Genomic DNA, 57,671 nt, shown 5'->3' with positions numbered 1-57,671 from the left:
TGCCGGACTGCTGCTCCAGCTGCTGGATCTGGAGCTCGACCCGCTTGCGGGAGGTCGCGACGTCCGCCACCCCACGACGGACCTTCTGCAGGAGTTCGAGCTGTTTCTGGTACGAGTAGTCGAGGGTTTCCCTGGGGTCCTCGACCGAGTCCAAGGCCTTGTTGGCCTTGGATTTGAAGATCATCGAAAGTCGCTGAAACACGCTCATCGGCGTGGCCGTCCCCTTCTCGGTGCGTACATCGGCTGTTCCCAGCGGGCGCTTTGCCCAACCCTACGCGGTCTGGCCCGCGGTCGCCATAAAGCTATGACCGGCTACCCTGTGGGTGTGTTCCGACGTCGCTCCGCTTCCGCAGCCACGGATTCGCACTCTTCCGAATCCGCCAGCCCCGAGGCCACTGAGGCCACCCAACCTAAGGGATACACCCCCAAGAAGGGTGTCCCCACCCCAAAGCGCAGGGAATCCGAGACGATCCCCCGCAAGCCGGTGAAGGCCCCCGAGAGCCGTAAGGAGGCCTACCGCGCCTACCGGGACCGTCTCGACCGTCAACGCGGCCAGACCGTCCGGAGTTCCGGCGGCCTCAAGGGCGTGCCCAAGGACGAGGCCCGCTACTACCGCCAGCAGGACCTGGGCGAGGCCCGCGCGTTCGCCCGCGACTACATCGACTCGCGCCGCAGCGCCAGCGAGTTCTTCCTGCCGTTCTCGATCCTCATCATCGCCCTGCTGTTCATCAACAACCCGCTCTTCCAGGTCGGCGTGGCCTACGTGGCCTGGCCGCTGATGATGGTGACGATCATCGGCGAGGGCGTCCTGGTGGGACGCGCCGTCAAGAAGCGCGCCCTGGAGTACTTCCCCGACGACACCGCCATCCGGGGCATCGGGATGTACGCGGCCATGCGCCAGCTGCAGTTCCGCCGCCTGCGCCTGCCCAAGCCGCGGCTCAAGGTCGGCGAGGACCCGACGCCCCGCGGCGCGCGCTAGACGCCCCGCGCCTTCCCGCCCCCCGCGCCACGTGAGTAGGGCCGGTGCCCGCACCGGCCCTTCACTCTTCCCCGGCGCGGGAGCGGTCCCAGCCATGCCATTACATTCCTGACAAATCGACACGATCCCCCACTAGAGTGCTGCCCATGGACTTTCGGCATCTAGGCAACAGCGGTCTCATGGTCAGCGAGATCGCCTACGGGAACTGGCTCACCCACGGCTCCCAGGTGGAGGAGGACACGGCCGCGGCCTGTGTCCGCGCGGCCCTGGACGCGGGCATCACCACGTTCGACACCGCGGACGTGTACGCCGGGGGCAAGGCCGAGGAGGTGCTCGGCCGGGCGCTGAAGGGCGAGCGCCGGGACGGCCTCGAGATCTTCTCCAAGGTCTACTGGCCCATGGGCGACGGCAGGAACGACCGCGGCCTCTCCCGCAAGCACGTCCTCCGCGGCGCCGAGGACTCCCTGCGCCGCCTCGGGACCGACTACCTGGACCTGTACCAGGCGCACCGGTTCGACTACTCCACCCCCCTGGAGGAGACGATGCGGGCGTTCGAGGACCTGGTCCGCCAGGGCAAGGTCCTCTACATCGGCGTCTCGGAGTGGCGCGCGGACGAGATCGAGCAGGCGCTGAGGATCGCCGACGAGATGGGCTTCGACCGGATCGTCTCCAGCCAGCCGCAGTACAACATGGTGTGGCGGGTCGTCGAGTCCGAGGTCGTCCCGGTCTGCGAGCGCGAGGGCATCGGCCAGATCGTGTGGTCGCCCCTGGCGGGAGGCGTCCTGAGCGGCAAGTACAAGCCGGGCCAGGACCTGCCGGAGGGATCGCGCGCGACCGATCCCAAGATCAAGCAGGCCATCGCCGACAAGGTCGGCGACCAGGTCCTGCTGGAGCGGGTCCAGCGGCTGGAGCCGCTGGCGGCCGAGGCGGGCCTGACCCTGGCGCAGCTGTCCCTGGCCTGGGTCCTCCAGAACCCGAACGTGTCGTCGGCGATCATCGGCGCCTCCCGCCCCGAGCAGGTCGAGGGCAACGTGAAGGCCGCGGGCGTCCGGCTCGACGCGGACCTGCTGGAGCGGATCGACGAGGTCCTCGGCGACAGCGTCCAGCGCGACCCCGCGCTGACGAAGAGCCCCGAGGACGTCCACGGCATCTAGTCGGGCGGCCGCCCCCGGGCCCGTGGCCGGACGGCAGCCCGGCCACGGGCCCGGGCGTTCCCCGGACGGCGCAGGCACCGGGGGCGTTCATGCGCTCCGCGCAGGCGCCGGGGAGGCGCCGGACCCGCCGCGCGCGGCGCGGACGCCCTACTCGACGGGCTCCAGGGCCATCGCGTAGACCTCCCGGTCGTCCTCCAGGAGGGCGACGCGGCCGACACCCCCCTCGGCGAGCTCCTGCCAGTTCTCCCCCAGCCAGCTCTCCGCGTCGCCACGCGAGGTGAACGACTCGGACGGCAGGTCCTCCGCCAGAGGGTCGGCGCCGTCGGCCTCGAAGTACCGCCAGGTCCACGCCATGTTCGACCGCCCTTCGTCACGCAGGCCGCGGTGGTGGTCACCGTGATCCTGTGCCGAGCTTAACCAAGGCGCGGTCCGGCATGCTGTTTACTTTTCCGGTGCGTATCCGATTTCAGGGGACGGCGGGCCCCGCGGGCTGGCCCGCACCGCAGTGCACCTGCTCCTCCTGCAACAAGGCCCTGGCCGAACGCCGCCTGCCCGTGCGCGTGACCGTCGACGACCGCTTCCGCGTCCGCGAGGCGGGCGCGGTCGGGCCCGTGCCCCCGGGATACACCGTGTCCGCGACGCCGGACGGCTGCCTGGTCGAGGCCGCCGACGGCGGCAGGCTGCTCTACGCCCGGTCGGGCCCGGGCCCGCTGCCCGGCGGCCCCCCTGTGGAGGCACGGGCGGAGGGGCTCTCCGGCTACTCCTCGGCACGGCCCGAACAGCAGGTGGACATGGTCGTCGTGGACGCCGCGCGGCGCCCGGAGGTCATCGGCGAGCTGCGGCGCTCGGGGGTGATCGGGGTGACCACCGCGGTCGTGGCCGTGGGCGGCGACCACCGGATCCCCTCTCAGCAGGAGTTCGCCCGGCGCGCGCGGCTGTGGGGCGCCCTGGCCCCCGGGGACGGCCAGGTCATGTCGTGCCCGCCGTCGGTGTGGCCGGAGCCGCGCCCGCAGGGGCCGCACCGGACCCTGGTCACCGGCGGCGCCCGCTCGGGGAAGTCGACGGAGGCGGAGCTGCGCCTGCTCGCGGAGCCCAGGGTGGTGTACGCGGCGACCGGGCCGGAGCCGGATCCGTCCGAGGACCCCGAGTGGGCCGACCGGGTGGACAGGCACGTGCGCCGCCGCCCCTGGTGGTGGCGGACCGAGCAGACCGCGGAACTGGCCCCGCTGCTCCGGCGGGAGAGGGGGGCGGTCCTGGTCGACTGCCTCGGCACCTGGCTGACCCGGGTGATGGACGAGGCGGGGCTGTGGGACGAGGCGCCGCCCCCCGACGCCGAGGAGCGGGTGGAGGCGGCGGTCCGGGACCTGCTGGAGGCCTGGCGCGGGACCCGGGCCTACGTCGTGGCCGTCACCAACGAGGTGGGGTCGGGGGTGGTGCCCGCGACCCGTTCCGGCCGGCTCTTCCGCGACCACCTCGGCCGGCTGAACCAGTGGGTGGGAGCCGAGTCCGAGGACGTGGTCCTCGTGACGGCCGGCCGCGTCCTGGAGCTGCCGTGACGGGCGGGCCGACGGAGGGCGGTCCCCCCTCCGCGGTCCCGGCCGCGGCCGACGCGATCGCGGGGGCCCGGATGGCCCTGGGCACGTTCACCGCCTTCCCCGTGCGGGCGGGGCGGGTGGACCGGGCGGCCGCCGGCTGGGCGATGGCGTGGGCGCCCGTGGTCGGCGCGGTCCTGGGCCTCCTCTCCGGCGCGGTCGCGGCGGCCGGCGCCTGGGCCGGCCTGGCCCCCTCCCTGGCGGCGGTGCTCTCCGTGGGCCTGGGCGCGCTCGCGACGCGGGGGCTGCACCTGGACGGGCTGGCCGACCTGGCGGACGGCCTGGGGAGCGGCAGGCCGGCGGAGGGGGCGCTGGAGGTGATGCGGCGGTCCGACATCGGACCGTTCGGCGTGGTGTCGGTCGTGGTGGCGATGGCGGCACAGGCCCTGGCGCTGGGACAGCTGGTGGCGGCCTCGCCCTGGGCCGCCCTGTCCGGGGCCGCCGTCGCGGGCGCGACGGGACGGCTGGCGGTGACGCTGGCGTGCGTCCCCCGGGTGCCGTCGGCGCGGTCCGGGGGCCTGGGTGCCTTCGTGGCGGGGACGGTGTGCCGGCCGCGTGCGGCGGCGGCCGTGGCGTTCGTCGCCGCCCTCTGCCTCACGGGGGCTGCGCAGGCGCCCGCCCTGGCCGCGGCCCACGCCCTCGCTGCGGCGGCGGGCCTGGTCGCCGCCGGAGCGCTGCTGCGCCGGGCGGTGCGGCGCCTCGGCGGGATCACCGGCGACGTCCTGGGCGCCCTGGTGGAGACGGCCTCGACCGCGGCGCTGGTGGCGGCGGCCGCGGCGACCGCGTGGGTGTGAGGCCGGGCACGGTTCCCACCAGGGGGTTCACGGCCGTGCGGTCGCCTCCGGTGGCGGGATGTCGCCATCGTCACATTTTTTCACACGGAGTTTCACGGTCCTCCCGCACGGGCAGGCGCGAGCCCCGGGGAGCGGGCGTGCGACGCCCCCGGTGGGCGACCAGGGGCCCTCTCACCGCGCGGGCGGGCCGGGGCCGCCCCCGGGAACACCCCCCGCCCCCGGTCGCGCGGAGCGCGGCGTCAGACCCCCTGGGGAGCCGGGGTGCCGCGTCCCCGCCCGGCACGGGAGGCGACTAGCATCGGGGGTGTGAGCACGTCGTTGGCAGTAAACACGGAGTCCCCCAGTTCGCTCGACGCCGACGCGGTTGTCGTCGGCTACCACTCCGGAGGCGACGCTCCGGAACCCGCGTCGGGCGCGCATGACGTCGACGCCGCCTTCCCGGGCGGCCTCGCCCCGACCCTGTCGCTCCTGGGAGCGAGCGGCGCACCCGAGGAGGTGCACACCATTGCCTCCCTCGGAGCCGTCAGGGCCCCGGTCGTCGTCGCGGTCGGTCTCGGCCCGGCGCCCGCCGAGGGCCCCGTCGACCCCGACGTCCTGTCCCGCGCCGCGGGCGCCGCCCTGCGGTCGCTCGCCTCGCGCCCCGGGGGCGCCGGCCGCGTGGTCCTGGCCCTGCCCGCCGGGAGCGCCGCCGAGGCCGGGGCCGTCGCCCTCGGCGCCCAGCTCGGAACCTACGTCTTCGACCGGTACCGCACCGGTGACGAGGCCCGCGAGCAGGCCGAGGGCCGCGCCGCCGGCTCCCTGGTCCTGGCCTGCTCCGCGCCGGGCGCGGAGGCGGCCGTCGAGCGCGCCGCGGTCATGGCCGAGGCCGTCAACTTCACGCGCGACCTGGTCAACACCGCCCCGGCCGACCTGGTCCCCGAGGACCTGGCCGCCGCCGCCCAGGAGATCGCCCAGCAGGCCGGCCTCGAGATCGAGGTCCTGGACGAGCGGGCACTGTCCGAGGGCGGCTACGGCGGCCTGACCGGCGTCGGCCAGGGCTCGTCCAACCCGCCCCGCCTGGTCCGCCTCGCCCACAGCCACCCGGAGGCGACCAGGACCGTCGCCTTCGTCGGCAAGGGCATCACCTTCGACTCGGGCGGCCTCTCCCTCAAGCCCGCGGGCTCGATGGACTGGATGAAGTCCGACATGGCCGGCGCCGCCTCCGTGCTCGCCGCCATGCGCGCCATCTCCACCCTGGGCCTGAAGGTCAACGCCGTCGGCTACCTGGCCGTGGCGGAGAACATGCCCAGCGGCACCGCCCAGCGCCCCTCCGACGTGCTGAGCATCTACGGCGGCAAGACCGTCGAGGTCCTCAACACCGACGCCGAGGGCCGCCTGGTCATGGCGGACGCCCTGGTCCGGGCCCAGGAGGACCAGCCCGACCTGGTCGTGGACATCGCCACGCTGACCGGCGCGCAGCTGGTCGCGCTCGGCACCCGGGTGTTCGCGGTCATGGCCAACGACGACGGCGTGCGCGATGCGGTCGTCGCCGCCGCCGGGGCGGAGGGCGAGGCCTCCTGGCCGATGCCGCTCCCCTCCGAGCTGCGGGCGGGGCTCGACTCCGCGGTCGCCGACATCGCGAACGTGGCGGGCGAGCGCTGGGGCGGCATGCTCTCGGCGGGCGTCTTCCTCCAGGAGTTCATCGGCGAGGGCGTCAAGTGGGCGCACCTCGACATCGCGGGCCCGTCCTTCAACCAGGGCGGTCCGCACGGCCACACCCCGAAGGGCGGCACCGGCGCGGGAACCCGCACCCTGGTCCGCATCGCCGAGGAGTACGCCGAGTAGTCACCGTGCGCGGGTTCCGTCCCAGTGAGCCGGGACACCGCCCGCGCACGGCCACCGCGGTCGCCGACACCCTCCCCCCTCTGTGGGCGCCACCCGCGGATCCACCACCCACACCAGCCACCACAACTAGGAGTTCGTTCCCGTGAGTGAGAACGGCGGCACCTTCGACCTCGTCGTCCTTGGCGGCGGCAGCGGCGGCTACGCGGCAGCGCTCCGCGCCGCCGAGCTGGACATGAGCGTCGTCCTGATCGAGAAGGACAAGCTCGGCGGCACGTGCCTGCACCGCGGCTGCATCCCCACCAAGGCCCTCCTGCACTCCGCCGAGGTCGCCGACTCCGCCAAGGAGAGCGAGGCCTTCGGCGTGAAGGCCAGCTTCGAGGGCATCGACATCGAGGCCGTGCACAAGTACAAGGACAAGGTGATCGGCGGCCTCTTCAAGGGCCTGACCGGTCTCGTCAAGTCCCGCAAGATCACCGTCGTCGAGGGCGAGGGCAAGCTCACCGGCAAGGACGAGGTGACCGTCGGCGACGCGGTGTACAAGGGCCGCAACATCGTCCTGGCCACCGGCTCCAAGCCCAAGACCCTGGGCCTGGAGATCGACGGCGAGAAGGTCATGACCAGCGACCAGGCCCTCGACCTGGGCCGGGTCCCCGAGTCCGTCATCGTCCTGGGCGGCGGCGTGATCGGCGTGGAGTTCGCCAGCGTGTGGCGTTCCTACGGCGCCGACGTCACCATCGTCGAGGCCCTGCCGCACCTGGTGCCGGTCGAGGAGGAGTCGAGCTCCAAGCTGCTGGAGCGCGCCTTCCGCAAGCGCAAGATCAAGTACGAGCTCGGCACCCCGTTCGAGTCGGTCAAGACCACCGACTCCGGCGTGACGGTCACCCTCCAGGGCGGCAGGACCCTCGACGCCGAGGTGCTGCTGGTCGCCATCGGCCGCGGCCCCGTCTCGGAGGGCCTGGGCTACGAGGAGCAGGGGATCACCCTGGACCGCGGCTTCGTCCAGGTCGACGAGAACCTGCACACCGGCGTCGGCGGCGTCTACGCCGTGGGCGACCTCATCCCCACCCTCCAGCTCGCCCACGTGGGCTTCGCCGAGGGCATCTTCGTCGCCGAGCACATCGCCGGGCAGAACCCGCCCGCGATCGACTACGACGGTGTTCCCCGGGTCACGTACTGTGAGCCCGAGGTCGCCTCGGTGGGCCTCACCTCCGCGGTGGCCAAGGAGCGCGGCCACGACATCGTGGAGATGAACTACAACCTGGCGGGCAACGGCAAGAGCCAGATCCTCCAGACCTCCGGCGCGATCAAGGTCATCGCCGAGAAGGACGGGCCGGTGCTGGGCGTCCACATGGTCGGCAGCCGCGTCGGCGAGCTGATCGCCGAGGGCCAGCTCATCTACAACTGGGAGGCGCTGCCCTCCGAGGTGGCCCAGCTCATCCACCCGCACCCGAGCCAGTCCGAGGCGCTGGGCGAGGCGCATCTGGCCCTGGCCGGCAAGCCGCTGCACGTCCACGACTGACCGCACCACCCGGGGGCGGGCCCACACGGCCCGCCCCCGCACACATCCGCGCTGCCCAGTCAAGGGGTTGGGCAGAGACCGCGCCCAGATCCAACGAGGAACCCATGCCGACTTCCGTTTCCATGCCCGCCCTGGGTGAGAGCGTCACCGAGGGGACCGTCACCCAGTGGCTCAAGAACGTGGGCGACACCGTCGAGGTAGACGAGCCGCTCCTTGAGGTCTCCACCGACAAGGTGGACACCGAGATCCCGTCCCCGGTCGCCGGTGTACTCACCAAGATCCTGGTGGACGAGGACGAGACCGTGGAGATCGGCGCCGAGATCGCCGTCATCGGCGGCGAAGGCGAGAGCACCGACGAGGCCGGGTCCGCGCCCGCCGCCGAGACCGCCGAGCCCGAGGCGGAGCCGGAGCCCGAGCCGGAGGCCGCCCCGGAGCCCGAGGCCGCCCCGGAGCCCGAGCCGGCCGCGTCCCCCGCCCCGTCCTCCGACGGCCCCACCACGTCGGTGACCATGCCCGCCCTGGGTGAGAGCGTCACCGAGGGGACCGTCACCCAGTGGCTCAAGAACGTGGGCGACACCGTCGAGGTGGACGAGCCGCTCCTCGAGGTCTCCACCGACAAGGTGGACACCGAGATCCCGTCCCCGGTCGCCGGTGTACTCACCAAGATCCTGGTGGACGAGGACGAGACCGTGGAGATCGGCGCCGAGATCGCCGTCATCGGCGGCACCGGGGGCGAGGCGCCCTCGGCCTCCGAGGCGCCCGCGCCCCCCCGGGCCGAGCCCACGCCGGAGCCGAAGGCCGAAGCGAAGCCCGAGCCCGCCCCGAAGCCGGAGGCCGACGCGAAGCCGGAGGCGGAGCCCGCCCCCGCCGCGCGCGCGGACTCGGCGGACGACGGCCCCTCCGTGGACATCGAGACCCTCAGCGGCACCGGCCGGGCCTCCGGCACCGACGCCGTCACCGAGGCGTACGTGACGCCGCTGGTGCGCAAGCTCGCGTCCGAGCACCGCGTGGACCTGGGCCGCGTGAGCGGAACGGGCGTGGGCGGCCGCATCCGCAAGCAGGACGTGCTCAAGGCGGCGGAGGAGCAGAAGGCCGCCGCCGCGCGCGCCGCCGCCCCCGCGGCGCCCTCCTCGGCTCCCCGCAAGGTCGCCGCCGACACCTCGCTGCGCGGTCGGACCGAGAAGCTGACCCGCCTGCGCCAGTCCATCGCGGACCACATGGTGGAGTCGCTGCACGTCTCCGCGACGGCCACGCAGGTCATCGAGGTGGACGTCACCAAGATCGCCCGCCTGCGCGAGCAGGTCGCCAAGCGGGACGGGGCCGCCCCGGACTTCTTCGCGTTCTTCGGCCTGGCCGCGGTCGAGGCCCTCAGGACCCACCCCAAGCTCAACGCGGTCATCGACGGTGACAAGCAGGAGGTGACCTACCACGACGTCGAGAACCTCGCCGTCTCGGTGGACACCGAGCGCGGTCTGCTCGCCCCGGTCGTGAAGGACGCGGGCAAGCTCGACCTGGACGGGCTCGCCCGCACGATCACCGACCTGAGCGAGCGTGCCCACACCGGCAGGCTCGGCCCGGACGAGCTGGGCGGCGGCACGTTCACCATCGCCGAGACCGGGTGCACCGGCGCCCTGTTCGGCACGCCGATCATCAACCAGCCGCAGGTGGCCATCCTCGGCACCGGCGCGATCGTCAAGCGCCCCGTCGTGGTCGAGGACCCGGCCATGGGCGGCGAGGTGATCGCGGTGCGCTCGATGGTCTACCTGTCGCTGGCCCACGACCACCGCCTGATCGACAGCGCCGACGCCGGACGCTTCCTCCAGACCGTGAGGGAGCGGCTGGAGGAGGGCGGCTTCGAGCGCGAGCTCGGCCTGTCCTAGGTTCCGCGTGTTCCGGCCGGGCCGGGCGCCGTCTTCGGCGCCCGGCCCGGTTCCGTTTCCAGCGCGCCTGATTTGACCTGAATCGCGGTTCAGGTCCTAACGTTGTTCCGTCACCCGGAAGAGAACGGACGCCGTTCCGCCCGAATCCCCGTGGGGCCGCCGGTCCCCGCGTGCCCAGGGCCGTCAGGCACGAAGACGACGAGGACCACATGGAAAACCTTCGGATCGCGGTCATCCTCGCTGGCAACAGCAGGGGCCGCACCGGCCCCGCCGTCTCGCGGTGGTTCGTGGAGCGCACGGCGAAGCACCCCGACCCCCGCCTGCGGTTCGACGTCCTGGACGTGGACGGCATCGGCCCCGAGGACGGCCACGGCGGGCCGATGGCGCCCCACGCGGCGGAGGTCGTCGACGCCGCCGACGGGTTCGTGGTCGTCACGCCGGAGTACAACCACGGCTACCCCGGCGGGCTCAAGAGCGCGATCGACTCCGCGCGCCGGGAGTGGTTCGCCAAGGCCGTGGGGTTCGTCTCCTACGGCGGGATGTCCGGCGGCCTGCGGGCGATCGAGCAGCTGCGCTCGGTCTTCTCGGAGCTGCACACCGCGACCATCCGGGACACCGTCAGCCTGCACAACGCGCAGTCGATGTTCGGCGACGACGGCGAGCCCGCCGTGGACATGTCCGGCGCGGAGGCGGCCGTGGAGCGGATGCTGGGCCAGCTGGCCTGGTGGGCGCAGGCCCTGCGCGAGGCCCGCGAGCGCCGCCCCTACCCCGGCTAGCGGGTCGGCCGGAGGCACTGCCCGTACACCGCGAGGGGGCGCAGGAGGGGGTTGGACGGGGTGGCCGCCGAGCTCGACGGCCGCCCCCGCCGGTCCCCGGGGCGGGCCGCCCCGGCCGAGGCGCCCGACGAGTTCCCCGTCGCCGCCACCACGTGGCCCCGAGGCGGGGTACGGGTTCGCGGCGGAGGGCGCGGGCCGGGCCCGCCCCCTCCGCCGCGGGGTCAGAGGTCGATGACCACCTTCACCTGGTCGCCGGCGGGCTCCGCGAACACCCGGGGGGCCAGGTCGAGCGGGAGCCGGCGGGTGATGAGTCCCCGCAGCCAGTCCCGGTCGGCCGCGGCCAGGTGCCGCGCCGCCAGCTCGTAGTGGCGGCGGTTCGCGTTGACCGAGCCGAAGAGCACGTCGTTGTCCAGGACCAGCCTCCGGCTCAGGCGGCCGGGGCTCACCTCGACGCGGGCGCGGCCGGCGCTGAGGCCGACGTAGCAGACGATCCCGTCGGCGGCGTTGTGGACCGCCGCGTCGAGGACGAGGGCTTCCGCGCCGGTGGTCTCGATGATCACGTCGAGCGCGAACTCCTGGGCGATCTCCGCGACGCCCCCCGTGTGGTAGGTCGCCCCCAGCGCGGCGACCAGGTCCGGCTTGGGGCCGCTCCCGACCCTGTCGAGGACGTGCACGTCGAGGCCGCGCCGGACCCCGATCAGGGCCGCCAGGAGCCCGATGGGCCCGGCGCCGGTGACGAGCGCGGTGCGCGGCTCGAACCAGGCACGGCGGCCGATGCTCTCCACGTGCTCCCACGCCTTCGCCACGATCGTGGTCGGCTCCATCAGGACGCCGACCTCCTCCAGGGCCGGGTCGAGCCGGACCGCGTAGTCGGCCGGGACGGTCCACTGCTCCGAGCCGTAGCCGTGGACCTCCTTGATGCCGCGCTCCGTGAACCGGCCGTTGCGGCACATGTCGAACTCCCCGTGCGCGCACGGCCCGCAGGGGACGGGGTCGGGCCTGCGGACGATGCCGACCACCAGGTCGCCCGGGACGAATCCGGAGCCGGGCGGCGCCTGGCGCACCCGGCCGAGGGACTCGTGCCCCAGGACGAGGCGGTCGTGGCCGGGCGGGGCGGTGCCGTACTCGCCGTCGGCGATCTCCTTGTCGGTCCCGCAGATTCCCAGCGCCACGCCGTCGACGAGGAGCTCCCCCTCCTCCGGCACCGGCGGGTCGACCTCGTCCACCGTCACCGACCCGGCCGTCATCGGCGTCACCATCAGAGCCCGCATGAGTCCCCCGCTGTCGTCGTGCGCACGGCGCGGCACGCGCCCGCCCTCGGGTCCTGCCCCCGCCCCGCGGCCGGAAAGCCGGGTTGGGGGACTCATGTCCGCGTTATTGCCCCGGTGGAGGATTCGCCCGGGCGGTCAGCGGCGCCCCCGGCGCCACGAGTACCAGCGGTGCCGGTACCTGTCCACGGGCGGACGCCACGGCAGCCACGGCAGCCACGGGACCCCCGGGGGGTGGGGGACCTCCAGATCGGCCTCGTCCTCCCGCAACGCCTCCTCGGCCTCCTCGAACCTGATCCCGGCGAACACCATGATGTCGGTGGCGACCATCTCGACGGCCAGGTGCGTGGCGGTGGTCACGGGGTCGCCGCCCGTGTCCTGCGCGTCGAACCTCCTGGCGGACCGGAGGGCCCCCTCCACCGCCTCCTGGCGCGCCCGGCGGCTGCTGAGGTCGTCGGCGAGCGTGTACAGCGCCGAGGCCATGCGGCTGACGACGGGCGCGAGCTCGTGGCGCTCCTCCTCGCTCATGGCCGCGGTGGTCCTCGCGAGGAACAGGCAGCTCTCCCCGAGCAGGATGAGGCGGTCGATCACCTCGTCCTCGGCGAGGACCGGCGCCGGGTCCCCCCACCGGATGGTGGAGAGCCGGACCGTGTGGCGGCTGTTCTCCCTGGCGCGGCTGAGCTCCGCCATCGGCCTGCTCAGGTCTCCCAGCCACGTGACCATCTCCTGGCTGGAGGACTCGTCGTCCCGCCGCAGCGCGCGGCCGGAGACGTCGAGCATGTGGGCCATCTCGGTCAGCGCGTCCGCCTCGATCCGGCGCAGGATGGCGACCAGCCGGGCGGGGAACAGCAGCTGGCTGAACACGAGCGCCACCCCCGCCCCGATGAGCGCGTCGGTGAGCCGGTCCAGCCCCGCGTGCCCTCCCCCGAAGTTCACGGCGAAGACCACGGTGAGGATCGCGCTGGCCGCCGCCTGGCCGATCACGATCCGCTGGACGCCGATCGCCAGGGCGGCCGTCATCGCCAGGCCGACGCCCAGTGCGAGCGCGCCGTAGCCGCCGCCCCCGGTGAGGGCGATCGCGAGCTCGCCGGAGATGATCCCGAACACGACCCCCGTCAGCAGGCGGACCGCGTTGGCGCCCCGCTCCCCGCCCGAGGTGTTGAGCGCGATGACCGCCGCGATCGGCGCGAAGAAGGGGTCGTGGCCCTGGACGAGGCCGCCGGCCACGGTCCACGCCACGACCGCGGCCACGACGGCCTGGACCACCGACCAGAAGTGGACGGCCACGCGTTCCCGGGCGTCCTCGGTCGCGACCGCCAGCCGGCGCCAGCCGACGCGCAGCGGCGAGGGAGTCCTCCTCACGGCCGCCTCAGGGGCCGGGGGCCGGCGGGGTCGTGGGATCCGGGGCCGGTCCGCCGCGGGGGCGGGTCCCGGCGGCACGGACGTGGAGCATGGCGACGCCTTCCTGTCCTGGACGCCCTGGGCGCGAACGGGCACTGCGTCCATGCTCCGCCGCGAGGGCCCTCGACGGGAGCGGACACACCGCAGGGGGGCGGGCATGGCCCAGTCCTTACCCTCGGCGTGGCGTGTCGGGTGCGCGGGGCGGGGTCCGGGGCCGCGGGGAGGGATCCTGCGCGAGGAGGGCGGGGAAGGCGGACGGGGCGGCGCCTGTGGCGCCGCCCCGTCTTTCTACCCCACCAATCACCATCCCCTGATGATCCCCATCATCAAAGGTCTGTGGATGGGCGCCACGGCAGCCAGCCCGACAGCGTGTCGCCCACAGTGACTCCGCGCTGACGCGGAGTTCCCTGCTCCACGTTCAAAGTAGAAGAGCGGAGGGCCTCCCCGCAGCGTTTTCGCAGAAAAAGCCCGAGAAAACTTCTGGGAGGCCCCGCGGGACCTTCCGCCCCCTCTTCCGCGGGAGGTCCGGGATCCTCCGGGTAGACCCTGGGCATGAGAGTGGCTATCACTGGGGCCTCCGGGCTCATCGGCGGGGCGCTGGCCGCGTCCCTGCTCGACGACGGGCACACGGTGGTGCGCCTGGTCCGGCGCCTTCCGCGTGGCGGCACCCCTCCGAACGTGGAGGAGGCGGAGTGGCGCCCCGAGCAGGGGCGCGTCGACACCGTGGCCCTGCACGAGGCCGACGCCGTCGTGCACCTGGCCGGGGCCCCGGTCGGACCCACCGTGTGGACCAGGCACCGGCGCACGGTCATCCGGCGCAGCCGGGTCCGCGGCACCCGCACCCTGGCCCGGGCGCTGGCGGGGATGCCCTCCCCTCCCCCGCGGCTGCTGACGGCGTCGGGGATGCACTACTACGGGGACACCGGGGGCGGGGTGGCCACCGAGGAGAGCCCCCCGGGCGCGGGTTTCCTGGCCCGGACGTGCCAGGCCTGGGAGGAGGCGGCGGCCCCGGCCCTCGAGGCGGGCCTGTCCGTGGCGTACATGCGCACGGCGGTGGTGCTCGACCGCTCGGGGGGCCTGCTGCGCACGCTGCTGCCGCTCTACCGGGCCGGCCTGGGCGGACGCCTGGGGTCGGGGGCGCAGTACATGAGCTGGATCGCGCTGCGCGACCAGGTGGGGGCGATCCGGTTCCTGCTGGAGCACCCCGAGGTGACGGGGCCGGTGAACATGTGCTCGCCGGAGCCGGTGAGCAACGCCGCGTTCACCCAGGCCCTGGGGGAGGTCCTGCGGCGCCCCACGGTCATCCCGGTCCCCGCGACGGCGCTGCGCGCGACCCTGGGCGACTTCGCGGAGGAGACCTCCCTGATCGACCTGAGGGCCGCGCCCGAACGCCTGGAGCGGGCCGGCTATTCCTTCCTGCTGCCCACCATCGACAGTGCGCTATCCGACATCCTGGCCCGACCGGCGCACCGCGCCGGGGCGTAAGGTGGTTGTGTGAGTGATCTCGTTTACGCATGGCTGGGCGACGCTCCCGTCCCGTACCACCAGGGCTGGGATCTCCAGAAGCGGCTCCACGAGGGCCGCGTCGCCGATGAGGTGGCCGACACCGTCCTGTTCCTGGAACACGAGCCCGTGTACACCGCGGGAAAGCGCACCGGGAGGTGGGATCGTCCCATCACTGATCCCGGCGCCCCCGTCGTGGACATCGACCGGGGCGGCAAGATCACCTGGCACGGCCCCGGCCAGCTGACGGTGTACCCCATCGTGCGCATGCCGGACCCCGTGGACGTGATCGCCTACGTGCGCATGCTGGAGGAGGCCGTCATCCGCTCCGTCGCGGAGTACGGCCTGACCGGCAGGCGGGTGGAGGGGCGGACCGGGGTGTGGCTCGACGCCGACCCCGCGCGCGGCCTGATCGAGCGCAAGGTCGCCGCCATCGGGTGCCGGATCGCCCGCGGGGTCGGTATGCACGGACTCGCACTGAACTGCAACAATGACATGTCGTGGTTCGACCGGATCGTCCCGTGCGGAATCACCGACGCCGGGGTGACCTCGCTCTCCGCCGAACTCGGGCGCGAGGTGACCGTGGCCGACGTGAGGCCCCGGATGGAACGGCACCTGGCGGACGTCCTCGGCGCGGAGGGGTACAGCCACGCCGACGGCGCCGAGCTGCTCGGCGCCACCGCCCGTGGATGACACACCACACCATGAGCCAGTCCCCACCGGGACGCAGCCGCCCCCACGAAGGGCGAGAGGGTCCCGTCACGGGGCACAGAAGGGAACGGGTTCACGTTGACCATCGCTCCTGAGGGCCGCAGGTTGCTGCGCGTGGAGGCGCGCAACAGCGAGACCCCCATCGAGAAGAAGCCGCCGTGGATCAAGATCAAGGCGCACATGGGGCCCGAATACACCGAGCTCCAGTCCCTGGTCAAGAGCGAGGGCCTGCACACGGTGTGCCAGGAGGCCGGGTGCCCCAACATCTACGAGTGCTGGGAGGACCGGGAGGCGACGTTCCTCATCGGCGGCGACCAGTGCACGCGGCGCTGCGACTTCTGCCAGATCGCCACGGGCAAGCCCAGCGCCCTGGACCGGATGGAGCCGACCAAGGTCGCCAACTCCGTGAAGAAGATGGAGCTGCGCTACGCCACCATCACCGGTGTGGCCCGTGACGACCTCGAGGACGGCGGCGCCTGGCTGTACGCCGAGACGGTCCGCAAGATCCACGAGCTCAACCCGGACACCGGCGTCGAGCTGCTCATCCCCGACTTCAACGCCGACCCCGACCAGCTGGCCGAGGTCTTCGGCTCGCGGCCCGAGGTGCTGGCGCACAACGTCGAGACGGTGCCCCGGATCTTCAAGCGCATCCGTCCGGGCTTCCGCTACGAGCGCTCCCTCCGGGTCATCACCGAGGCGCGCGCGGACGACCTCGTCACCAAGTCGAACCTGATCCTGGGCATGGGCGAGACCCGTGAGGAGATCAGCGAGGCGATGCGCGACCTGCACGAGGCCGGCTGCGACCTGCTCACCATCACCCAGTACCTGCGCCCCTCCAAGCTGCACCACCCGATCGACCGGTGGGTGAAGCCCGAGGAGTTCGTGGAACTGGGCCAGGAGGCCGAGGAGATCGGCTTCGCCGGCGTCATGTCGGGGCCGCTGGTGCGCTCGTCCTACCGCGCCGGCCGGCTCTACAAGCAGGCCCGCGAGAAGCGCGACGCCGAGAACGCCGCCCTGGCGGGCGGCGTGTGACGGGCGTTTCGCCCGAGTCGTGACCAAGCTGGAACGGTGGCCCACGGGCCACCGTTCCTCATGTAGGGGCACCTCCACATATCCTGGTGGCGAGAGGCGCCCAGCTGGCCGGCGCCGTGAGGCGCAGCACCCAGGTCGACCGCGAAGAGGAGGCAAGGCAGCCCAGGGACCCCGTCCCCGCCGACACCGCGTCGGCGCGCTGCCTGAGAGCACGATGGCGAAAAAGCCCAAGGGTTCAGAGACCACGACCCCCGCCAAGGGCGGGGCCGAGAAGCAGCCCGGTCGGCTCAAGCAGATCGGCATGGTCGCCAAGGTCGTCCACCAGCAGAGTCCCCGCAGCATCCCGCTGGCGGTCGGTGTCGCGGTGGTCGTCCTCGCGGTCTTCGTCGGCATCGGCATCTGGACCGGCTCCTGGATCCTGTGGCCGCTGACGGGCCTGCCGGTCGCCTTCCTGACCGGTTTCATCATCTTCACGCGCTCCGCGCAGCGCGTCCAGTACAAGATGCTGGACGGGCGCCTGGGCGCGGGCATGGCGATCCTGGACAACATGCGCGGCAACTGGGTGGTCGAGCCGGGCGTGGCCGCCAACAAGCAGATGGACGTCGTCCACCGCGTGGTGGGGCGTCCGGGTGTGATCCTGGTCGGCGAGGGCGACCCGGGCCGGCTCAAGCCGCTGATCGCCGGGGAGAAGAAGCGGGTCGCGCGGGTCGCGCACGACACGCCCATCTACGACTTCAAGGTCGGCAACGGCGAGGGCCTGGTGCCGATCTCCAAGCTCCAGCGCACGCTGGTCAGGCTCCCGCGCAACCTGGACAAGTCCGGGGCCGCCGAGCTGAACTACCGCCTCAAGGCCCTGCCCGCCAAGATGCAGATGCCCAAGGGCCCGATGCCCAAGGGCGCGAAGATGCCCCGGGGCATGCGGGGCCAGATGGGCGGGTAGCGGCCCGGCCGGCCTCTCACGGACACGGGACGGGGGCCGTCGCACCGACAGGTGCGGCGGCCCCCGTTCGCGTGCGCGGCCGTGCCGGGGCCCGCCCGCCCCTGCACGGCCCGCAGGCCCCCTCCCGGCGGGCCCGCTCCGGCGACGGCCGCGGCGCCCCGCCGCACGGCGGAGGCGCCCGCAAGGCCCCGGTTCGCGTCACCGGAGCGAAGGACCCCTCCGGCCGGGCTCCGGACGGGATGACCCGTCTGCAGCCTTCCCCACAAGGCACCACACAAGCAGGAGACTTACTAAAAGCTAGCTCATAACAAAAAAGTGTGACCTTCCAAAAAGAAAGCTCCTGCCTTAGCGTTGACCTCGCACGGACGCCGGGCCCCTGTCCGGCCTCCCCCCGAGAAGACCGAGGAACGATGACCGAGAACACCACGCCCCCGCCCCGGGCCGGTCGGCGGGAATGGGCGGGCCTGGCCCTCCTCCTGGTCCCCGCCATGCTCGTGATGATGGACCTGTCCCTGCTGCACCTGGCCGTCCCCCGGTTGAGCGCCGACCTGGCCCCGACCGCCACCCAACTGCTGTGGATCACCGACATCTACGGCTTCCTGATCGCCGGACTGCTACTCACCATGGGGACCCTCGGCGACCGGGTCGGGCGCCGGCGGATGATCCTGGTCGGGGCCGCCGCCTTCGGCGCGGCCTCGGTCCTGGCGGCCTTCGCCACCAGCGCGGAGTCCTTGATCCTGGCCAGGGCGCTGCTCGGCGCGGCCGGCTCCACCCTGGCTCCCTCCACGCTGTCGCTGATCACCACGATGTTCCGGGACCCGGGGCAGCGCACGTTCGCGATCAGCCTGTGGATGACGAGCTTCATGGCCGGAGGAGCCCTGGGCCCGGTGGTGGGCGGCGTGATGCTGGAGTTCTTCTGGTGGGGGTCGGTCTTCCTGCTCGCCGTCCCGGTGATGCTGCCGCTGCTGGTGTTCGGCCGCACGCTGCTACCCGAGTTCCGCGATCCGGACGCCGGCCGCCTGGACCTCACCAGCGCCCTCATGTCCCTCGCCGCCGTCCTCCTGCTGGTCTACGGCCTCAAGGAGACGGTCAGGGGCGGAGCCGCAGCGGCCCCCGCCCTCGCCCTCCTGCTCGGAGGGGCGGTCGCCACGCTGTTCGTCCTGCGCCAGCGCCGGATGGAGCATCCGCTCCTGGACCTCTCCCTGTTCCGCAACCGGGGGTTCGGCACCGTGCTCGTCACACTCCTCAGCACGGCGCTGCTGCTCAGCGGGGTCCAGTTCCTCGTGGCCCAGCACATGCAGATGGTCCTGGGGCTCTCACCGCTCCGGGCGGGCCTGTGGGCGCTCCCGATGGTCGCGGGAGGCCTGGTGGCGGTGATGGCCGCCTCCGCAGCCGCGGGCCGGATCCGTCCGGGCGCGCTCTTCCCGGCCGGGCTGCTCGTGGCCGCGTGCGGGTTCGCCCTGCTGGCCCGGGTGGAGGCGGACTCCGCGCTCGCGGTGGTCGTGGCGGGCTCGGTCCTGATGTTCACGGGACTGATGCCCGTGTCGGCCCTCGGCACGGACGTGGTCATGGCGACGGCCCCTCCGGAGCGGTCCGGTTCGGCGGCCGCCATGACCGAGACCACCCAGGAACTGGGCGGGGCGCTCGGCATCGCCGTCATCGGCACGGTGGGCTCCGGGGTCTACGCCGCCGACCTCGGCGCAAACCTGCCCGCAGGGCTCCCGGAGGGCGCCGCCGAGGCCGCCGGACAGACCCTCGGCGCCGCGCTCCACGCGGCGGACGGGCTGTCGGCACGGCTGGGCGCCGAACTCTCGGAGGCCGCGCGCGAGGCCTTCACGTCCGGCCTCCAGGTCGCCTCGGCAGCCTCGGCCGTCCTGCTCGTGGTACTGGCCCTCGCCGTCCTCCCGGCCCTGCGCCGGGTGCCCCCGGGCGGCGGTGGGAGGTCCGGCGGGGGCGGGGCCCCGGAGGAGACGCGGGCTCACCCCTCCCCGTGACGTTCCTGGGCCGCGAGGATCTCGTCGGTGCGCAAGGTGATCCAGCCCAGCAGGGAGCTCATGTGCCCGGCCAGCTCCGTGCCGAGCGGGGTCAGGCTGTAGGTGACCTTCGGAGGGCTGCTCGGCTCCACCTCGCGTGCGACCAGCCCGTCGAAGGCCAGTACGCGCAGGTTCTGGGACAGCATCTTCTCGCTGATCCCGTCGACCCTGTCCCGGATGACGTGGAACCGCTGGGGCCCCTCCAGCAGGCCGGTGAGGATGAGCGTGCCCCACCGGCTCGCGACGTGGTTGAGGATCGTGCGACTGGGGCAGCCGCTGTCGAAGGCGTCGCGCGTCCCCGCGGGTGCGGTGTCGTTCATCGTTCTCCCCGTCGAGGCGTCTGGGCTAACCAGAAGTTAGCTCATGGCCTCATCACGGTCAATCGGGCTGGGCGGGCCGCCCTCTTCCCCGCGCACCCGCGGCGCAAGGGCGGGACCGCGGACCCGGGGTCCGCGGTCCCGCCCTTGCGGGGCCTACTCGCAGGAGACCGTGTCGTCGGCGGCCGAGGTGCCCTCCAGCTCGGCGAGGGCGCCGCTGCCGCCCCCGCCGTCGCCCCCGAAGGTGATGGGGCCCCAGTCGTCGGCGCCCATCACCAGCTCCAGCTCCGTCCCGAGGTCGGGGACCTCCTCGATCTGGGCGGCGGTCAGCACCGAGGCGAGCTCCTCGGCTTGCGCGGCCCGGCCGGGGCCGTGGTAGACCGTGGTGGCGGTCGGCTGGCGGGCCCCGGGGTTGCCCGTCCCGGTGACGACGAAGCCGCCCTCCAGGAGGCGCTGCTCGACCTGGCTCCCCAGCCCGTCGACGCCCGTGCCGTTGAGGACCCGGACGGACACGTCCCCCGGCTCGACGGGGGCCTCCTCCGCCTCCTCCTCGGGGGCGGCCTCCTCCTCTTCCTCCTCCAGCACCTCGCCGGAGGCCACCGAGGCGAAGAGCTCGTCGGCGGCGGGCTGCTGGAACGCGACCTTGTTCGGGTCGCTGGGGGCGTCGACGACCGGGACCGTCACCATGTTCATCCGGCCGAGGTCCACCTGGCGCATGGCGATGGCCAGTTCGGCCATCTTGTCGGTGGTCAGGCCGTCGTCGGTCACCATGCTGTCGGTGACCGAGCCGATGAAGTCGTAGAGGGTGGTCGGGCTGCTCAGGATGTCGCCGCCGGTGACCTCGCGCAGGATCGCGCCGATCATCCGCTGCTGGTTCTCGATCCTGTTCAGGTCGCTGCCCTGCTCGGTGCTGTCCCGGGACCGCGCCAGGCCGAGGGCCTGCTCGCCGTTCAGGGTCTGCATCCCGGCGTCCAGCCGCAGGTGGGCCTTGGGGTCGTCGATCGGTTCGGGAACGCACATCTCGATGCCGCCGACGGAGTCGACGATGTTCTGGAACCCGGCGAAGTCGACCATCACCATGTGGTCGAGGTGGATGCCGGTGAGCGTCTCCACGGTGTTGCCCTGGCAGTCCATGCCGCCGTAGGTCATGGCATGGTTGAGCTGGTCCACCGTTCCGGCGGACACCCCCGGCGCCTCCCCGTTGGGAGCGCAGTCGGGCATCTCGATGATGAGGTCGCGCGGCATGTTGACCATGGTCACCCCGCCCCGGTCCACGTCGATGCTCACCACGACCAGCACGTCGGGCCGGATGCCGTTCAGCTCGTTGTAGGAGGCGTCGTCCCCCGCGCGCTCGTCGGTGCCGAGCAGGAGGATGTTGTGGATGCCGTCCACCTGGCTGGGGCGGTCCCCCCAGGCGTCGGTGTTGATCTCCTCGGTGGCGATGCTGAGGGCGTCCCGGTACCCCGCGTAGGCGGTCAGGCTCGTCGCTATGAGCACTCCGGTCACCCCGCACGCGACCCACTGACCAAGACTCATCTTCGCGGCGAGGGCCGAAGACACGTTTCTGGGAGCCAAGAGGGCACCTGCGATCCGGTATGGGACAAGGGCGGGTCCGCTCGGAGGAGAGCACCGCGCGGAGGGCGCGGGGCGACGCGGACGTAACGGCCGGATGGTACCGGAAGGGTACGCACCGTGTCAGATCGTATCCGGATCCGAGGTCCGGATCAGCAGGCGCTCTCCGTCTCCTCCGCGGTGATGCCGCCGAGGTCGTCGGTGACCGAGACCTCCGGCGCGGAGGAGGCCCCGTCGGCGAACCCGGCCCAGTCGGGGGCCAGGACGAGCTCCAGCGTCTGCGCGAGGCCCTCGGCCTCCTCGGTGACCGCGGACTCCATGGACCCGGCCAGCATCTCGGCCGCGGCCTCCTGGCCGGGAGCGTGGTAGACCGTCGTGGTCTCGGGGAACCGGGCGACCGGGTTGCCCGTGCCGGTGACCGTGTAGCCCTCTCCGGCGAGGACCGCCTGCACCTCCAGGGCGAGGCCGTCGACGCCCGCGTTGTTGAGGATCTCCACGGAGACGTCCTCGGGGGCCGGGCCCTGCTCGGCCTCCCCCTCGGACTCCCCGCCGCCGTCCTCGCCGCCCGACAGGTCGGCGCCGGCGTTGATCGCCTCGAACAGGGCGGGGGCCGCGTCGCTCATGACCAGGCGGTTGGGGTCGGCGGGGTGCTGGCCGTTGGGGACCGTCACGAACTGGATGCGCTGGAGGTCGACCTCGCGCATGGAGATGGCGAGGTCGGTCATGGTGTCGACGGTGAGGTCCTCGTCGGTGGTGACCGAGTCGGTGACGGCGCCGAGGAAGTTGGTGATGGTGACCGGGCTGGTCATGACCTCGCTGCTGAGCACCTGGCGCAGCATCGCGCCCATGAACTCCTGCTGGCGGTCGATGCGGGACAGGTCGCCGCCGTCGCCCTGCGCGTAGCGGGAGCGCACGAACCCGAGCGAGTCCTCGCCGTCCAGGGTCTGGAGCCCGGCGTCCAGGACCAGGTGGGCCTTGGGGTCGTCCACGGGCTCGGGGATGCACATCTCCACGCCGCCGATGGCGTCGACCATGTCCTTGAACCCGGTGAAGTCCATCATGACGAAGTGGTCGAGGTGCACGTCGGTGGCGTTCTCGACGGCCTGCCACTGGCAGCCGATGCCGCCGAAGGTCATCGCGGAGTTGATCATGCCGCTGTGCGGCGACATCCCCTCGTACCCCTCGACCGCCTCGCACGCGGGCAGCTCGACGACCAGGTCGCGGGGCAGGTTCACGAGGGTGGCCGCCCCGTTGTCGACGTTGATGCTGGCGATGAGCATCGTGTCGGGCCGCTCGCCCTCCGCCTCGCCGTAGTCGGCGTTCTCCCCCGAGCGGACGTCGGAGCCGATGATGAGCAGGTTCATCACGCCCTCGACGCTCGTGGGGCGGTCCCACGTCGTGTCCACCTGCGTGGTGGTGATGTTGCCGATGATGCCCTGGTACCAGCCGTAGCCTCCCAGGCTGACGAGGACGGCGAGGGCGGTGGCGGCGCAGGCGACCCACTGTCCTGCGGACATCCGCACGGCACCGAGCGCGCCCGAGGGGCGGGGAGTGGAGCGTCTTCCAGCCATGCGAACCTTCGGAGGGTGCGATGAGACGTGGGGGGAGGTGCGGGGGCAGGACACCGTGAGGGTCGCGACCGTCCCCGGGGAAAGCGATGAACGGATGCTAACAGCAGCGGGAACCCTGTCCGTACAGCCGTTCCGGCCGTCCGGCGGGACCGGTTCCGTCCGGTGCGGGCTCAGTAACGCGTCGCCACCGTGCCCGCGGCGCGGTCGTGCAGCCCGCGGGTGTCCCGGTCGTAGATCACGGCCGGGATGACCAGGCACAGCAGGACCGTGCGCACGGTCATCGACACGAACCACGGCCAGGAGCGCTCACCGGTGGCGGTGATGCCGACGCCGACGAGTCGGCGCCCGACGGTGGTGCCGAAGAGGGTGAGGAGGAGGATGCTCACCGCGGCGAAGACCACCAGGGCGGTGTTGCTGAGCATCGGGACGACCTCCTCCTGGGAGGCGGCGCCCGCTCCGACGACGCCCAGGCGGTAGAGGCCCCAGGCGATCATGAGGGCCAGGCACCAGTCCAGGGCGAGGCCGACGAGGCGCCTGATGACGCCGGGGACGGAACCGGTCCCCTCCTCCGGCAGGCCGAGGCGGTTCCCCCGGTACTGGAAGTCGTCCTCGTGGATGGCCCCGGCGGCGCCGCCCCGGCTCTCGTCGCTCATGGCATCCACGGTATCCACCCGGTGGAGGGGCCGGTCCGCGGGACGGCGGGACGGGGCGTGAGCAGGGCGACGGACGCGCGTGGCCCGGACCACAACCGCCCGTTCCGCGTGTCCCGATTTCGCACTCCGAGCGGTGGAATCACCGGGTCAGGCTGGTTGGTCTGCGAAAACGCCTGGCTCCGTAACATGCAGGAAACAATAGAGACATGGCACGGAAATCACGCGCTCCTAGCTTCGTTGACGAAGCCGGGAGACGGCGCGTGATCCGACGTGTCCGCGATGGAGCGGGCTCCGGACCCATCGTCTCAGACACCTGCACGGAGGTTCGTTTTGTTCAGCAGCGTCGACGAGGTGCTCGCCTACATCCGGGACGAGGACGTCAAGTTCCTCGATGTCCGATTCACGGACCTGTTCGGGGGCGTCAACCACGTCACCCTCCCGACCTCGAACGTCGACGCCTCGACGTTCACCGACGGCCAGATGTTCGACGGGTCCTCGATCCGCGGCTTCCAGGCCATCCACGAGTCCGACATGCTGCTGCTGCCCGACCTGAGCACCGGCGTCCTGGACCCGTTCCGCAAGCACAAGACGCTGAACATGACGTTCTTCGTCCACGACCCGCTGACGCTGGAGTCCTACAGCCGGGACCCGCGCAACGTCGCCCGCAAGGCCGAGGCCTACCTCAAGGGCTCCGGGGTCGCGGACACCGCCTTCTTCGGCCCCGAGGCCGAGTTCTACATCTTCGACGACGTCAAGTTCGAGACGCGCTCCAACACCGGCTACTACGAGATCGACTCCATCGAGGGCGCCTGGAACACGGGCTCCGCGATCGAGGGCGGCAACCGCGGCTACCGTCCCCGGTACAAGGGCGGCTACTTCCCGGTCGAGCCGGTCGACCACTACAGCGACCTGCGCTCCGACATGGTGCAGACACTGATCGACGCGGGCATCGACGTCGAGCTCCAGCACCACGAGGTCGGCACCGCCGGCCAGGCCGAGATCGGCATCAGGTTCGGCACGCTGCTCCAGCAGGCCGACAAGGTGCAGCTGTACAAGTACATCGTCAAGAACGTCGCCAACGAGGCGGGCAAGACGGCCACGTTCATGCCCAAGCCGCTGTTCGGCGACAACGGCTCCGGCATGCACTGCCACCAGAGCCTGTGGAAGGACGGCGAGCCGCTCTTCTTCGACGAGTCGGGCTACGGCCAGCTCTCCGACACCGCGCGCTACTACATCGGCGGCCTGCTCAAGCACGCCGACGCCCTGCTCGCCTTCACCAACCCGACGGTGAACTCCTACCACCGCCTGGTGCCCGGCTACGAGGCCCCCATCAACCTCGTCTACAGCCAGCGCAACCGCTCCGCCTGCATCCGCCTGCCGCTCACGGGCTCCAACCCGAAGGCCAAGCGCATCGAGTTCCGCGTGCCGGACCCGTCGGCCAACCCGTACCTGGCCTTCTCCGCCATGCTGATGGCCGGGATCGACGGCATCAAGAACAAGATCGAGCCGCCGGAGCCGGTCGACAAGGACCTCTACGAGCTGCCCCCGGCGGAGGCCTCGGCCATCAAGACCGTCCCGGCCTCGCTCGACGACGCCCTGCTGGCGCTGGAGGCCGACCACGAGTTCCTGCTCGAGGGCGGCGTGTTCACCAAGGACCTCATCGAGACCTACGTGGACTTCAAGCGCACCGAGGAGATCGACTCCCTGCGCCTGCGCCCGCACCCGCGCGAGTTCGAGCTCTACTACGACATCTAGGCGGTGACGCCCCGGCGTGCGCCTTCCGCAGGAGCGATCCGCGGAAGGCGCACGCCGGACGCGTTCCCGGCCGACGCGGGGCCGGGATCCCGGGGCCGCCGACGGCGTCGCGCACGCCGCCGGCGGCCCCTCCCGCTCCCTCCTCGAGGGCGTCGGCGCCGCGCACGGCGGGCCCGCGGTTCTCCCCCGGAGACGGCGGGCCCCTGGCGTCCGGCGGGTTCCGGGGACGAACCGGGATACTTCCACCACCGTGGGCCCCGGCCGGATACACCGTGCGCAGGGGACCGAAACGAGGCGTGTTACCGACAGATGACGTCCCGTCCCGGCAGCCCCCGCCGCCACGGTTCCCGGGGCCCCGGAGCCGCGGCGCCGGGGCGCGCGCCGGGGACGCGACCCCTCGGGGCCGAGCGCCCGGCGCCCTCCTCACCGGGGCCGGCATCCGCCCGGATGCCGGCCCCGACCCGGTTCCGGGGCCTCCCCGCGCCCGCAGGGGCGGCGCGGCGGTCCCGGACCGAACGACCGCAAGCAGAGCCGTACGGTGTGCCCGCGGGCCGTCCGGCTACGGTTGACGCGTGGCAAGGGACGGAAACAACACCATGACAGCAGGCGCGCTCGCCAGGCGTGGCTTCAGCGACAGCACCCGGGCCCTGCGGCTGATGACGGAGGCGGGCCTGGACGCCCGGGCCGACACCGCCGTCATCGACGCCCTCGCGGCCGCCCCCGACCCGGACCAGGCCCTGCTGGGGCTGATCCGGGTCCTGGAGTCCGACCCGGACCCGGCCGAGGTCCTGGGCGTGCTGCGCGAGGAGTCCGACCTCCGGGCGCGGCTGAGCAAGGTCCTGGGCACCAGCCCCGCGCTGACCGACCACCTGGTGCGCCACCCGGGGGACTGGCGGGAGCTGCGGGGCGCGGACGCCGCCCGCTCCCCCGAGCCGGACGAGCTGCGCCGGGGCCTGCTGCACACCGTGGGGGCCGACCCCCACAGCGCGGCGCCGGCCGCCGACCCGGCCGTGGTCGGGGACGGGACGTCCGAGACCCTCCGGCACACCCTGCGGGTGGCGTACCGCAGGCGCCTGCTGCGGCTGGCCGGACGCGACCTGACGGGTCTGTGCACGGTCGACGAGGCCGCCGCGGAGCTGGCCGACCTGGCCGCGTCCATGCTGGACGCCTCCCTGGCCGTGGCCCGGGCCGAGCAGCCCGAGGACGCCGCGCTGTGCCGTCTGGCGGTGATCGGCATGGGCAAGTGCGGCGGCCGCGAGCTGAACTACGTCAGCGACGTGGACGTCGTGTTCGTGGCCGAACCCGCCGGGTCCGCGGACCCCGGAGCGCCGGTGGACGAGCAGGCCGCCATGCGCGCGGCCACGCGCCTGGCCACGGCGATGATGCGCATCCCGTCCGAGACCGACGCCGAGGGCGCCCTGTGGGAGGTGGACCCCGCCCTGCGGCCGGAGGGCAGGAACGGGCCGCTGGTGCGCTCGGTCCCGGGGCACCTGTCGTACTACGAGCGCTGGGCCAAGACGTGGGAGTTCCAGGCGCTGCTCAAGGCCCGGCCGATCGCCGGTGACGCCGGGCTGGGCCGGGAGTACACGGAGGCGATCCTGCCCCTGGTCTGGGAGGCGACCGGCCGCCAGGACTTCGTGGAGGACGTGCAGGCGATGCGCCGCCGCGTGGTGGCGCACATCCCCGCCGGCGAGGCCGAGCGGGAGCTGAAGCTGGGTCCGGGCGGGCTCCGCGACATCGAGTTCTCCGTCCAGCTGCTCCAGCTGGTGCACGGCCGCACCGACGACCGGCTGCGCTCGGGCAACACGCTGGAGGCGCTGGAGGCACTGTCGGAGTCCGGGTACGTGGGGCGGCGCGACGCGGCCGGGCTGTCGGAGGCCTACCGCTTCCTGCGGCGGCTGGAGCACCTGCTGCAGCTGGAGCGGCTGCGGCGCACGCACCTGATGCCGGACCCCGGGAGCCAGGACGGCCCCGAGCACCTGCGCCGCCTGGGGCGTGCGCTGGGGTTCACCGCGAACCCGGTCAGGGAGCTGACCGAGGCGCGCCGCCGGGTGACGTCGGAGGTGCGGCGCCTGCACGAGAAGCTGTTCTACCGCCCCCTCCTCAACGCGGTGGCGCAGCTGCCGGGCGAGGAGGCGCGGCTGTCTCCGGAGCACGCCAAGATCCGCCTGGAGGCGCTCGGGTTCGCCGATCCCGGCGGGGCCCTGCGCCACCTGGAGTCGCTGACGTCGGGGGTGTCCCGCCGGGCGTCGATCCAGCGGACGCTGCTCCCGGTGATGCTGGGCTGGTTCTCCGACTCCCCCGACCCCGACGCGGGCCTGTTCGGCTTCCGCCAGGTGAGCGACGCGCTGGGCACCACCCCGTGGTACCTGCGGCTGCTGCGCGACGACGTGCGGGTGGCCGAGCGCATGGCGTGGCTGCTGGGGACGAGCCGCTACGTGACGGAGCTGCTGCTGCGGGCCCCGGACGCGGTGGCGATGCTGGCCGACGACCAGGACCTGGTGCGGCGCGGCCCGAAGGTGCTCGAGGCCGAGGCCGAGGCGGCGCAGCGCCGGTACGACACGGCCGAGGAGTCGGTGGCGGCGGTGCGGGCGCTGCGCCGCCGCGAGCTGCTGCGCACGGCCGCCGCCGACCTGTTGGAGGTCTCGTCGGTCCGGGAGGTGGGCTCGGCGCTGACCGACATCGCCGCGGTGACGATCGAGGCCGCGCTGCGGCTGGCGCAGAACCGGGTCGTCGCGGCGTCCGGGGACGAGCCGCTGACCCGGGTGTGCGTGGTGGCGATGGGCCGGTTCGGCGGCGGCGAGCTGACCTACGCCAGCGACGCGGACGTGATGTACGTGCACGACCCCCTGCCGGGCGTCGACACGGGGGCCGCGACGAAGCAGGCGCTGGCGATCGTGCGCGAGCTGGCGCGGCTGCTGGAGATGCCCGCAGCCGAACCGCCCCTGAAGGTGGACACGGACCTGCGCCCGGAGGGCCGGAGCGGGCCCGTGGTGCGCACGCTGGAGTCGTACGCGGCGTACTACGGCCGCTGGTCCCAGGTGTGGGAGAGCCAGGCGCTGCTGCGGGCCAGGCCGATCGCCGGGGACCCCGAGCTGCGCAGGGCGTTCACGGAGCTGATCGACCCGATCCGCTACCCCGAGGGCGGTGTCGGCCCGTCGGCGGTGCTGGAGATCCGCAAGCTCAAGGCGCGGATGGAGGCCGAGCGCCTGCCGCGGGGGGCGGACCCCACCCTGCACACGAAGCTGGGCCGGGGCGGGCTGTCGGACGTGGAGTGGGTGGCGCAGCTGACGCAGCTGCGGCACGCCCACGAGTACCCGGGCCTGCGGACGACGGGGACCCTGGAGGCCCTGGACACGGCCGTGGCCCACGGGCTCCTCGCGGCGGACGACGGCGCGGTGCTGGAGCAGGCGTGGAGGCTGGCCTCGCGTGTGCGGGGCATGGTGATGCTGGTACGGGGCCGGGGCGGTGACTCGCTGCCGTCCGACCTGCGGGTGCGCGCCGCGGTCGCGGGCGCGATGGGGTGCCGCAGCGCCGAGGACGAGGAGGGGGTGTGGGAGGGGCCGGCCGAGCAGTTGACGGAGGCCTACCTGCGCGCCACCCGGCGGGCACGCGCGGTGATGGAGCGCGTCTTCTACGACGACTAGCGGGCCGGGCCGAGGCTCCGCCCGTGGGGTGCGGGGCCCGCCCCGGCTGCCCCGCGCCCGGGGCCGGGTCCGGCGCCCCGGTGCGAGGCCGCCCTGGTGCGGCGGGCGGGCCGGGCCCCGGCCCCTCCGGCCACCGCGCCGAGGGGCCCGCGCCTCCGGGCGGCGGCGCCGCGGTGGAGCCCGCCGGGCGTGCGGCCGCTCCTTCGCGGGCGCGTCGCACCGTCGATCGGGGCCAAGGTGCGCAACTACGTGGGCCTCCGCTCCTTCACGGGCGCGTCACACCGGGTGCGCGGGGAGGGTGACCGTGACGACGAGCCCTCCCCCCTCGCGGGGGGCGGTGTCCAGGGTGCCGCCGTGGACGTCGACGACCCGGGCGACGAGGGCGAGTCCCAGGCCGTAGCCTCCCCCCGCCCCGGGACCGCGCCCGTCCCGCCGGCGGGTGCGCCCCTCGCCCCGCAGGAACGGCTCGCGCAGCCGCGCCGCGGCCCCGGGCGTGTACCCGGGTCCGGTGTTCTCGATCCGGAGCGTGGTGAGTCCCCGGCGGGGGTCGTGGCCGGTGGCGGCCAGGGCCGTCCCGGGCGCGGTGTTGTGGCGGACGGCGTTCTGGACGAGGTTCGCGGCCAGCTGCGCGAGGAGGGCCCCGTCGCCGAGCACCGGTGCGGCCTCCAGGCGCAGGTCCCAGGTCACGCCGTACCTCCGCGCCTCGTCACCGGACTCGCGGACGGCCGCGCGGACCGTTCCGGCGAGGTCGAGCGGTGCGGCCGCGGCGGTGACGGCGTTGGCGTCGGCCAGCCGCAGCAGCGCCTCGGTGAGGCCCACCGCCCTGGCGTTGGTGACGCTGAGCCGTTCGACCAGGGCGGGGTAGTCCTGCCCGTCCGGGTTCTGCCGCGCCACGTCGAGGAGCGTCCCCGTGACGGCCAGGGGCGTCCGCAGTTCGTGGGAGGCGTTGGCGGCGAAGCGCTCCTGCGTGGCGAACGCGTCGTCGAGCCGGTCGAGCATGTGGTCGAAGGCGTCGGCGAGCCGCCGGAACTCGTCGTTGATCCCCGTGAGGCGGATCCGGTGGTCGAGGCGCCCCCCGGCGGCGAGCCGGACGGCCTCGTCGATGCGCTGGAGGGGGCGCAGCACCCACCCGGCCAGGAACCACCCCCCGGTGATCCCGATCAGGGCCAGGGCCGCGAGGAGCGCGCCGGACAGGTGGACGAGGACGGTGAGGATCTTCGACCTCGACGCGATGGGCAGGTGGGCCTCGGACGGGTTGGCGGCGGTCAGGGGGTAGTTCGGGACGTACCGCAGGACCACGTAGACGCCCACCAGGAGGACGGCTCCCGCGGCGACGAGGAAGGCCGCGTAGCTCAGGGCCAGGCGGAACCGCGCGCTGGCCAGGGGCTTCGTCGGCCGCGGGCGGGCGGCGTTCACGCCTTGCCGCCCGGGGCGCCGAGGCGGTAGCCGGCCCCGGGGACGGTGACGACGGGGTCCGGTTCGCCGAGGGCCCGGCGCAGGGTCGAGACCGTGACCCTGGGGGCGCTCGTGAACGGGTCGGCGTTCTCGTCCCACACCTTCTCCAGCAGGGTCTCGGCGCTCACCACCCCTCCGTCCGCGCGCATGAGGAGCTCCAGGACGGCGAACTGCTTGCGCGCGAGCCGCAGGTAGCGGCCGTTCCGGTAGGCCTCCCTCCGGTAGGGGTCCAGGCGCAGGTCCCCGAACTCCAGCACGGGCGGGATCGCGGTCCGCGGGCGCCGGGCGAGCGCCCGCAGGCGCACGACCAGCTCCTCCAGCGCGAAGGGCTTGGTGAGGTAGTCGTCGGCGCCGAGCGCGAACCCGTCCACCTTGTCCCTGAGCCGTGTCGCGGCCGTCAGCATGAGCACCCGCGTGCCGGGGTGGTCCCTGACCACGGTCGCGCACACGTCGTCCCCGTGCGTGCCCGGGATGTCGCGGTCGAGGACCACGACGTCGTAGTCGTTGACGGCCACGCGCTCCAGTGCCTCGTCCCCGTCGAACACCGTGTCGGCGGCGATCGCCTCGTGGCGCAGGCCCGCCTGGAGCGCCTCGGCCATGAAGGCCTCGTCCTCGACGATCAGCACGCGCATGCGGTCCCCTCCTCCTCGGCGGTCCGCGCCCGCGGACGGAAGGCCCGAGTCTAGGCGGCGGCGTGTTGCGAAAACGTAGGCGGATCACCCGACGTCCCCGCAACGTCCCCCCTGCTGGTCTGGTGCGGAGCGCCGGTCGGACTCGTCCGGCGGAGAGGGGAGGGATCCCGTGGTCCGTGTTCCACCGGGGCCGCGCGCCACCGGCCGCCCGGCCGCCGTCGCCGTCGCCGTCGCGGCAGCCCTGTTCGCCGTGGCCCTGACGGCCCTGTGGGGCCTGTCACTCGGGCCGGAGGGGGACGGTGGGCCACCGCTGGCGGCGCCCGTCACCGTGTTCACGCCGCTGGACGAGGACGACGGCCACCTGGCCGAGGGGGAGGGCGTGTCCCCGTTCGCGGAGGGCCTGCCCCTGCTGGAGCGGATGGACCCGGAACTGCTGGAGGCCGTGCGCGCCGCCGCGGCCGAGGCGCGGGAGGACGGGGTGGACGTGGTCGTCACCAGCGGATGGCGCAGCGAGCGCTACCAGCGGTTCCTCCTGGACGCGGCGGTCGCGGTCCACGGGAGCGAGGAGGAGGCCGCGCGGTGGGTCGCCTCCGCGGAGTCCTCCTCCCACGTGAGCGGTGACGCGGTCGACATCGGCCGGACGGACGCCGCCGACTGGATGGGCCGGTTCGGAGGCGCCCACGGGCTCTGCCGGACCTACGCCAACGAGATGTGGCACTTCGAGCTCGCGGCCGGGCCCGGGGACGCCTGTCCGGCCCCCCGGGCGGACGCCTCGGCCGGTTGACCGTCCGGGCCCTTCCGGGGCGCGCCCCCGTGCCGGAGGGGGTGGCACGGGGACGCGGCCGGGAGGCGCGGGACCGCGCCTCCCGGGTGCCGCCGGGCGGGTCCTGCGGGACGCCGCCCGGCGGCACGGAACGGGCCCCCGGGAGCGGGCCGGCGTCCGGGCGCGGGCGGAGGGGTCAGCGCGTTCCCCACGTGACGGCGGTGGCGGGGCCGACCCGGTTCCCGCCGGGCTCCCACTCCACCCGGCCCCCGCCGTCGACCTTGACGAGCTTCCACTCGGTGCCGGCCTCCAGCGCGACGGCTCCGGACCAGGTGCCGTCGCCCCCGTCCGCCAGCGCGACCCCGTCGGCGGGGTTCCACGAGCCGAGTCCGGAGGTCTCGCCGACGACGCGCACCACCTGGTCCGGCCGGGTGTCGACCGTCGCGGTCAGGGTCCCGCCGGGGGCTCCCGGGTCGGTGCCGCCGCAGCCGTCGGGGTCGTCGCACTCCCCGCCGACGTGGAGGGCGACAGCGCCGTCCGCGGGCACCCGTGCGGTGACGCGGCCGCCGGCGACGGTGACGGAGCCCTCGCCCGCGGCGTTGTCGTAGACCCCGTCGGGCAGGCCGGTCGCGGCGTTCAGGTCCCAGGCCTGCCCGGAGGCGTTGAAGGCGGCGAATCCGCTGCCGCCCCGGTCGAAGGCCACCCGGGACGAACCGTCCCGCGCCCTCTCGGCCAGCGGGGCGTCGCCGACCGCGCCGCGGAAGGCCGCCATGCCGGCGACGGCGCCGTCGCGGTGCTCGCAGACCCAGTCGGCGGAGGCGCAGTCGGCGTCCTCGGTGATCCATCCGGCGGGGTTGCCCTCCACCGTCCCGACGCTGGGCGGGCCCTCGGTCTCGTTGTCGCCGAAGGCGTAGCTCGACATCACCACGGGGGTGCCGTAGGGGTGGGCGAGCATGAAGGCCGTGGCGAGGCGGTAGCGGTCGCCGTCCTTGTGGGTGAGCGTGGGCTCGTAGCGCTGGGTGTCGTGGTTGTCGATGAACACGACGGCCTGGTCGGAGGAGAGCCCCCCGTACTCGGGCATCGCGGTCAGCCCGGCGATGTCGCCCCCGGCGAACCTCCGGGACACGTCGCGCTGGTAGTCGAAGTTGGTGACCTGGCCGTAGGGCGTGTAGGCGGTGTAGGGGATCGTGGCGTCGCCGTAGACCTCGTGGTAGACGCGCGGCCGCCCGCCGAACCCGGGGACCTCGTCCAGACCGCCGAAGATCGCGCCGATGTCCTCCTCGGGGACGTGCTTGGAGGCGTCCACCCGGAAGCCGGCCACGCCGAGGCCGACCAGTCCGTTGAGGTAGCGGGTGATCTGGGCCCGGACGTGGGGGCTGCCCGTGTCGAGGTCGGCCAGGCCCAGGAGCTGGCAGTTCTGGATCTCCTCCTTGTTCCCCCAGTCCGCGATGTCCTCGCGGCAGGGGCTGAAGTCGCCGTCCCCGAAGGCGGCGGAGCCGTCGCCGAACAGGTCGGGGTGGTCGTACTTGGCCCACCGCGTCCCGTTGCTGCCGGTCCCGGACCCGTCACCGGTCATGTGGTTGACGATCGCGTCGGCGTAGATCCTCACGCCGCTGTCGCGGCAGGTGGAGACCATCGCGGCGAACTCCTCGGCGGTGCCGCGGCGGGTGTTGCCGATGCTGTACGAGGTGGGCTGGTAGTCCTGCCACCAGGGGTGGTTCCCGCCCTCGGCGAAGGGGATGACGACGTGCTCCTGGGGCGGGGAGACCTGGACGGCGCCGAAGCCGTTCGGTCCGAGGAAGTCCTCGCACTCGGCGGCGACGGCGTCCCAGCTCCACTGGAACAGGTGGACGACGGTCTCACCGCTGTCCGCCTCCGCGGCGGGAGCGGGCGCGGCCTGGGCCGGCGGGGGGTCGATCGGGCCGGGGGCGGCCAGCAGGCCGGCTCCCAGCAGGACCGCCGCGGCTGCTGCGCCGGGGCCTCGTGTACTCATGTGCGCTCCTTGGGGGGTGCGCGGCGGGGCCGTCGAGCCCTGCCGCCATGCCCTTGCAGTATTTGCAAGTTCTTGCATGGGAGTGACGAAGCTAACAGAACGATCCGCCCTTGTGAACAGCTGGTTTCGACCGGAACCCTCCCCTCACCCAGAGCGACGATCTCGCACTGACGTGCGACGACGGCACCGATGACGTGCGGCGACCACCGCTGACGCCGCCCGGCCCCGCATCGTGAGCTGGACGGATGCGGCACCGTCCGTGGGCGGACGACGACAGAAAAATTCTGCAAGGTTACCGAAAGACACGCACAAAAAACCGGTGGCGGTGCGGATCGCGGGATCCGTACCGCCACCGGCTCTCCCCCGGACGGCCTGCGGGAGCCGCCCCGGGGGTTCTGCGCGGTGAGGTGCTACCAGAAGACGGCCACGCCGATGTTGACGACGGCGAGCACGCCCGCGGCGATCGCGAGGTTCCTGGCGGGCTTGCGCAGGTTCAGGACGCCCAGCACCACGACGGCGAGGGCGACGACCAGCTTGACGGCGATCTTGACGTGGTTCAGCTCGGAGAGGTCGGCCATCTCGGCGACCCCCACGAGGAGCAGCCCGGTGACGAACTGGAGCAGCGAGCTGTGCAGCAGGACCTTGGGCGCCTTGGCGTTGTCGGTCATGAGCTGCATGAGGAAGCCCGCGATGATGCCGGCCAGGCCGAGCATGTGGAGGAAGACGAGCGCGGAGTAGAGGATGTCCATGGCCATACACTACTACGAGCCGTAGTTTTAGATTCCGGTTTGATGACACACCGACGTAACAAATCCGGCGCCCGGCCTCCCCTCCCCCTCGGCTCACCCCCTGCGCAGAACCCCCCTCCGCCGCCACATCAGCCAGGCCAGCCCCACCGCCAGGGCCGCCCCCACCGACCTGAGCAGCCACTCCCGGCCGACATACTCCGAGACCCGGGACATCGCCGTGACCTCGGTGACCACCACCGTGTTGCTGGCGCACGCGGCCGGGTCCGCGTCGCGGTCGAGCAGCAGGCAGGCCGTGCTCATCACCCTCTTGTCGGGCACAGCCCCCTCCGCCACCCGGGCCCGCACCGTGTACACGGCCTCCTCCCCCGCCGGGACCTCCACCCGCCAGTTCACGATGCCCTGGTCGGCCGATCCCCCGCCGTCGACCTCCAGGACCTCCAGCTCCTCCGGGAAGTGCTGGGCGAGCAGCGCGCCCCGGACCGGGTCGCCGTCGCTGTTGGCCACGGTCGTGCGCAGGGTGACCTCCTCGCCCGGGTTGGCCGGCTCGTCGCCCACCACCACCGACAGCCCCACCAGGGGCATCCGCCCCTCCTCCCCGGGGGCCGACCCGGGCAGTCCCCGGGGGTTCTCCTCCGCGGACGCGGGCGCGGCGGCCAGACCGACCGCCACCAGCCCCGCCGCGAACGCGCCTCCCCATCCGGACACCGTGCTCCGACTGCTTCCCCGAACGAGCCGAGCCATCCCGTGCCTCCTGTGTGTTCGCGATCCGACAGCACTAGACAACTACGGGTGACCGCCGGAACGCGTGCGGTGACACGCCCTGGGCGGGCGGTCTCCTTCCCGTCCCGGGTCGGAAGGGGCGTCTTAGCCCGTTCCGGGGGCGCCCGGGCCGATCCCGGCCGCGCTCCGGGGCATCCTCCCGATGCCCCGGACCGGCTCTTAGGACGATCGTGGACACCAGGACGGCGGGACACGGGGTCCACGCCGCCAGGGAGAGGACACACGATGTTCCACAGCGAACTGCTCGCGGCCAACGCCCGGATGATGACGGAGCAGCGCGTCCGCGAGATGGCCGACGTCCGCGCCGCGCTGAGCGCCCGGGCCGAGCTGCGCGCCCGGCGCCGGGAGGAGCGCCGCCCGGGCGGCCTCCTGCGCGCCCGCCGGCGCTACGGCCGGGCGGCCTGACCGTGGGGTCCCGGCCCCGCCGGCCACCGCTCCCACCCCTGCGGCCCCGGGTCCTCCCGGGGCCGCCGCCCGTTCCCGGCAGGCCCCGCACGGCGGTGCGGGGCCCGCCGGCTCCCGAACGCGGGGCGGGTCCCCCGGGCGGACGGCGCCGGCGGTCCCGCCCGGGCGAAAACCCCTGGAAGAGTCACCGGAGCTCGACATAATGGGCGATATGCCCCTACTTGCCGATATCAGTACCGTCTTCGTCGGCCGTGAGCCCGAACTCCGCCTCCTCCACGACCACGCCGCGCGCTGCCGCGGCGAGGCGTCGGGCATGGTCCTGGTCGGCGGCGACGCGGGCGTCGGCAAGAGCCGCCTGGTCGGCGAGTTCGTCTCGGCCCTCCCCCCGGGGACGGTGTTCACGGGCGGCTGCCTCCAGCTCGGCGTGGACGGCCTGTCCTACGCGCCCTTCACGGCGGTCCTGCGCCAGCTGCTGCGCGAACGCGGGCGGGCCGCCTTCGAGGCCGCGGCGCCCGGGGGCCTCGGCGAGTTCGCCCGCCTCCTCCCCGAGCTGGGCGACGTGCCGGTCCAGCGCCCGGAGAACCGCGGCATCCTCTTCGAGCAGGTCCTGCGCCTGCTCGACCGCGCGGCGGAGGGCGGCGGGGTCACCGTCGTCCTGGAGGACCTGCACTGGTCGGACCACGCCACCCGCGACCTCCTCGTCTTCCTGGTCCGCAACCTCGACCTCCCCGGCGTCCAGATCATCGCCACCTACCGCAGCGACGACCTCCACCGCAGCCACCCCCTCCGCCGCCTCCTCCCCGAGCTCCAGCGCGCGCCGGGCGTCGAACCGCTGCGGCTGGGGCCGCTCAGCCGCGCCGAGGTCGGGGCCCAGGCCGCCGCGATACGGGGCTCCGCGCTCACCCCCCACGAGACGGACGAGCTGTACCGGCGCACCGAGGGGGTGCCCCTGTTCGTCGAGGCGCTGGCCTCCGCGGCGGTCGACCGGTCCGGCGAGGGGCCGGAGGTGCCCGACCAGTTCCGCGACCTGCTCCTGGAACCGCTCCACCGCTTGGACGCCACCGCCCTGTCGGTCCTGCGGGTGGCCTCGGTCGGCGCCGTGTCGGGCCTCGTCGAGCACGAGATGCTCCACCACGCGGCCGGGCTCCCCGAGCGGGATCTGGAGGCCGCCCTGCACACCCTGGTCGACTCCAACGTGCTGCGCGCGGACCGGACCGGCTACCGGTTCCGGCACGCCCTCCTGCGCGACGCCGTGCACGAGGAGATCCTCCCCGGCCCCCACGCCCGGCTGCACATGCGGTTCGCCCAGCTCATCGACGAGTACCCCGACTCGGTCCCGTCCGACCGACGCGCCGCCGAGCAGGCGCACCACTACAACGCCGCCCAGGAGCTGCCCAGCGCCCTCCAGGCGTCCTGGTGGGCGGCGGTGCGCGCCGGCGACACCCTCGCCTACGGCGAGGAGCTGGCCATGCTCGAACGCGTCCTGGCCCTGTGGGACCGGGTCCCGGACGCCCGCGAGCGGGTGCAGGGCAGGAGCTGGGCGGAGGTGGTCGGCCTGGCCGCCGGCGCCGCGGTGGAGGCGGGACGCCACCGGCGCGCCGTCGAACTCGCCGACGAGGCCCTGGCCTCCCTGCCCGAGGACGGCGACGAGGACTCGGCGCGGGCCGTGCGGGCGCAGCTGCTGCGCCGCCGGGGCATGGCTCGCTCCCAGGAGGCCCGCGGCGGGGGCATCGCGGACCTGACCCGGGCCCTGGAGCTCCATCCGCCCCACATGCCCGGGTACGCCCTGCTCCTGTCCATCCTCGCCCGGGAGACCGCGCTGCACAGGATCGACCGGGAGGAGGGCCCCGACCGGGCGCGCCTGCGCGAGCTGGAACGGGCCGGATGGACCTCCCGGGGCCTGGCCGAGAAGGCCCTCGCCCTCGCCGACCCGTCCCGGACCTGCGACATGAACGCGGCGGCCGACGCGCGCATCACCCTGGGCGGCCTCCACATGCAGGCGGGGGACCTGGAACGGGGGCGCCCGCTCATCGAGGCGGGCATCCGCCACGGCGCGGCGACCTCGGACCCCTCCCTCGAGGCGCGCGGAGCGGGCAACCTCGCCCACTTCCTCCGGGAGCTGGGCCACCACACGGAGGGGCTGGCGGTCCTGGAGGAGTCCCTGGCCCGCCACGAGGCGATGGGCTGGGCCTCGGTCCACAAGACGTTCAACCACCAGAACCGGGCCGAGATCCACTTCGAGCTGGGCAACCTGGCCGAGGCCAGGAGGATCGTCGAGCCGATCCTGCGCAACAGCTCCTCGAACACGCACCACACCTACATCGACGCGGTGCTGGCGCGGGCCGCGGCGGCGCAGGGGGACCTGGCCGAGGCCCGCCGGGCGGCGTCGGCGGCGGAGCGGGAGCGGGCGCTGACCGGCTCCCGGATGAACATCGTGCAGCTGGCCGTGCTGGCGCAGCTGGAGACCGACCTGGCCGAGGGCTCCGTCGGCGCGGCGCTCTCCCTGTCGGAGAGCGCGCTGGACCGGATGGCCCTGGAGGCGGCGCACGGGTACACGTGGCCGCTGGCGGACGTGATGTCCGAGGCCGTGCGCCGGGCCACCGCCCCCGGTCCGGGCTCCGTGACCGGCCGCCCGGCGGAGACGGTCGCGCTGGCCCGCCGGGTGGGCGCCCTGGTGGCCGGGGTGGTGTCGTCGATGCCGTCCCACGGAACCGCCCAGGAGGCCTACCGGGCGTCCGTGCGGGCCCGTCTCGGGGAGGCGGACGGCGCGGAGCCGGGGGAGGTCCTGGAGCGGTGGTCGTCCGCGGTGGCGGCGTGGGAGGCCACGCCGATGCGGCTGCACCTGGCCGCCGCGCGGCTGCGCGCGGCCGGGGCGGCGGTGGCGGCCGGAGACCGCTCGCGGGCGGCGTGCCTGGTGCGCGGGGCGCACGGGGCGGCCGAGGCCTGCGGCGCGGTGCCGCTGGCCAACGCCTCCGCGGACCTGGCTCGGAGGATGGGGGTCGCGCTGGGGGACGGCGACGCCCCGCCCGCCGCCCCGTCGGGTCTGACCGCACGGGAGAGCGAGGTGGCGCGGCTGCTGGCGGCGGGCGGCACGAACGCGCAGATCGCCGGTGAGCTGTTCATCTCGGCCAAGACCGCGAGCGTGCACGTGTCCAACATCCTGGCCAAGCTGGGCGTGCCCAACCGCACCGCCGCCGGGGCGCGGCTGCGCGAACTCGGCCTGGGCTGACGCCGTCCCCCGGCGGCGGCCGGACCGGTCCCGGCCGTGTCCCGCGGGGGCTTCGCGGGCCCGCGTCCGCCGGGCCGGTCCGCGCGCGGGGGCGGGTGTGGCGAAGGGCGCGTGGGTCGTTGGCCCCCGGCCCTCCGTCACAGGTCATAATGCGTGTGCGGGGGCGGTCCGGGCAGGCTGGTTGGCGTGTGCGGAAATACCCCGGAAATATCCGCACGGCACACTGGCCCTGGGACACCGTGCCCGGCCCGGCTCCGCAGGCAGCGGACCGGCGCCGGACCGACCGGCAGCGAGGAAGGTTGATCGTGAATCGACAGCAGGAATTCGTGCTCCGCACGTTGGAGGAGCGCGACATCCGGTTCGTGAGGCTGTGGTTCACCGACGTGCTCGGGTACCTCAAGTCCGTGGCGATCTCCCCCGCCGAACTGGAGGCCGCCTTCTCCGAGGGCATCGGCTTCGACGGCTCGGCGATCGAGGGGTTCGCCCGCGTCTACGAGGCCGACATGCTGGCCCAGCCCGACCCGTCCACGTTCCAGGTCCTGCCCTGGCGCAACGAGCCCCACGGCACCGCGCGGATGTACTGCGACATCCTGATGCCGGACGGCTCCCCGTCGCCGGCGGACCCGCGCCACGTGCTCAAGAGACAGCTCGGCAAGGCCTCCGACCTGGGGTTCACGTTCTACACGCACCCCGAGATCGAGTTCTACCTGCTGAAGAAGATGCCCGAGATGGGCGAGTTCCCCGAGCCGAACGACTCGGGCGGCTACTTCGACCACACCCCGCACAACAGCGCGCACGACTTCCGGCGCAACGCCATCAACATGCTGGAGGCCATGGGCATCTCCGTGGAGTTCAGCCACCACGAGGGCGGTCCCGGGCAGCAGGAGATCGACCTCCGGTACGCGGACGCGCTGACCACGGCCGACAACATCATGACCTTCCGGCTCGTGATGAAGGAGGTGGCGCTGGAGCAGGGCGTCTACGCGACGTTCATGCCCAAGCCGTTCACCGAGTACCCGGGGTCGGGCATGCACACCCACCTGTCGCTGTTCGAGGGCGACCGCAACGCCTTCTACGAGCCCGGGGCGGACTTCCAGCTGTCCAAGGTGGGCCGCGGGTTCATAGCGGGCCTGCTGCGCCACGCCGACGAGATCACCGCGGTCACCAACCAGTGGGTCAACTCCTACAAGCGCCTGTGGGACGACCCCGCGGCCTCCGCCGGGATGGGCGGTGAGGCCCCGGCGTACATCTGCTGGGGCCACAACAACCGCTCGGCCCTGGTGCGCGTGCCCATGTACAAGCCCGGCAAGTCGAACTCCAGCCGGATCGAGATCCGCTCGCTGGACACCTCCTGCAACCCCTACCTGGCCTACGCCGTCATCCTGGCCGCCGGGCTGAAGGGCATCGAGGAGGGCTACGAGCTGCCCCCGGGCGCGGAGGACGACGTCTGGGCGCTGACCGACGCCGAGCGCCGCGCGCTGGGCATCCGGCCGCTGCCCCAGAGCCTGGACGAGGCGCTGCGGATCATGGAGAACAGCGAACTGGTCGCCGAGACCCTGGGCGAGCACGTGTTCGACTTCTTCCTGCGCAACAAGAAGGCCGAGTGGAACTCCTACCGGCGGCAGGTCACGCCGTACGAGCTCCAGCGGTACCTGCCGACGCTCTAGGCGTACCGACCACGGAGGTCGGTGGCACCCGCCCCGCCCGGCACGGGCGACGAGGGCCTTCCGGTCCGGCGGTGGACGTCGCCGTCCACACCGGTGCCGGAGGCCCTCGACGCCCCTCATCCGCCGGACGCCCGGCCCCGGCCCGCTGCGTCGTCGAGGACCGGTGGCCCCTGCGACGGGCCGTTCCGGGCCCGCGTCGCCCGGCGCGAGGGCCGGGTCGGCCGGGAGCGTCCGCCGGACCACGCCCCGGGCCCCGGCCCGGCGGCGGGCGCCCGCGCGTGCCCCGGCGGGCCCGGACGGACCCGTGGGACGCCGGGGAGGGCCCCGCCCGGCGCCGGGTCACCCCAGGCCGAGTTCGCGGGCGCGCACCGCCGCCGCGTTGCGGTTGGACACCCCCAGCTTGGCCATCATGTTCGTCACGTGCACGCTCACCGTCTTCGCCGAGATGAACAGCGCCTCGCCGATCTCCCGGTTCGTGCGCCCCTTGGCGACCTCGGCCAGCACCTCCGCCTCACGCGGCGTAAGACCGGCGGGCCGCCCTCCCCCGCGACGGGCGGCGGGGGCGGACGCCCCCGCTCCCGCGCCGGGGGACGACCCGTCGGTGAGGGCCGGGGGGACCGGGGCGGCCCCGACCGCGGCGGGCCGCCCGGGGTCGGGCAGCCCGTGGCGCAGGAACAGCCGCTGCGCCTGGCGCGCGAACAGCCACAGCCCGTACCGGCGGGCGAGGCGCCCCGCGACGGCGAGGTGGGCGCCCGCCCGTCCCCGGTCACCGGCCCGCAGGGCGGCCCGGGCGGCGACCAGCCGGATGTGCCCCTCGGTGAGCACGTCCTCCCGGTCACCGGCCAGGACGACCGCGGCCTCCGCCTCGGCCAGCGCCTCCCCGGGGTCCTCGCCGATCTGGGCCATGACCTGGTGGCGCACCAGGAGGAGCCCGGGGTGCCGGGTGCCGTGCGGGAACCCGGCGAAGACCTCCCGGAGCCCGGTTGCGAGGACGCGGACCTCCTCCTCGCGGCCCGGTTCCTCGCGCAGGAGGTCGACGGTGTCGCCCACCGGGGACAGGCCGAGCACGTACAGCTCGTCGGAGAAGGGGGAGGGGTGGTCCGCGCCGCGGCCGAGCTGGGCCGCGGCCAGGTCGAAGGCCTCGCCGTGGCGCCCCTCCTCCGCCGCCACCTGCATGTCCGTGAAGCGGAGGGGAAGGTACTCGGAGGGCGAGCTGCTGTGCTCGGGCAGCAGCCTCCGGAAGTCCTCCATCGCCTCCCGGACCCCGCGCAGGTCCCACCGGTGGTGGGCGAGGTTCATCCGCAGGGTGCGGGCCCGCGCCATGAACACGGTGTCTCCGGTGATCGTCGCCAGCCGCTCCTCGGCCTCCACGAAACGGCCCCGGTGGGCGAGCCTGACCGCGATCCCCAGGTGGAAGGGGTCGCTCTGCGTCCGGGCCACGCCGAGTTCCGCGCAGCGGCGCAGCCCCTCCTGGGCGACCCGGCCCTGCTCGTCCCCCCTGCCGATCCGCTGGAACGCGCCGCCCAGGTTGTTCAGGCCGCGCAGTTCCACCTCGGCGAAGCCCGACTCCCTGGCGAGGGAGATGCCGTCGGCCAGCATCCGCAGTCCGGCCTCGTGCTCCTCCGTGGAGGACAGGGTGCCGAGGGTGACGAGGAGGTCCGCCTCGCTGTAGCGGTCGCCGGCGGCGCGGGCCTGTTCCAGCCCGCGGAGCGCACTGCGCCTGGCCTGCGCGTGGTGGTTGCGCATCATCAGGGTGGCGGCCAGGGTCGAGCCGACCGCGGCGGCGAGCGGATGGCCGTGGGGCAGGACGACGATGGCGTCCGCGAGGTCCTCGAGTGCGCCGTCCCTGCCCATCTCCTTGAGCGCGTGGGCGCGGGCGTGCCGGAGCCCGGCGATCAGCTCCGCGTTCCCGGGCGGCGGACCGCCCGGATCGTGGTACCCGGTGACGCCCAGTTCGCGCAGCCCGTCGGTGGCGTGGTCGACGGCGCGGCGCGGGTGCCCGGCGTCCAGGGAGGCACGGGAGGCACGGCGCAGCACCTCGCCGCGCGACTCCCCGATCCTCGACTCGGCGTCGGGGACCGGGTCCCACAGTTCCAGGACGCGTTCGAGCAGGGCCAGGTGCTCGGGGTGGGCGGCGGCGCGCGACGCGTGGCCGGCCGCCCTCCAAGCGGCGGTCAGGGCGAGGGGCTGGTCGCGGGCGGCATGGGCGTGGTGGGCGAGCTGGACGGCGGTGTCGGCGGCGGACATGCCGGGCACCCCCTGGGCGAGGGCCTCGGCGTAGCGGCGGTGGGCCCGGACGCGTTCGCCGGGCAGCAGGTCCGTGTGGACGGCCTCCGCGAGGAGGGCGTGCCGGAAGGCGTAGCCGTCGCCGGTGGCACGCAGCACCCGGGCGTCGGCGGCGCGGCGCAGAGCGTCGTCGAGCTGCTCCTCGGTGAGTCCGGACCTGAGGGCGACGGCGGCCAGGAGGGGATGGTCGACCCGGTCCCCCGCGGTGGCGGCCAGGCCGAGGACGCGCCGGGTGGTGTCGGGCAGGCGTTCGACGGTGGCGAGGAGGAGGGCGCGGGGCCCCTCCGGGATGGGGCCTCCGGTGGGGTCCTGGCTGTGGAGGAACGACTCCACGAACAGGGGGTTGCCTCCGGTGCGCTCGAGGAGGAGGTCGAGGGCGGCGGGGTCGAGTGCCCCGCCGCGGAGCGCGGACGCCTGGGCGGCGACCGCGTCGCGGTCGAGCGGGCCGAGGTCGAGGCGGCCGACGCGGGGCAGGCGCTCGAGTTCGGGGAGGAGCCTCCGCAGGGGGTGGGTGCGGTGGATGTCGTCGGTGCGCACGCTGACCAGCAGGTGGACGGGGACGTCGCCGAGGTTGCGCAGGAGGAACACGAGCAGGTCGCGCGTGGAGGCGTCCGCCCAGTGCAAGTCCTCCACGACGACCAGGAGTCCGCCCGGGCGGGAGCGCTCCTCCAGGAAGGTCAGGACGGACTCGAAGAGGCGGGCGCGGCCGTCGTCCGCCCCCTCGGGCGCCCGGCCGAGTTCGGGGAGGAGCCGGGCCAGTTCCCGGCTGTGGGCGGCGGAGGGCGGCGCGCCCTCCTCCCGGGCGAGGTGGCGCAGCAGAGTGGTGAAGGGGGCGAACGGGACGCCGTCGGCGCCGAGTTCGAGGCAGCCGCCGACCGCTGTGCGGCCCGCGTCCGCGCGTGCCAGGTACTCCTCGATGAGCCGGGACTTGCCCACCCCGGCCTCGCCGCACACGAGCGTCGCGCGGGCGCCGTGTGTCCGGGCGCGGCGCCCGTCCCCGGCGAGGCGGGCGAGCTGGCGGTCGCGTCCGACGAGGACGGGGGAGGGACCGTGGAGCTGCATGCCGTTCAGTATGTCGGTTTCGCGACGGGTCGCCCAGTGGCGGCGCGTCCGGGCCGGCGACCGCCCGGCGCCGCGCCCGGGGAGGGCGGCGCCGGAACCGGGGCCGTCCTCCGGGAGTCAGGCCGTGCCCTGCCACAGGTCGGGGCCGAAGACCTCGTAGCGGACCCGGCGTGCGGGCACCCCTGCGCCGAGCAGCTGCGCGCGCACGTCGCGCATGAACGGCAGGGGCCCGCACAGGTAGGCCTCGGCTCCCTCGGGGACCCCGACCCCGGACAGGTCCATGCGCCCGTCGCCGCCGCTCCCGTACCAGGTCCGGAGGCTCGCCCCGGGGAGCTCGCCGACCAGCGCGGCGGTCTCGTCGCGGTGCGCGTGCTCCGCGGGCCCGCGGTCGGCGTGCAGGACGAGGACCCGGCGGGTGCTGTGCTGTTCGGCGAGCCGTTGGAGCATGGCGACCATCGGGGTGCAGCCGATCCCGGCGGAGACCAGCAGGAGGGGGTGGTCGCCCCCTGACAGGGCGACGTCGCCCGCGGGGGCCGACACCATGAGGTTGTCGCCGGCGCCGGCGGTGTCGTGCAGCAGGGTGGAGACCTCCCCGGCGGGGTTCTCTCCGGCGCGCAGCCGCTTGACGGTGATCCGGCGGCGCCTGCCGTCCCAGCCGCTCAGGGAGTACTGGCGGGCCTGGTGCACGCCGTCGGGCATGCGCACCCGGACGCTGACGTACTGGCCGGGCAGGAAGTCGGGGACCGGGTCGCCGGAGCCGGGTTCGAGGGTGAGGGAGACGGTGTCGGGCGTCTGCTCGCGGCGTTCGGCCACCCGCCAGGGGCGCCAGACGTCGCGTCCGGCGCACCCGGCCGCGGCGTACAGGCGGGCCTCCAGGGCGATGAGCGCCCCGGCCATGAGCCAGTACACCTCGTCCCAGGCGGAGACCGCCTCCGGGGTGGCGGCGTCGCCGAGGGTGTGGGCGATGGCGTCGAAGAGGTACTTGTGCACGACCGCGTACTGGTCCTCGGTGACCCCGAGGGAGACGTGCTTGTGGGCGATGCGGGAGAGGAGGGCGTCGGGGCGTTCGTCCGGGTGGTCGAGGAGTGCGGTGGCGAAGGCGGCGATCGACCCGGCCAGGGCCCGGCGCTGCTCGCCGGAGGCCTGGTTGCCCCGGTTGAACATGCCGTCGAGGAGTTCGGGGCGGTCCCCGAGCATCGTCTCGTAGAACCGGGCCGTGATGGTGTCCAGCGACCGGGCGACGACGGGGATGGTGGCCCGGACCGTGGCCGCGGACTCGGTGGAGAGCATGTGCCGTCCTCCTTCGCCGGGAGGCGTGGAACCCTCCCGGATCAGATAATTGGTATCTGAAATGCACATTAAATCCGTCCGCGGAGGGCCCGCCCCCGGGGTCCTCCTCCGGGGCCCCGCCGCGGCCCGGGAAGACGCGTCGCCGCGGGCGCGAGGGGGCGGGGACAGCACGAGGGGCCCCGGCGCCAGGGCCGGGCGGCCGTGCCCGCCGGGACCTCGGACCCCTCCGGCCGGGGGCGGAGGTCGCGTCCCGGCCCCGGCGGCGGGCCGGGGGCGCCCGTGCGGAGACCTTCGCCACACGCGGCACGGGAGGCGGGACCGGGGGCGGGGAGCGGGACCGGGGGCGGGAGGGCAGCACGGTGCGGGCGGGGCCGGAGCACCCCCTGTATCCATGAAATCGCGGACGGGCGGCCTCCGCCAGGGGCTGTGGACGGCCGCCCGCCCCGGGCGCGTGGGAGCGCACGCGGCCCGGCCGAGCCGGGGACAACGGCCCGGGCCGGGATCAGGCGGAGGGCCCGGCCGCCTGCTCCGGGCGCAGCAGGGAGAGCGCGTCCCCGGTCGGCGGCGCCACCAGCGCCTCCACGGTGACGGTGTCGAGGGAGGAGTAGAACGCCTCGCGCGCGTCGCGCAGGGCGCCGCGCAGGCGGCAGGCCGCGCGCAGGGGGCAGGGCGGGTCGTCCTCGCAGCCGGCGAGGTCTCCCCCGCCCTCCAGGGCGCGCACGATCGACCCGACCGGGGTCCGCCGCCCCTCCTCCGTCAGGCGCAGCCCGCCGTTGCGGCCGCGCCGCGTCTCCACGATCCCCATGCCGGACAGGCGGGCCACGGCCTTGGCCATGTGCGTGTACGGCACGGCGAGCATGCCGGCGGCGGTCCTCGTGGTGAGGAGCTCGCCGTCCCCCGCCACCGCGAGCCGCATGACCAGTCGCAGTGAGACGTCGGTGAAGGCGGTCAGGCGCATGCCCCCAACGTAGGCGACCGGCCCCGCCCCGCGCGTCGGCCGGAGTCTCCCGGCCCCGCCGGCGCGGGCCGGGTGCGCCGGGCTCCCCTCCCGGCGCCGTCCTCAGCGCGCCCCGGCGTCCCCGCCCCGCGGGGCGCCCGCCTCCTGGTGGCGGCCGGCCTCGCGGGGCATCCAGACCAGGACCACCGCCAGCCCGACGAGGCCGAAGCACAGGGAGATCGTCGCGGCGGTGTGCAGTCCCGTCATGAACGCCTCCTTGGCGGGGCCGACCAGCGCACGGCCGGCCTCGCCCGCGCCGCGGGCGAGCGCCAGGGTGCCCTCGATCGACTCCCCCGCCGCGCGCAGCTCACCGGGGTCCGGCCGGTCGCCGCCCTCCTCCTGCGCGAACCGGTCGAGGCTCCCGGTGATCCCCGCCCGGTAGCGGAAGGAGATGACCGCCCCCAGGATCGCGACCCCCATCGCGGTCGCGACCTGGCGGACCGTGTTCTGCACGGCGGAGGCCGCCCCCGCCTTGCCCGGCGGCACCGACGACATGATCGCGTCCGTGGCGGGTGTCAGCACGACCGCCATCGCCCCCGACTGGAGGAGGAAGAAGCCGATGATCAGCGGGAGCGGCGTGTCCGGTTCCAGCTGCGTGAAGAAGACGAAGCTCGCGCACACCCCGAGCACCCCGCAGGCGGCGACCACGCGCGGCCCCGCCCGGCGCACCAGGGTCGGGCTGAGCGGCGCCATGACCATCTGCCCCACGGCCGCGGGCAGCACCAGCAGGCCCGCGGCGAAGGGCGAGAACTCCCGGACGCTCTGCCAGTAGAAGCTCAGGAAGAAGATGATCCCCGACATGCTGAAGAACATCACCATGATGGTGGCGATGGAGACGCTGAACCGGGGGTCGCGGAAGAAGCGCACGTCCAGGGACGGGTCCTCGGTCCGGGACTCGTGCACCAGGAACAGCGCGAGCACGGCCACGCCCCCGGCCAGCGCGCCCCACACGTCCCAGTCCGCGAGCGAGGCCCGCTCCCCCGCGGTGATGATGCCGTAGATCAGGAGCACCAGGCCGGGGATGGACAGCAGCACGCCGAGGACGTCGGGCCGCCCCGGGTTCGCGTCCCTCGACTCCGGGATCAGGAAGAACACCAGTGCCAGCCCGAGAACGACGAAGGGCACGTTGATCAGGAAGATCGATCCCCACCAGAAGTTCTCCAGGAGCAGTCCGCCCGCCGAGGGGCCGATCGCCATCGCGAGTCCGACCGAGCCCGCCCAGATCCCGATGGCGCGTCCGCGCTGCTCGGGCGGGAACACGTTCGTGATGACCGACAGGGTCTGCGGCGTCACCATCGACGCGCCGAGCCCCATGGCGGCACGGGCGAGGATGAGCTGCTCGGGGCTCTGCGAGTAGGCCGACAGCGCCGACGCCGCCCCGAAGACGGTGAGGCCGGCCACGATCATGCGGCGCCGCCCCACGCGGTCGCCGATCACGCCGAAGGCGAAGAGCAGCCCCGCGAAGACCAGCGTGTAGGAGTTGATCGCCCAGGCCAGCTGCGACTGGCTGGCCCCCACGCCCGCCTCCGGGTCGGAGAGCACGCGCAGCGCCACGTTGAGGATCGTGTTGTCCGCGACGATCACCAGGAGGCAGATGACCAGGACCGCCAGCCCGCCCCATCTTCGCCGGTATGCCGTCTGTGCGTCCACGCGCCACCTCCGCTGCCGGGGCCCCGATGGGCGGTTCGGGCCGTGGCACGCGTCGCGGCCGACGGTGTCCCGCCCGTGGCGCAACCGGTATGACGGCTCACCCCCGCAGGCCCTTCCGCAACAAGAGGTACAGGGAATGAGCAGGAGGCGCAATGCGGTTGTATCCCGCGAGGAGACGCGTGTCGGAGGCATGCGATGATGCTTCCGTGTGGCGGCAGGAACCGGTTCCGCACCGTCGGCCACGGCGGTCGGAAGCCCTCCGGTCCACCGGCGCCGCACCGCCCGGCCCCCCTCCACGAGGGCCGCACCGGGGCCTCACGGCCCCCACGCGCGCGAGCGCGGACCATCATTCGTCCACATGTCCGGGGACACCCGCCGAGGTGCTTCGAGACGACGGAGGAAGAACACGCCATGACCATCACAGCCAACACCCCGCCCGCAGGCAACTCCCTGTACGGCGGCGTCACCAGCCGCCGCGTCACCGTCCGCGACCTGGCCTCCGCCAAGGCCCGCGGCGAGCGCTGGCCCATGCTGACCGCCTACGACGCCCTCACCGCCCGGGTCTTCGACGAGGCCGGGATCCCGGTGCTGCTCGTCGGCGACTCGGCCGCGAACGTCGTCTACGGCTACGACACGACCGTCCCGGTCACCGTGGACGAACTGGTCCCCCTGACCGCCGCCGTGTCCCGTTCGACCCGGCGGGCACTGGTGGTCGCCGACCTGCCGTTCGGCTCCTACCAGTCCTCCCCCCAGCAGGCGCTGGAGTCGGCGTCGCGGTTCATGAAGGAGGGGCGGGCCCAGGCGGTGAAGCTGGAGGGCGGCCGCGCGGTCGCACCCCAGGTGGAACTGCTGGTGTCCGCCGGGGTCCCGGTGATGGCGCACCTGGGCCTGACCCCGCAGTCGGTCAACACGCTGGGCGGGTACAGGGTCCAGGGCCGCGGCGAGGCCGCCGCCGGGCTGCTCAAGGACGCCAAGGAGATGGAGCGCTCGGGGGCGTTCGCGGTCGTCCTGGAGTGCGTGCCCGCCGAGGTGGCCGCGCAGGTCACCGAGCAGCTCTCCATCCCGACCGTCGGCATCGGCGCGGGTCCGTCCACCGACGCCCAGGTGCTGGTGTGGCAGGACATGGCCGGGCTGAGCCCGAAGGTGGCGAAGTTCGTCAAGACCTACGCCAACCTGCACGAGACGCTGCGCGACGCGGCCTCGGCCTACGCGGACGAGGTCGTCAGCGGGGCCTTCCCGGAGGAGCGCCACTCCTACGCGAGCTGAGCGGGGAGCGCAGGGCCGGCGTCCCGGGAGGGGCGCCGGAGGCGGGATGACGGCCGCCGGCCGGGGTGCGCCCCGGTCGGCGGTCCCCCGTGCGGGGCGCGGCGGGGGTCCGCGCGGCCCCGGTGACCACCGTCACCAGGGCTTTCGCCACCCGCCGGATAGCATGCGTTCCTAAACGGACTTCTCGGATACAGGGGTACGCACCATGACAGAACACACCGCACCCACCGTCAGCGTGGAGTGGCTCGCCGAGCACCTGGACGACAAGGGCCTCGTCGTCGTCGACTCCACCACCCTCCTGTCCGTTCCCGACGAGGGCCCCTACACGGTGGAGTCGGGCCGGCCGGGCTTCGAGGCCGAGCACATCCCGGGCGCCCTCTTCGCCGACCTGACCACCGACTTCGCGGACACCGGGGCCCCCGCGCCGTGGACCGTGCCGCCCTCGGAGAAGTTCGCGGTCAGCGCGGGCGCACTGGGGATCGGCCCCGGCCGCACGGTCGTGGTCTACGACCGGAGCACCGGTTTCTGGGCGACCCGCCTCTGGTGGCAGCTGCGCCTGGAGGGCTTCGACGGCGCGGTGGTCCTCGACGGAGGGCTGCGCGCCTGGAAGGCCGCCGGCCTGCCGGTCACGGACGAACCCACCCCCACCCCGGTCCCCATGGCCTTCCAGGCCGAGCGGCGCCCCGAGCTGCTGCGCTCCACCGAGGAGGTGGCCGCGGCCGTCGACGACCGGAGGACGGTGCTGGTCAACGTGCTCGACCCGGAGACCTACAGGGGCGACAAGCACACCTACGCGCGCGACGGCCACATCCCCGGCAGCGTCAACCTGCCGGTCGGCGAGGTCCTCGACCCGGAGACCGGCCGGCTCAGGCCGGTGGAGGAGCTGCGCGCCCTCTTCGACGGCGCGGGCCTCCTCGACCCCGGGGTCACCCCGGTCACGTACTGCGGCGGGGGCATCGCGGCCACGGGGGTCGCGCACGCGCTCGCGCTCGTCGGCCGCGAGGACGTCGCCGTCTACGACGGCTCGATGACCGCGTGGGCCGCCGACCCGTCCCTGCCGCTGGTCACCGGCGACTCCCCCCGCTGACCGCCCCCGCCGGCGGCGGCCGGGCCCGTCCGGGGGCGCCTCCCCGGACGGGCCGCAGGGGTGTGGGCCGGGCCACAGGCCGAACGGTACTCGGCAGTAGAATCGCCCCCGTACCCAGCACCCACACGGGCCGGGGTCCGGCCCTCCCGGGAGGACACACATGCGCATCTCGATGCCGCTCCAGTACGCGGGTGACCCCAAGGCCTCCGTCGACCGGGTGGTCGAGCTGGAGAGGGCCGGGCTCGACACCGTGTGGGTCGCCGAGGCCTACGGGTTCGACAGCCCCACCCTGATGGGGTACATCGCCGCCCGCACCGAGACCGTGGCGATCGGTTCGGCCATCCTGCCGATGTACACCCGCACGCCCACCCTCATCGCGATGACCGCCGCCGGGCTCGACGACCTCTCCGGCGGGCGCGCCGTCCTCGGCCTGGGGGCCAGCGGACCGCAGGTCGTCGAGGGCTTCCACGGCGTCCCCTACACCAGGCCCCTCGCCCGCACCCGCGAGACCATCGAGATCTGCCGCAGGATCTGGGCGCGCGAGGACCGCCTCACCCACGACGGCTCCGTCTTCCAGATCCCGCTGCCGCCGGAGAAGGGCACCGGGCTGGGCAAGCCCCTCAAGATCATCAACCACCCCCGGCGCCCGGACATCCCCGTCCACGTGGCCTCGCTGGGCGTGAAGAACGTGGCGATGACCGCCGAGATCGCCGACGGCTGGCTCCCCCACCTGTTCATCCCCGAGAAGGCCGACCTGGTGTGGGGCGAGGCCCTGGCCGAGGGGCGGGCGAGGCGCGACCCCTCCCTGGGCGGGCTGGAGATCACCGCCGGGGGCCTGCTCGCCATCGGCGAGGACGAGGACACCCGGAAGCTGCTCGACCTCGTGCGCCCCATGATCGCGCTGTACGTCGGCGGCATGGGCGCCAAGGGGAAGAACTTCTACAACACGGTCGCCCGCCGCTACGGCTACGAGGAGGCGGCGGAGCTGATCCAGGACCTGTACCTGGACGGCAGGAAGGACGAGGCCGCCGCGGCCGTGCCCGAGGAGTTCGTGGAGCTGACCAACCTGGTCGGCCCCGAGTCCTACGTGCGCGAGCGCGTGGAGGCCTTCCGCGCCGCGGGCGTCACCCAGCTCAACGTCACCCCCGTCGGCGACGACCCGGCCGCCCTGGTCGGGAAGGTCAAGGACTGGCTCTCCTGAGCCGCGCCCCCGGGCCGGGGCCGCGGGGAGCGCCTCCCCGCGGCCCCGGCGCGCGCACGGGGTTCACAGACCGGTGATGCGCACGCCCGCGTGGGTCTTGTACCGGCGGTTGACCGCGATCAGGTTGGCGGTGAGCGCCTCGACCTGGTGGGCGTTGCGCAGGCGCCCGCCGAAGACCCCGCGCACGCCGGGGATCCGCCCGGCCAGGGCGCGCACCTCGTCGGTGGCGGCGCGGTCCTCGCCCAGCACCAGGACGTCCAGGTCCACCCGCTCGACCCCGGGGTCGAGCAGCACCACCGCCGACACGTGGTGGAAGGCGGCCGTGACCCGGCTCCCCTCCAGGATCCGGGCCGCCTGCTCGGCCGCGCTGCCCTCGGCGACGTCGAGCGCGTACGGGCCCCTCTCGTCGAACCCGAGCGGGTTGACGCAGTCGACCACGATCTTGCCCGCGAGGGGTTCGACCAGGCCCTCCAGCAACTCCCTGTGCCCGTCCCACGGCACGGCGACGATGACGATGTCGCCCGCCGCCGCGGCGGCGGCGTTGTCCAGGCCGCGGACGTCGATCCGCGCGGACTCCGCCTCCACCAGCTCTCGCGCGGCCTTCTGCGCCCGCTCCTCGCTGCGGGACCCGATGACGACGGTGTGGCCCGCCAGCGCGAACCGGCGTGCCAGGCCGCGCCCCTGGTCGCCGGTCCCGCCCAGGACCGCGATGGTCTGCCCGGCGGTGTCAGCGCTCTCGGGCGTGCTCTCTTCAGTCATGGCCCGATCCTGTCAGAGGCGCCGCCGCCCGGGCCCGCGGACCCTTCACGAACCGCCGTCCGCCTCGCGCTCGTCCTGGGCGTCCCACTCCTCGTTGCGGTCGGCCGCGATCGACAGCGCCCGGGCCGCCGTGGCCTCGTCGGGGTACGGGCCCATCCTCTCCCGGTTCGGGCATCCGGCGCCGTGCTCGACCCTGTTGTGGGTCAGGCAGTACCACCAGCCGTCGTCCTGTACGTCGTTCACTCGCGTCCGCCTCCTGTCGGTCGGTCCTCGTCGCGGGTCTACCCGGAGTGGGGTGCCCCTCACACCACCGGCCGGCGCCTCGCCGACGCCGGGCGGGCGCGCCCACGAACTACAATCAGTCTCCATGACTACTCCGCTGGTGCCTGGGCGCATCTCGCCCCAACGTTCGGTTCCCCCCTCCATCGTCCGCCCGGAGTACGTCGGTCAGAAGTACCCGGTGGAGGGCGTTCTGGGCGACGTGCAGACGCCCGAGACGATCGAGCGGATGCGGGTGGCTGGCAGGATCGCGGCGCAGGCCCTGGAGGAGGTCGGCAGGCACGTCCGGCCGGGGGTGACCACGGACGAGCTGGACCGGGTCGGCCACGAGTTCCTGCTGGACCACGGGGCCTATCCCAGCACGCTCGGGTACAAGGGCTACCCGAAGTCTCTGTGCTCGTCCCTCAACGAGGTGATCTGCCACGGCATCCCGGACGACACCGAGGTGGCCGACGGGGACATCGTCAACATCGACATCACCGCGTACAAGGACGGCGTGCACGGCGACACCAACGCCACCTTCCTCGCGGGGAACGTGTCGGAGGAGAACCGGCTCCTGGTCGAGCGGACCAGGGAGGCGACCATGCGCGCCGTCAAGGCGTGCCGGCCGGGCCGCCGGATCAACGTGATCGGCCGCGTCATCGAGTCGTACGCCAAGCGGTTCGGCTACGGCGTGGTCCGCGACTTCACCGGCCACGGCGTGGGCCCCGAGTTCCACTCGGGCCTGGTGGTCCCGCACTACGACGACCCGCGCGCGGACACCGTGATGGTGCCGGGGATGACCTTCACGATCGAGCCGATGATCACACTCGGCGGCGTGGAGTACGACATGTGGGACGACGGCTGGACCGCCGTCACCGCCGACCGCAGGTGGACCGCCCAGTTCGAGCACACCCTGGTGGTCACCGAGACCGGCACGGAGATCCTCACCCTGCCGTAGGCACGCGGCGTCCACGGGCCCCGGAGCGCCGCTCCGGGGCCCGTCCGCCCTCCCGCGGCGTGCCCCGGCGCACACGGCCCCGTCCGGCGCGCGGCCGTGTGCGCCGACCCGCGCCGCGGCGCCCCGTGCGTCGGACGCCGCGGGGCCCGGTCCCGTGTCGCAAGGGTGACCCCGCGCCTGTGGATCTCCCGCGGGGCCGGGGCGTAGTGTCGTCCGGGTGAAGATTCTCATCTCCGCCGACATGGAGGGCGCCACCGGCGTCACCTGGCCCGCCGACGTCGAACCCGGCACCGAGCAGTGGCAGCGCTGCAGGTCCATGTTCACCAGCGACGTGAACGCCGCGGTGGAGGGGCTGTTCGAGGGCGGCGCGACCGAGGTGTTCGTCAACGAGGCGCACTCCACCATGCGCAACCTCCTGCTGGAGGAGCTGAACGGCGAGGCCACCATGATCACCGGGCGCCACAAGGAGCTCTCGATGGTCGAGGGCGTGCAGTCGGGGGACTGCGACGGCGTGGTCTTCCTCGGGTACCACTGCGGCGCCGGAGACGAGGGCGTGCTCGCCCACACCTACCTGCCCAACGCGGTGACCGGTGTGTGGCTGGACGGCGAACCGGCCGGTGAGGGCCGCCTCAACGCCGCCGTCGTCGCCGAGTACGGCACCCCCGTGATCCTCGTGACGGGGGACGACCGCGCCTGCGAGGACGCCGCCTCCTACGCTCCGTTCGCGCGCACGGTCGCGGTCAAGGACCACGTCAGCCGGTACGCCGCCCGCTGCCGTCCGCCCGCGCGGACCGCGCGGGACATCAGGGCGGGGGCCCGCGGCGCCATGCTGCTGGCCGGGCGGGTGGAGCCGGCCGCCCCCTCCCCCCGGGCCGTCGAGGTCGAGGTGGACTCCGCGCACCTCGCCCAGGCCGCCGCCATCGTGCCGGGCGTCACCCGCACCGGGGTCCGGCGTGTCCGGTACACCTCGCCGGACGCCTACGAGATGATCCGGTGCTTCAAGGCGGTGACCACGCTGATATCGAATGCGATGGAAGCCCACTACGGGTAGAACTGTGGCGGGGACCGCCGCCGGGTACGCGGTCGTCCCCTGTCCGCACCACCGCACCGAGAGCGAGGCCGCGCCCGTGGGCCACCCCGTCACACCCTCCCCAGACAGCACCGACGCTCTCGCCGCGGCCGGCGACGACGCCCTCCACCTGGCCCGCGAGCTCATCCGCCGCGACTCCACCAACCGCGGCGGCGGCGACGGCGACGAACGCGCCTCCGCCGAGTTCGCCGCCGAGGCCCTGGCCGACGCGGGGCTGGACCCGGTCCTCCTGGAGGCCGCCCCCCGGCGCTCCAACGTGGTCGTCCGCGTCCCGGGCACCGACCCCGGCGCGCCCGCCCTGCTGGTCCACGGCCACCTGGACGTCGTGCCCGCCGAGGCCTCCGACTGGACCGTCCCGCCCTTCTCGGGAGAGGTCGCCGACTGCCCGGTCACGGGCGTGCCCGCCCTCTGGGGACGCGGCGCGGTGGACATGAAGAACACGATCGCCATGGTCACCGCCGTCGTGCGCCACTGGGCCCGGCACGGGCTGCGGCCCCGCCGCGACATCGTGCTGGCGTTCGTCGCCGACGAGGAGGACAGCGCCGCCTACGGCGCCGACCACCTGGTGCGCGAGCACCCCGGCCTGTTCGAGGGCTGCTCCGCGGGGATCGGCGAGGGCGGCGGGGAGACCGTCCACGCCCGCGACGCCGACGGGCGCCCCGTCCGCCTCTACCCCGTGGGAGCGGCCGAGCGCGGCAGCGCCTGGCTGACCCTGCGGGCCAAGGGGACCGCGGGCCACGGCTCCCGCCCGCCCCGCGACAACGCGGTCGGCGCGCTGGCGGAGGCGGTCGCCCGCATCGACCGGCACGAGTGGCCGCTGCACCTGACACCGGTCACCCGGGCGTCGATCGACGCGATCGCGTCGGCGCTGGGGGTGGGCAGGACCCCCGGCGACACCGACACCGCCGAGGCCCTGGACGCGCTGGTCTCCCGATTGGGCGTGGCCGGGGGGCTCATCGGCCCGACCACGCGCAACAGCGCGGCCCCCACCATGCTCTCGGCCGGGTACAAGGTCAACGTGGTGCCCGGGGAGGCCACCGCCGCCGTGGACGGGAGGGTCCTGCCGGGGGCCGAGGACCAGTTCGCGGTCACCATGAGCGAGCTCACCGGCGACCGCGTGTCCTGGGAGTACGCCCACGGTTCGCCCCCGGTGGACGCGCCCGTGGACTCGCCGGTGTTCGGGGCCCTGCGCTCCGCGCTGCTGGCCCACGACCCCGGCGCCCACGTGGTGCCGGTGTGCCTGGCCGGCGGCACGGACGCCAAGGTGTTCTCCCGGCTGGGCATCGACTGCTACGGCTTCTCCCCCCTGGCGCAGCCCGCCGGGCTCGACTACACCAAGCTGCTGCACGGGGTGGACGAGCGCGTCCCGGTGGACGGGCTGCGGTTCGGGGTGCGCGCGCTGGACACGTTCCTGCGCGCCTGAGCGAGCCGTCGCGACGCGGAGCGCGCGCGCCGGACATGCTGGGGGGGACCGGGTCCGGCGGAGAGGGCCGGCCGGGCGCCCGCCGGGGCGCCCGGCCCCGGACGACGGGTACGGGCGGGCGCGTGCCGCGCCCGTGCGCGGTGCGGTGGGGACACGGACGACGGAGGGTGGGACGTGGGCGAAGTGACCGGGGTGGGCGAGGAGCTGGACGGATTCGGCACCGTGGCGGAGGGGCGTCCGGATCCGGGCGGCCGGGCCGCGGGGGCGCCGTCCGGGGAGCGCCGGGGGGTCCGGGAGCTGGTCCGGCCGCCGCGCCTGCGCGAGGGCGACCGGGTGCGCCTGGTCGCACCGTGCAGTCCCGTCCCCGCGGCGCAGCTGGACGCGGCCACGGAGGTGCTGCGCGGCTGGGGCCTGGAGGTGGGGCACGCCCCGCACGTGCGCGACCGCCACCCGCGGCTCCCCTACCTCGCCGGGGAGGACGCGACCCGGGCCGCCGACCTCCAGGAGGCCTGGTGCGACCCGGACGTGGACGCGGTGTTCTGCGTGCGCGGCGGCGACGGGGCGCACCGGACGCTGGACCTGCTGGACTTCGACGCCATGGGGCGTGCCGCGCCCAAGGCGCTGGTCGGGTTCAGCGACATCACGGCGCTGCACGAGGCGTTCGCCGTCGAGCTGGGCGTGGCGACGGTGCACGGGCCGGTGGTGGGCACCAAGTACTTCGTGGGCGACGCGGTGGCCCAGGACGAGCTGCGCACGACCCTGTTCCGCCCCGAGCACCGCACCGTGCTGACCTCGCCGGGCGCGCACGCGCTGGTGCCGGGGCGGGCCCGGGGCGTGACGTTCGGCGGGAACCTCAGCCTGCTCAACGACGGCCTGGCGACGCCGCACAGCCGCCTGTCGGCCTCCGGGGGGATCCTGGTCCTGGAGGACGTCGGCGAGGACGTGGCCCGGCTCGACCGGATGCTCACCCACCTCCTGCGCACCGGGTGGATGGACGGGGTGGCCGGGGTCGCGCTGGGCACGTGGACCGACTGCCCGCCGGACCCGGGGGTGATCGCCGACCTGATGCGGGAGCGCCTGGAGCCCCTGGGGGTCCCGGTGCTGTGGGGTCTGGAGTTCGGCCACTGCGCGGCCCAGCTGACCGTGCCGCTCGGGGTTCCCGCGGTGCTCGACACCGGGGCCGGCACTCTGGAGCTGGACGTGCCCGGTCTGGCGTGACACGCGGGGCGGCCGTGGCGGAGCGCGCCCCGCCACGGCGCCCTCACGGCGGCGTGCGGTGCGCCGACCGCGGACCGGCCACACCTTCGAATAACTATACCGGTATTGCTATAGAACCCCGGCGCGGGGGCGTTAGACTCGTCGCATGGTTCGTGAACCGCTGACCGCAGACCAGATCGAGCGCGGCCGCCTCCTCGGCGGACTGCTCCGGCAGGCCCGCGCCGAGCGCACGATGGTGGACGTCGCACGCCAGGCCGGGATCTCGGTCGAGACGCTGCGCAAGATCGAGGGCGGGCGCATCCCCACCCCGGCGTTCTTCACCGTCGGCTCCATCGCCGCCGCCCTCGGCCTCTCCCTCGACGACCTCCTGCGCCGGGTGCACTCCGCCGTGCCCGTCGCCGGACCCGTGCCCGAACCCGCCTCCCTGGCCGTCTGACCCCGGCCGGCCCCCGTACCTTGGACACAGGCCCGTGACCCGAGCGCCGCCGTGCCGCCCCCGGACCGCGGTGGCGGCGGGCGCGCGGGCCGC

General features: G+C 74.0%; 46 protein-coding genes (1 of these 46 cut by a window edge). 27 read left to right on the top strand and 19 right to left on the bottom strand.

Annotated features, from left to right (window positions below; all coding sequences use genetic code 11):
* A protein-coding gene (locus ACQPYD_RS08240) for a PspA/IM30 family protein (protein ID WP_433700453.1) crosses the window boundary here: on the bottom strand, nt 1-184 show its 5' portion. 560 nt of this gene lie to the left of the window's left edge; 184 of the gene's 744 nt are visible here — the first part of the coding sequence; its start codon is at nt 182-184; the stop codon falls past the left edge of the window.
* A 120-nt stretch (nt 185-304) separates the two neighbouring features.
* Here ACQPYD_RS08240 and ACQPYD_RS08235 point away from each other — a divergent pair, with 120 nt between their 5' ends.
* Together ACQPYD_RS08235 and ACQPYD_RS08230 are read left to right on the top strand one after the other, a co-directional pair.
* Nucleotides 305-979 carry a DUF3043 domain-containing protein gene (locus ACQPYD_RS08235; RefSeq protein ID WP_433700452.1) on the top strand — a complete coding sequence of 225 codons (675 nt, stop codon included), beginning with the start codon at nt 305-307 and terminating at the stop codon, nt 977-979.
* A gap of 146 nt (nt 980-1,125) precedes the next feature.
* The gene (locus ACQPYD_RS08230) at nt 1,126-2,133 is read left to right on the top strand and encodes an aldo/keto reductase family protein (protein ID WP_433700451.1); all 1,008 of its coding nucleotides are present in this window, start codon (nt 1,126-1,128) and stop codon (nt 2,131-2,133) included.
* 147 nt (nt 2,134-2,280) lie between these two features.
* Here the strand turns inward: ACQPYD_RS08230 and ACQPYD_RS08225 are convergent, their stop codons facing one another.
* Entirely contained in the window at nt 2,281-2,487 is a 207-nt protein-coding gene (locus ACQPYD_RS08225) for a hypothetical protein (protein ID WP_267948859.1), read from the bottom strand.
* Nucleotides 2,488-2,693: 206 nt separating this feature from the next.
* Here ACQPYD_RS08225 and ACQPYD_RS08220 point away from each other — a divergent pair, with 206 nt between their 5' ends.
* From ACQPYD_RS08220 to ACQPYD_RS08195, 6 genes are all read left to right on the top strand, one after another.
* Nucleotides 2,694-3,689: a bifunctional adenosylcobinamide kinase/adenosylcobinamide-phosphate guanylyltransferase gene (locus ACQPYD_RS08220; protein ID WP_433701990.1), complete on the top strand. Its 996-nt coding sequence runs from the start codon at nt 2,694-2,696 to the stop codon at nt 3,687-3,689.
* A 71-nt stretch (nt 3,690-3,760) separates the two neighbouring features.
* Nucleotides 3,761-4,519: an adenosylcobinamide-GDP ribazoletransferase gene (locus ACQPYD_RS08215; RefSeq protein WP_433701989.1), complete on the top strand. Its 759-nt coding sequence runs from the start codon at nt 3,761-3,763 to the stop codon at nt 4,517-4,519.
* Nucleotides 4,520-4,825: 306 nt separating this feature from the next.
* The gene (locus tag ACQPYD_RS08210) at nt 4,826-6,343 is read left to right on the top strand and encodes a leucyl aminopeptidase (RefSeq protein WP_433700450.1); all 1,518 of its coding nucleotides are present in this window, start codon (nt 4,826-4,828) and stop codon (nt 6,341-6,343) included.
* Nucleotides 6,344-6,485: 142 nt separating this feature from the next.
* On the top strand, nt 6,486-7,862 hold the full coding sequence (gene lpdA, locus ACQPYD_RS08205) for a dihydrolipoyl dehydrogenase (RefSeq protein ID WP_433700449.1): 1,377 nt from the start codon (nt 6,486-6,488) through the stop codon (nt 7,860-7,862).
* Between the two features lie 104 nt (nt 7,863-7,966).
* Nucleotides 7,967-9,742: a 2-oxoglutarate dehydrogenase, E2 component, dihydrolipoamide succinyltransferase gene (sucB, locus tag ACQPYD_RS08200; RefSeq protein ID WP_433700448.1), complete on the top strand. Its 1,776-nt coding sequence runs from the start codon at nt 7,967-7,969 to the stop codon at nt 9,740-9,742.
* A 209-nt stretch (nt 9,743-9,951) separates the two neighbouring features.
* A complete protein-coding gene (locus ACQPYD_RS08195; RefSeq protein ID WP_330161034.1) occupies nt 9,952-10,518 on the top strand; it encodes an NADPH-dependent FMN reductase in 567 nt (188 codons plus the stop codon).
* Nucleotides 10,519-10,739: 221 nt separating this feature from the next.
* Here ACQPYD_RS08195 and ACQPYD_RS08190 read toward each other — a convergent pair whose 3' ends face one another.
* A complete protein-coding gene (locus ACQPYD_RS08190) occupies nt 10,740-11,789 on the bottom strand; it encodes a glucose 1-dehydrogenase (protein WP_433701988.1) in 1,050 nt (349 codons plus the stop codon).
* 135 nt (nt 11,790-11,924) lie between these two features.
* Nucleotides 11,925-13,148 (bottom strand): FUSC family protein, encoded by a 1,224-nt coding sequence (locus ACQPYD_RS08185; RefSeq protein WP_433700447.1) that lies wholly within the window; start codon nt 13,146-13,148, stop codon nt 11,925-11,927.
* 591 nt (nt 13,149-13,739) lie between these two features.
* Between ACQPYD_RS08185 and ACQPYD_RS08180 the strand changes: the two genes are divergently transcribed.
* From ACQPYD_RS08180 to ACQPYD_RS08160, 5 genes are all read left to right on the top strand, one after another.
* Entirely contained in the window at nt 13,740-14,672 is a 933-nt protein-coding gene (locus ACQPYD_RS08180; RefSeq protein WP_267948854.1) for a TIGR01777 family oxidoreductase, read from the top strand.
* Nucleotides 14,673-14,681: 9 nt separating this feature from the next.
* Nucleotides 14,682-15,383: a lipoyl(octanoyl) transferase LipB gene (gene lipB, locus ACQPYD_RS08175; protein ID WP_433700446.1), complete on the top strand. Its 702-nt coding sequence runs from the start codon at nt 14,682-14,684 to the stop codon at nt 15,381-15,383.
* 96 nt (nt 15,384-15,479) lie between these two features.
* Nucleotides 15,480-16,433 carry a lipoyl synthase gene (gene lipA / locus ACQPYD_RS08170; protein ID WP_267948852.1) on the top strand — a complete coding sequence of 318 codons (954 nt, stop codon included), beginning with the start codon at nt 15,480-15,482 and terminating at the stop codon, nt 16,431-16,433.
* Nucleotides 16,434-16,647: 214 nt separating this feature from the next.
* The gene (locus ACQPYD_RS08165; RefSeq protein WP_267948851.1) at nt 16,648-17,373 is read left to right on the top strand and encodes a DUF4191 domain-containing protein; all 726 of its coding nucleotides are present in this window, start codon (nt 16,648-16,650) and stop codon (nt 17,371-17,373) included.
* A 410-nt stretch (nt 17,374-17,783) separates the two neighbouring features.
* Nucleotides 17,784-19,367 carry an MFS transporter gene (locus ACQPYD_RS08160; protein ID WP_433700445.1) on the top strand — a complete coding sequence of 528 codons (1,584 nt, stop codon included), beginning with the start codon at nt 17,784-17,786 and terminating at the stop codon, nt 19,365-19,367.
* Here ACQPYD_RS08160 and ACQPYD_RS08155 read toward each other — a convergent pair.
* From ACQPYD_RS08155 to ACQPYD_RS08140, 4 genes are all read right to left on the bottom strand, one after another.
* Nucleotides 19,352-19,726: a winged helix-turn-helix transcriptional regulator gene (locus ACQPYD_RS08155; protein ID WP_433700444.1), complete on the bottom strand. Its 375-nt coding sequence runs from the start codon at nt 19,724-19,726 to the stop codon at nt 19,352-19,354. The genes ACQPYD_RS08160 and ACQPYD_RS08155 overlap by 16 nt on opposite strands.
* A gap of 153 nt (nt 19,727-19,879) precedes the next feature.
* A complete protein-coding gene (locus tag ACQPYD_RS08150) occupies nt 19,880-21,259 on the bottom strand; it encodes an LCP family protein (RefSeq protein ID WP_433700443.1) in 1,380 nt (459 codons plus the stop codon).
* 188 nt (nt 21,260-21,447) lie between these two features.
* Entirely contained in the window at nt 21,448-22,866 is a 1,419-nt protein-coding gene (locus tag ACQPYD_RS08145) for an LCP family protein (protein WP_433700442.1), read from the bottom strand.
* 170 nt (nt 22,867-23,036) lie between these two features.
* Nucleotides 23,037-23,519, bottom strand: a complete 483-nt coding sequence (locus ACQPYD_RS08140) for an RDD family protein (RefSeq protein WP_330161040.1) — start codon at nt 23,517-23,519, stop codon at nt 23,037-23,039.
* Nucleotides 23,520-23,849: 330 nt separating this feature from the next.
* Between ACQPYD_RS08140 and glnA the strand changes: the two genes are divergently transcribed.
* Nucleotides 23,850-25,274 (top strand): type I glutamate--ammonia ligase, encoded by a 1,425-nt coding sequence (gene glnA, locus ACQPYD_RS08135; protein WP_267948847.1) that lies wholly within the window; start codon nt 23,850-23,852, stop codon nt 25,272-25,274.
* A 596-nt stretch (nt 25,275-25,870) separates the two neighbouring features.
* The gene (locus ACQPYD_RS08130) at nt 25,871-28,921 is read left to right on the top strand and encodes a bifunctional [glutamine synthetase] adenylyltransferase/[glutamine synthetase]-adenylyl-L-tyrosine phosphorylase (protein WP_433701987.1); all 3,051 of its coding nucleotides are present in this window, start codon (nt 25,871-25,873) and stop codon (nt 28,919-28,921) included.
* Nucleotides 28,922-29,197: 276 nt separating this feature from the next.
* Here the strand turns inward: ACQPYD_RS08130 and ACQPYD_RS08125 are convergent, their stop codons facing one another.
* Both ACQPYD_RS08125 and ACQPYD_RS08120 read right to left on the bottom strand, forming a co-directional pair.
* A complete protein-coding gene (locus tag ACQPYD_RS08125; RefSeq protein ID WP_433700441.1) occupies nt 29,198-30,337 on the bottom strand; it encodes a sensor histidine kinase in 1,140 nt (379 codons plus the stop codon).
* On the bottom strand, nt 30,334-31,008 hold the full coding sequence (locus ACQPYD_RS08120) for a response regulator transcription factor (protein ID WP_433700440.1): 675 nt from the start codon (nt 31,006-31,008) through the stop codon (nt 30,334-30,336). The genes ACQPYD_RS08125 and ACQPYD_RS08120 overlap by 4 nt, the downstream gene beginning before the upstream one ends.
* A gap of 169 nt (nt 31,009-31,177) precedes the next feature.
* Between ACQPYD_RS08120 and ACQPYD_RS08115 the strand changes: the two genes are divergently transcribed.
* Nucleotides 31,178-31,792, top strand: coding sequence for a M15 family metallopeptidase (locus ACQPYD_RS08115; protein WP_433700439.1), 615 nt, complete (start codon nt 31,178-31,180; stop codon nt 31,790-31,792).
* A gap of 175 nt (nt 31,793-31,967) precedes the next feature.
* On the opposite strand, the gene ACQPYD_RS08110 is transcribed toward ACQPYD_RS08115, so the two are convergent.
* The 3 genes from ACQPYD_RS08110 to ACQPYD_RS08100 all read right to left on the bottom strand — a co-directional run bounded on the left by ACQPYD_RS08110 (nt 31,968) and on the right by ACQPYD_RS08100 (nt 35,254).
* Nucleotides 31,968-33,764 (bottom strand): carbohydrate-binding module family 20 domain-containing protein, encoded by a 1,797-nt coding sequence (locus tag ACQPYD_RS08110; RefSeq protein WP_433700438.1) that lies wholly within the window; start codon nt 33,762-33,764, stop codon nt 31,968-31,970.
* 410 nt (nt 33,765-34,174) lie between these two features.
* Complete coding sequence (locus ACQPYD_RS08105) at nt 34,175-34,513, bottom strand: hypothetical protein (RefSeq protein WP_433700437.1); 339 nt, start codon at nt 34,511-34,513, stop codon at nt 34,175-34,177.
* A gap of 93 nt (nt 34,514-34,606) precedes the next feature.
* The gene (locus ACQPYD_RS08100; RefSeq protein ID WP_433700436.1) at nt 34,607-35,254 is read right to left on the bottom strand and encodes a hypothetical protein; all 648 of its coding nucleotides are present in this window, start codon (nt 35,252-35,254) and stop codon (nt 34,607-34,609) included.
* A 264-nt stretch (nt 35,255-35,518) separates the two neighbouring features.
* Here ACQPYD_RS08100 and ACQPYD_RS08095 point away from each other — a divergent pair, with 264 nt between their 5' ends.
* The 3 genes from ACQPYD_RS08095 to ACQPYD_RS08085 all read left to right on the top strand — a co-directional run bounded on the left by ACQPYD_RS08095 (nt 35,519) and on the right by ACQPYD_RS08085 (nt 40,594).
* On the top strand, nt 35,519-35,698 hold the full coding sequence (locus ACQPYD_RS08095; protein ID WP_330162307.1) for a hypothetical protein: 180 nt from the start codon (nt 35,519-35,521) through the stop codon (nt 35,696-35,698).
* 211 nt (nt 35,699-35,909) lie between these two features.
* The gene (locus ACQPYD_RS08090; RefSeq protein WP_433700435.1) at nt 35,910-38,927 is read left to right on the top strand and encodes a helix-turn-helix transcriptional regulator; all 3,018 of its coding nucleotides are present in this window, start codon (nt 35,910-35,912) and stop codon (nt 38,925-38,927) included.
* A gap of 305 nt (nt 38,928-39,232) precedes the next feature.
* Nucleotides 39,233-40,594, top strand: a complete 1,362-nt coding sequence (locus ACQPYD_RS08085; protein WP_267948838.1) for a glutamine synthetase family protein — start codon at nt 39,233-39,235, stop codon at nt 40,592-40,594.
* A gap of 339 nt (nt 40,595-40,933) precedes the next feature.
* Here the strand turns inward: ACQPYD_RS08085 and ACQPYD_RS08080 are convergent, their stop codons facing one another.
* The 4 genes from ACQPYD_RS08080 to ACQPYD_RS08065 all read right to left on the bottom strand — a co-directional run bounded on the left by ACQPYD_RS08080 (nt 40,934) and on the right by ACQPYD_RS08065 (nt 47,879).
* Nucleotides 40,934-43,942 (bottom strand): helix-turn-helix transcriptional regulator, encoded by a 3,009-nt coding sequence (locus tag ACQPYD_RS08080; protein WP_433700434.1) that lies wholly within the window; start codon nt 43,940-43,942, stop codon nt 40,934-40,936.
* Between the two features lie 117 nt (nt 43,943-44,059).
* Entirely contained in the window at nt 44,060-45,232 is a 1,173-nt protein-coding gene (locus ACQPYD_RS08075; protein WP_433700433.1) for a globin domain-containing protein, read from the bottom strand.
* Nucleotides 45,233-45,734: 502 nt separating this feature from the next.
* Entirely contained in the window at nt 45,735-46,190 is a 456-nt protein-coding gene (locus tag ACQPYD_RS08070; protein ID WP_433700432.1) for an RrF2 family transcriptional regulator, read from the bottom strand.
* Nucleotides 46,191-46,292: 102 nt separating this feature from the next.
* Entirely contained in the window at nt 46,293-47,879 is a 1,587-nt protein-coding gene (locus ACQPYD_RS08065; RefSeq protein WP_433700431.1) for an MFS transporter, read from the bottom strand.
* 411 nt (nt 47,880-48,290) lie between these two features.
* Here ACQPYD_RS08065 and panB point away from each other — a divergent pair, with 411 nt between their 5' ends.
* The 3 genes from panB to ACQPYD_RS08050 all read left to right on the top strand — a co-directional run bounded on the left by panB (nt 48,291) and on the right by ACQPYD_RS08050 (nt 51,433).
* Complete coding sequence (gene panB / locus ACQPYD_RS08060; RefSeq protein WP_433700430.1) at nt 48,291-49,145, top strand: 3-methyl-2-oxobutanoate hydroxymethyltransferase; 855 nt, start codon at nt 48,291-48,293, stop codon at nt 49,143-49,145.
* 205 nt (nt 49,146-49,350) lie between these two features.
* Complete coding sequence (locus tag ACQPYD_RS08055; RefSeq protein ID WP_433700429.1) at nt 49,351-50,232, top strand: sulfurtransferase; 882 nt, start codon at nt 49,351-49,353, stop codon at nt 50,230-50,232.
* A gap of 160 nt (nt 50,233-50,392) precedes the next feature.
* Nucleotides 50,393-51,433, top strand: a complete 1,041-nt coding sequence (locus ACQPYD_RS08050; RefSeq protein ID WP_433700428.1) for an LLM class F420-dependent oxidoreductase — start codon at nt 50,393-50,395, stop codon at nt 51,431-51,433.
* 63 nt (nt 51,434-51,496) lie between these two features.
* On the opposite strand, the gene npdG is transcribed toward ACQPYD_RS08050, so the two are convergent.
* Both npdG and ACQPYD_RS08040 read right to left on the bottom strand, forming a co-directional pair.
* Nucleotides 51,497-52,192 carry an NADPH-dependent F420 reductase gene (npdG, locus tag ACQPYD_RS08045; protein ID WP_433700427.1) on the bottom strand — a complete coding sequence of 232 codons (696 nt, stop codon included), beginning with the start codon at nt 52,190-52,192 and terminating at the stop codon, nt 51,497-51,499.
* Between the two features lie 45 nt (nt 52,193-52,237).
* Entirely contained in the window at nt 52,238-52,435 is a 198-nt protein-coding gene (locus tag ACQPYD_RS08040) for a hypothetical protein (protein WP_344179785.1), read from the bottom strand.
* Between the two features lie 124 nt (nt 52,436-52,559).
* Here ACQPYD_RS08040 and map point away from each other — a divergent pair, with 124 nt between their 5' ends.
* The 5 genes from map (at nt 52,560) to ACQPYD_RS08015 (ending at nt 57,578) form a co-directional block, all read left to right on the top strand.
* Nucleotides 52,560-53,411 (top strand): type I methionyl aminopeptidase, encoded by an 852-nt coding sequence (gene map / locus ACQPYD_RS08035; RefSeq protein ID WP_344179787.1) that lies wholly within the window; start codon nt 52,560-52,562, stop codon nt 53,409-53,411.
* Between the two features lie 217 nt (nt 53,412-53,628).
* Nucleotides 53,629-54,462 carry a M55 family metallopeptidase gene (locus ACQPYD_RS08030; protein ID WP_433700426.1) on the top strand — a complete coding sequence of 278 codons (834 nt, stop codon included), beginning with the start codon at nt 53,629-53,631 and terminating at the stop codon, nt 54,460-54,462.
* A 76-nt stretch (nt 54,463-54,538) separates the two neighbouring features.
* Nucleotides 54,539-55,924 (top strand): M20/M25/M40 family metallo-hydrolase, encoded by a 1,386-nt coding sequence (locus ACQPYD_RS08025; protein WP_433701986.1) that lies wholly within the window; start codon nt 54,539-54,541, stop codon nt 55,922-55,924.
* Nucleotides 55,925-56,221: 297 nt separating this feature from the next.
* Nucleotides 56,222-57,142 (top strand): S66 peptidase family protein, encoded by a 921-nt coding sequence (locus tag ACQPYD_RS08020; RefSeq protein ID WP_433701985.1) that lies wholly within the window; start codon nt 56,222-56,224, stop codon nt 57,140-57,142.
* A 145-nt stretch (nt 57,143-57,287) separates the two neighbouring features.
* Nucleotides 57,288-57,578, top strand: coding sequence for a helix-turn-helix domain-containing protein (locus ACQPYD_RS08015; RefSeq protein ID WP_267948826.1), 291 nt, complete (start codon nt 57,288-57,290; stop codon nt 57,576-57,578).
* The last annotated feature ends 93 nt before the right edge of the window (nt 57,579-57,671 follow it).

The sequence above is a fragment of the Nocardiopsis sp. CA-288880 genome (assembly GCF_050955985.1).
Taxonomy (GTDB): domain Bacteria; phylum Actinomycetota; class Actinomycetes; order Streptosporangiales; family Streptosporangiaceae; genus Nocardiopsis; species Nocardiopsis tropica.
Note: the sequence above shows the minus strand (reverse complement) of the source record. Positions and strands in the feature narration are given on the sequence as shown.

Coding starts and splice junctions, on each gene's coding strand:
- ACQPYD_RS08235 (WP_433700452.1), top strand. CDS start 305: ATGACCGGCTACCCTGTGGGTGTGTTCCGACGTCGCTCCGCTTCCGCA.
- ACQPYD_RS08230 (WP_433700451.1), top strand. CDS start 1,126: ATGGACTTTCGGCATCTAGGCAACAGCGGTCTCATGGTCAGCGAGATC.
- ACQPYD_RS08225 (WP_267948859.1), bottom strand. CDS start 2,487: ATGGCGTGGACCTGGCGGTACTTCGAGGCCGACGGCGCCGACCCTCTG.
- ACQPYD_RS08215 (WP_433701989.1), top strand. CDS start 3,761: ATGGCCCTGGGCACGTTCACCGCCTTCCCCGTGCGGGCGGGGCGGGTG.
- sucB (WP_433700448.1), top strand. CDS start 7,967: ATGCCGACTTCCGTTTCCATGCCCGCCCTGGGTGAGAGCGTCACCGAG.
- ACQPYD_RS08195 (WP_330161034.1), top strand. CDS start 9,952: ATGGAAAACCTTCGGATCGCGGTCATCCTCGCTGGCAACAGCAGGGGC.
- ACQPYD_RS08190 (WP_433701988.1), bottom strand. CDS start 11,789: ATGCGGGCTCTGATGGTGACGCCGATGACGGCCGGGTCGGTGACGGTG.
- ACQPYD_RS08180 (WP_267948854.1), top strand. CDS start 13,740: ATGAGAGTGGCTATCACTGGGGCCTCCGGGCTCATCGGCGGGGCGCTG.
- ACQPYD_RS08165 (WP_267948851.1), top strand. CDS start 16,648: ATGGCGAAAAAGCCCAAGGGTTCAGAGACCACGACCCCCGCCAAGGGC.
- ACQPYD_RS08160 (WP_433700445.1), top strand. CDS start 17,784: ATGACCGAGAACACCACGCCCCCGCCCCGGGCCGGTCGGCGGGAATGG.
- ACQPYD_RS08155 (WP_433700444.1), bottom strand. CDS start 19,726: ATGAACGACACCGCACCCGCGGGGACGCGCGACGCCTTCGACAGCGGC.
- ACQPYD_RS08150 (WP_433700443.1), bottom strand. CDS start 21,259: ATGAGTCTTGGTCAGTGGGTCGCGTGCGGGGTGACCGGAGTGCTCATA.
- ACQPYD_RS08145 (WP_433700442.1), bottom strand. CDS start 22,866: ATGGCTGGAAGACGCTCCACTCCCCGCCCCTCGGGCGCGCTCGGTGCC.
- ACQPYD_RS08140 (WP_330161040.1), bottom strand. CDS start 23,519: ATGAGCGACGAGAGCCGGGGCGGCGCCGCCGGGGCCATCCACGAGGAC.
- ACQPYD_RS08130 (WP_433701987.1), top strand. CDS start 25,871: ATGACAGCAGGCGCGCTCGCCAGGCGTGGCTTCAGCGACAGCACCCGG.
- ACQPYD_RS08120 (WP_433700440.1), bottom strand. CDS start 31,008: ATGCGCGTGCTGATCGTCGAGGACGAGGCCTTCATGGCCGAGGCGCTC.
- ACQPYD_RS08110 (WP_433700438.1), bottom strand. CDS start 33,764: ATGAGTACACGAGGCCCCGGCGCAGCAGCCGCGGCGGTCCTGCTGGGA.
- ACQPYD_RS08105 (WP_433700437.1), bottom strand. CDS start 34,513: ATGGACATCCTCTACTCCGCGCTCGTCTTCCTCCACATGCTCGGCCTG.
- ACQPYD_RS08100 (WP_433700436.1), bottom strand. CDS start 35,254: ATGGCTCGGCTCGTTCGGGGAAGCAGTCGGAGCACGGTGTCCGGATGG.
- ACQPYD_RS08095 (WP_330162307.1), top strand. CDS start 35,519: ATGTTCCACAGCGAACTGCTCGCGGCCAACGCCCGGATGATGACGGAG.
- ACQPYD_RS08090 (WP_433700435.1), top strand. CDS start 35,910: ATGCCCCTACTTGCCGATATCAGTACCGTCTTCGTCGGCCGTGAGCCC.
- ACQPYD_RS08080 (WP_433700434.1), bottom strand. CDS start 43,942: ATGCAGCTCCACGGTCCCTCCCCCGTCCTCGTCGGACGCGACCGCCAG.
- ACQPYD_RS08075 (WP_433700433.1), bottom strand. CDS start 45,232: ATGCTCTCCACCGAGTCCGCGGCCACGGTCCGGGCCACCATCCCCGTC.
- ACQPYD_RS08070 (WP_433700432.1), bottom strand. CDS start 46,190: ATGCGCCTGACCGCCTTCACCGACGTCTCACTGCGACTGGTCATGCGG.
- panB (WP_433700430.1), top strand. CDS start 48,291: ATGACCATCACAGCCAACACCCCGCCCGCAGGCAACTCCCTGTACGGC.
- ACQPYD_RS08055 (WP_433700429.1), top strand. CDS start 49,351: ATGACAGAACACACCGCACCCACCGTCAGCGTGGAGTGGCTCGCCGAG.
- ACQPYD_RS08050 (WP_433700428.1), top strand. CDS start 50,393: ATGCGCATCTCGATGCCGCTCCAGTACGCGGGTGACCCCAAGGCCTCC.
- npdG (WP_433700427.1), bottom strand. CDS start 52,192: ATGACTGAAGAGAGCACGCCCGAGAGCGCTGACACCGCCGGGCAGACC.
- map (WP_344179787.1), top strand. CDS start 52,560: ATGACTACTCCGCTGGTGCCTGGGCGCATCTCGCCCCAACGTTCGGTT.
- ACQPYD_RS08015 (WP_267948826.1), top strand. CDS start 57,288: ATGGTTCGTGAACCGCTGACCGCAGACCAGATCGAGCGCGGCCGCCTC.